The following is a 43,931-nucleotide window of genomic DNA, read 5'->3' as shown; positions in this document are numbered from 1 at the left end:
TGGGCACGACCACCCAGCCCTGCGGGCTGTTCGGCCCGGTGTCGCCCAGGATGTCCGCCCGAGCCGCCATGCCTTCCCGAAACTCCTCAGGGAAAGTGGCCAGCGATTCTTCGTCGACGCCCAGGGCGCGTAGCCCATTCCAGGTGAACGCCAGGCTGATCCAGCGTCGGGTGGCCTCCATCGAATCACGCGCTTCGGCCACTGAAGCCACCCGGTCGAGCAGGCCACGCAACCAGCCGCGTCCGTCGGCGGCGTCATCGAACGACAGGAATTCGTAACGGCCCGTCAAGGCCGGTGTACGGGTCAGCACGATGTGCTGAATGTCGTCGAGCTCCAGGACGGATGACATCCGATGCCCTATTGCATCTGATCGAGCGCGGTCGAGAAGGCCGCCTTCAACCGCAACGCCTTTTTGATCTCGTCGGCGGTGACGTACGGGTATTCGCCATATTCCAGGAAACTGGGGCACTGATGGGCTCGGACGAACTCGACGAAGGCCTGCGGGTTCTCCTTCCAATCCTCGGGGAAGCCCTCCAGGTTGGTGAACACCGTGGTGATTCCGGTCTGGCTGAACAGCGCCACCGCATCCTCGGTGTACTTGTCGAAGTCGGTGTCGAAGATGCCCTGGTACTGAAAATGCAGCCCGGACCCCACATCGAAAAGCAGCCAACGCAGATAGTGGAGCCGGAGCGGGGCAAGAACGTCGGGGCTGGCCTCGATCGCCTCTTCGATCTGCTTGCCGTAGGCGCGGATCGCCTCCTCCCGCCCCTCTTTCACCTTGGCGATGATGGAGAACCCGTAGCAGGCCGGGGTTCTCGGGTAGATCGGGCCGTATCGACCACGCTCGAACTCGAAATAGCCTTCTTTCGGAATGGCCTTGGCTGCCGGTGTGGTCCAGGCGTTCTCACTCGTCGACATCGGGCCTCCCGTGGCGCGACCGGACTCCAGATGGTGGTGGCTTCATCCAAGCACAAACGGCTTCGGTTCGGCGACCGGTCACTTATTTGCGAAGCCAAATACATTGGGGCTCTGCTGTTTAGATTTGCCGCAAGAAACTGTGAATTTTCTGTTCACGTCGCTTACGCTCACAGAGGTCAAGGCGTTCCGGCGGAAAGGCGGGCCATGTCAGTCCTGCACCGTTTCTTGATCGCAGCCCTGGGCACCACTGCCGTGCCGATCGCCATCGCCGGCGCCCCACCCGTCGCCGCCGAATGCACCAATGCCAACGGCGTCACCGTGTGCGCGCAAGGGGAAGTACGTGGCGCCAACGGCGGAAGCGGGCCCGGACTGTCCGGTCCTGTCGTGCCCTACCCCTGCGAATACGACTGGTATTGCGACTCCGACTGGGATCTCGACATCGGAATCGACCCAGGGCCACCGCCTGGCGGTGGTATCGACATCGGACGTCCGGGCCGGCCCGGGATCGGCCCGCGTTGAGTAACCCGCTGTCCCCGAAAGGTATTCGTTCAATGCCGTTCAGGTCGCACACGTATCGGTGAGGAGCCGAACATGACAACACCGTTTTCCCTGCACCTCCCCCTGCACCGGCTGATGGTCGGAATTGCCGGTGCGGCGATCGCCGGCGCCGCACTGGTGGGCACCGCCGCGGGCGCAGCCGCCGACCCGCCACCGGACTGCACGTCCGCCGACCTCGCCAGGGTCATGTCGGGCGTCTCGGCGGCCACGTCGGACTATTTGTTCGCCCACCCCGAGGTGAACACCTTCATGACCGGGCTCAAGGGCCTGCCCAAAGACCAGATCCGGGAGAAGATCCGAGCCTACGGCGACGAGAACCCCCAGGTCCGTGCCGATCTGCAGGGGATCCGCCAACCCGCCGTCGAGTTCCGCGACCGCTGCGGCTGATCAGGCCGACGGGGCCGGGCCGATCTCGTCGACCAGCCCCCACGCCAGGGCGGTGGCCGCGTCGATGGTGCGCCCGGACAACACCAGGTACGCGGTGCGCCACCGGCCGATGCGTCGGGTGATGCTCACCGTGCCGCCTGCGCCCGGGATCAGACCGAGCGCAAGTTCCGGCAGGCCGATGACGGCGTCCGGGTGGCAGCTGACCCACCCGCAATAGCAGGCCATTTCCAGTCCGCTGCCGAGAACTTGCCCGTGCACTTCGGCGCGGCAGCGCCGCCCGAGCCTGGCGGTGAGTTCGTCGAGGACGAGAGCGGGGCTGTACCGGGTGCGGGCCAGATGAGCGCTGGCCGGGTCGTCGAACGAACCGAACTCGGCCAGATCACCACCGCTGCAGAAGGATCGGCCGGTGCCGCCGAGCACCACCTCGTCGACCGAATCGTCCAGCCGGGCCACCTCGAGCGCCTCCAGCAGGGCGGCCCGGGCGTCGGTGGAGAACGCGTTGTGCCGCTGGGGCCGGTTGAACCGGACGTACAACGTATTGCCGTCGCGGTGGGCCAGCACCGGATCGGGCAGCTGCGGCGCGCTGGCCGGGCCGCGCTCGGCCAGCCACCGGGCGAACTCCGGCCCCGATTGCAGGGTCGAGTAGGCCAAGGATTCGGTGATGAGTCCGGACCGGGTGGGGCCGGCCGGATCGAACGAGCGCAGCACGTCGTCACACACCGCGGCGGCCTGGGGCCACCGGTCGCACCGCTGCGTGAGCTCGTCCAAGGTCTGCTCGACCGATCCGACGGTGACCACCCGGCGGTCGGTACTCGGATGTTCGGTCACCGTGAACGTCGCCGCGTCCGTCGGGGTGTCGACCCCGACGACGATCCCGCCGGGCAGCTCGTGGCTCACGAGTACTTGTTTATCAGCCCCTGCTTGAACAGCTTGCCGGTGTCGGTGCGCGGCAACTCGGCCTCGAAGGAGATCGAGCGCGGGCACTTGTAATGGGTCAGCTTGTCCCGCAACCAGGCCAGCAGTTCCTCGGCGAATTCGGGGGTGGCATCTGCCGGATCGACGGTCTGCACCACGCCCTTGACGCTCTGCCCCATCTCGTCGTCCGGGATACCGAACACCGCCGCGTCCATCACCTTCGGGTGGACGACGAGCATGTTCTCGGCTTCCTGGGGGTAGATGTTCACTCCGCCCGAGATGATCATGTGGTGGCGACGATCGGTGAGGTAGAGGTAACCGTCCTCATCGAGATAACCGATGTCGCCCACCGTCTTCCAGCCGTGCGAATCCCGGGACGAGGCGGTCTTTTCCGCGTCGTTGAGGTACTCGAAGTCCTGGCCGCCCTCGAAGAAGATCTCCCCGGCCTGACCGGGCGGCAGCTCGTTGCCGTCCTCATCGAGGATGTGCACGATGCCCGTCATCGCCCGGCCGACCGAACCCGGGTGGGCCAGCCACTCGTCGGCGGTGATCAGCGTGGCGCCGATGGCTTCGGAGGAGGCGTAGTACTCGTCGACGATCGGGCCCCACCAGTCGATCATCTGCTTCTTGATCTCCACCGGGCACGGCGCGGCGGCGTGCATGATCCGCTGCAGGCTCGACACGTCATACGAATCTCGTACGCTCTCAGGCAGTTTCAACAACCGAGTGAACATCACCGGGACGAACTGGCCGTGGGTCACCTTGTGTTTCTGGATAGCCTCCAGGCAGCCTTCGGCGTCGAAGCGCTCCAGCACCACGGTGGTGATACCGGCGGCCTGGGTCTGCATCGACCACACCGACGGTGCGGTGTGGTACAGCGGTGCGGGGCTCAGGTATACCGAATCCGGCTGCATCCAGAAGCCGACCAGGGCGGCCATCATGCCGGGGGTCTGCGAGGGCGGCAGATGCGGGAGCTCGCGTTTGATGCCTTTGGGGCGGCCCGTGGTGCCCGACGAGTACTGCAGCAGGTCGCCGTCCATCTCGTCGTCGACCGGGGTGCTGGGCAGGTCGGCGACCGCCTCGGGGTAGCGCTGCCAGCCCTCCAACTCTCCGTCGGCAATCAGCAGGGTGCCCGGTAACCCGTTGGGCAGTTCCTTGTCGAGGCCGGCCAGCACATCTTTGAGAGCGGCCGAGCCGACGATGGCCTTGGCCCCGCTGTTGTCGATGATGTACGCCGCCTCGGCCGGGGTGAGGTGGGTGTTGATCGGCACGTAGTACAGACCGATGCGTCGGGCCGCCCACATCACCGCGTGGATGTGCTCGTTGTTCTCCATGAGGATCGCGACCACGTCGCCCTCCTGCAGACCCTGTTGACGGAAGTGATGAGCCAACCGATTCGCCCGGGCCTCGAGGTCGCCGAAGGTGACGACGGTGCCCGACGGGTGGAGGATGATGGCCGGCTTCTCGGGGTTGGCCTCGGCATGCTCACGGATCTGCATGAAGGCACTGTAACGGGCGCCACTTGACAGGTGTCAAGTGGCGCCCGTTCGGCTCGCCTCAGGCACAGGACGTCGGCAGAGTGTTTACCCGAAACCGCACCGGGTATGCCGCGACCGATCGGTGATTCTCCATTCGGCGAGAGGTCGGGGTATGTCCAATACACGGTGGGTTTCGACGCTCTTTGCCGCGGGGCTGAGTGCCGCGTGGCTGTCGACAGGTATCGCATGGGCGGGCGGGCCCGATGGCACCGTCGAGAACTCGGACGAACACAGCTTTGTGGCAGTCGGCACCGGCGCCTTCCGCGATTCCCTCGTCGGCTTCCGGGGTACCGGCAACACCCGGGAGGAAGCCGCCGCGGCGGTGATCGCAGCCTGCCAGGACGCCGGCGGCAACGATTGCACCAGCGATGAGGAGACCAACGACCATCTGTGCATCGTGTCTGTCGCCGATGACGCCGGAGATGTCGTGGCCGGCGGCGCCGGTATCACCGTCGAGGCTGCTCGCCAGGATGCACTCCAGCGCGCTGCTGCCCACAACAACCCGATGAGTCCCACCTCCCCCGTGGTGATCTCGGATTGCCCATGACCCGGTGTTCAGGGTTACACCTCACCGCGATTCGCGGTTTCGGATTGTGCTTGAAAGGCGGAACGATGGACCGAGGTAAGTCACTACTGGTGGCGGCGGGTTTCGTTGTGGCGGCAGCGGTTTCAGCCCCGGTCGCGCACGCTCGACCGACCTGCCAGAGCACCGGCGCGGCGACGACTGTCTGCTCGACGAACGGCAGCGTGGCGGTCAAGTCACGTCCGGTGACGACGGCTCCGCCGGCAAACCGGCCCGCGATCCCGTGGATCGGCCTTCCCGGCGTCTGATGAGAGCGCCGTAGCCGGTCTGGTCTACCCGCGTCAGATGTTCGAGGCGTCGGCCGGGAAATCCGGCGGCGGCGGCGCTCCTCCGTGGTGACTCGTGCTGCTCGCGCCGTTCAGTCCCAACGTGTAGGCCGTCATCGACATGGATCCGTAGGTGTAGCCGTCCACGAGTACGTCGAGAGTGTCCCCTTCGGCCGCGGTGACGCCGGCCAGGTACAGCAGCGGGATGAAATGGTCCGGCGTCGGCACCGCGCGCCGGAAATCGGAGTGCTCTTGCAGCCGCCCAGCGTCGGCGGGCTCCGAAAGCATCAGCGCCGTCGCATCGGTGTTGAACCGCTGGGCCCAGTCATAGCCGGTGTCCGGGCGGCCCCAGTCCATTCCGCGCAGATTGTGGACCACATTGCCGCTGGCCATGATGAGCACACCACGCTCTCGTAGGGCAGCCAGCCTGGCACCGAGTTCGAGGTGGTATTCGAGTGGCTTGTCGGCGTTGATCGACAGCTGGACCACCGGGATCGACGCCTCCGGGAAAGCGTGTACCAGTACCGACCAGGTGCCGTGATCGATTCCCCAGCTGTCCACGTCTGCGCCCACCCACGTCGGATGCACCACGTCGGCCACTTCCTCGGCCAAGTCCGGCAGACCCGGGGCCGGGTACTGCACATCGAACAGCTCTTGCGGGAAGCCGTAGAAATCGTGGATCGTTCGCGGCCGCGGCATCGCGGTGACAGCCGTGGCGTTGATGTACCAGTGCGCGCTGATCACCAGGATCGCCCTGGGCTTGGGGACCGCCTGCCCGAAAGCCTTCCACGCCGACGTGTACCGGTTGACCTCCAGGGCGTTCATCGGGCTGCCGTGCCCGATGAACGCGGCGGGCAGTAACTCGACCCGCTCGTCGACTCGCGGCGTCTCCTGCATACCTCCTTCCTACCCCGGATGCGAGCTGCGGTCCTACGATGTCAAGACACCCAGCGGAGCAAGCGTGGGAGTGCCGGTGCGATCGACCGAAGCGCTTTGAGGACGGCGTCCACATGCCGTCGGGGGTCGTCACGTTCCTGTTCACCGACATCGAAGGATCGACACGGCGGTGGGAAACCGAACCGGACGTGATGCGGGCCGCGCTGGCCGTACACGACGACGTGTTGCGCGCGGCCATCGGATCCCACGCCGGACACACGTTCAAACACACCGGCGACGGCGTCTGCGCTGCATTCTCGTCACCCGCAGCCGCGATAGACGCTGCAGTCACCGCGCAGCGCGAATTGGGTCTGCCGGTGCGGATGGGCATCGCCACCGGCGAAGCTGAATCGCGCGACGGCGATTACTTCGGAGCGGTACTCAACCGAGCCGCCCGCATCATGGCCGCCGGGCACGGCGGTCAGATCCTGCTCGACGGAGTCACAGCCGGCCTGATCACCGACATCGATCTGATCTCGTTGGGACCGAGACGACTACGTGACATCACCAAACCGGTTGAGATACACCAGGTTCAAGCCGCAGGGCTGCCCTCCGAGTTTCCGCCGCTGAAGACTGTCACCACCGGACCGGGAAATCTGCGGGCTGCGACCACCAGCCTCATCGGCCGTGAGGCGGATCTGGCGGAATTGAGCACCGCGCTGAAATCGCATCGCCTGGTGACACTGACCGGTGTCGGCGGCGTCGGCAAGACCCGGCTGGCATTGGAGCTGGCCGCACGCTCCGCCGACGCATATCCGGACGGAGTGTTCGTCGTCGAACTCGCCGCGGTCGGTGATCCGGCGGCGGTGCCGGACTCCGTCGCGGACGTTCTCGGGGTCACCCAGCAGGCCGGTCTGACCGTCACCCAGAGCATTGCCGCCGCGCTGCAAGGCCGATCACGCCTGTTGATGTTCGACAACTGCGAGCACGTCCTGAACGCGGCCGCCGACCTGATCGAGGCGATCCTCACCCACTCGTCGACGGTCACCATCCTGGCGACCAGCCGCGAGGGACTACGACTCAAAGACGAGCAACGCTGGCCGGTACCGTCACTGGACATCCGCGACGGGCCAGGATCCGCGGCCGCGGAGTTGTTCGTCGACCGAGCTCAGGCGGTATCGCCGCACGCCTCCTTCACCTCGCCGGTCGAATCCGCGGCGGTAGTCGAGATCTGCCGTCGCTTGGACGGAATTCCGCTGGCGATCGAGCTCGCGGCGTCGCGCATCGTTTCAATGACGGCGTCGGAGATCCGCGACCGGCTCGACGACCGTTTCCGGTTGCTCGTGGGCTCGCGGCGGGGGTTGGAACGCCACCAGACGCTCAGCCACGCCGTGCAATGGTCCTACGACCTGCTCGACGGCGACGAAAAGTACTTGCTGACAAGGCTTTCCGTGTTCAGTGGCGGGTTCGATCTGGCGGCCGCGTGCGCGGTGGCGGGCTCACACGACGATCTGGGCACACTCGATCTGCTCGACGCCCTTGTGCGCAAGTCGCTGTTGGCGGCGGACCGGACAGCATCGCGCACTCGCTTCTCGATGCTGGAGACCATCCGTCAGTTCGCCGAGGAACAACTTGTTCGCTCCGGCGGCGCACGGGAAGCGCGCACCTCACATGCGCGCTACTTCGCGAGCTTGGAGGCTGAACTTCTCGCGTTGTGGGACAGTCCGCGTCAGCGGGAGGCGTACGACTGGTTCAACATCGAGTTGCCGAACCTACGTACGGCCTTTCGATGGGCGACCGACAACGGCGATCTCGACACCGCAGCCGCAGTCGCGGTGAATGCGATCTACTTCGGGTACTTCCTCGAACAGTGGGAGCCCCTGGGCTGGGTGGAGGAAATCCTGCCGGCCGCCCGGACCGCACGCCATCGGCGGCTGGCTCAACTCTTGGTCGGCGCCACCAACTGCGCTGCGCTGGGACGCGTCGACGACTTCAACGAATACGCCGAAGCCAGCAGGTCGGCAATCGAGGACGGAGACTTCGACGATGTCGGCGACGAGTTCTCCTGCGTGGTGGCCGCCGGGTACAACACAACGGGGCGCCCCGACCGGGCAATCGAGTGGTGCCGGGCAACGATCGCTCGCCTCCCTCAGCGCCACACCGCCAGCCAGGCCGTGTTGTCGGTGACGCTGGCAGTCTGCGGTGCCGCCCAGGAGGCGATCAACGAATCGGCGCGCCTGCCCACCGACGCCGAAAGCACTGCCAACCCCGCCCTGGCCGGTGCCGCACTGCTCGGATATGGCTGGGCCCGCCGCGAGACCGACCCGGTATCTGCGAACCAGGCCCTCTGCCGAGGGTGGGCGCTCGCCGAGGAAAGCGGAGATCGACAGCAGGCGTCGATCTTCGCCTGCCTACTGGCCGGGCTTGCCGCCGACCGCGGCGAGACCGCCGGCGCCCTCGACTACATCACCCAAGCCGTCCGGCACTACTACGATTCCGGCACCGTCGAGCTCATGCGTAACTCGCTGGGGCTGCTCACCGCACTGCTCGTCCGGCTCGGCGAACAGCAACCCGCAGCCATCATCAGCGGGTTCGCCTCGACCGCGATGGCCCGCGCGAGCTTTCCCGAAATCGATGCCGCGATCACTGATTTGAGACGAACTTTTGGAGACGACGGCTACGGGTCACTCGCGTCTGCCGGGGCAAGCATGACCGCCAGCGAGGTGGCCAACTACGCATTCGAACAGATCGGCCGGCTGCGGTCCGAACTTGCTCCTGAAACGGAACGCCATGGCTAGCAAGCGGATCAGGGCCACTGGGCCACTCGCCGAACAGACGCAAACCCGTACCAAATCAACGGATTTGGTACGGGTTTGCGTCTGTTCGCGGGATTAGGCCTCTTCGGCCAAACGGTGCTTGAGAGCGTCGAACTCGTCCTTGATGCCGGTGGGCAGCTTCTCGCCGACGAACTCGAACCACTCCTCGATGAGCGGCAGCTCGGCCTGCCACTCCGCGACGTTGACGGCCAAAGCCTCGTCGACGTCGGCAGGATCCACGTCGAGCCCGGACAGGTCGAGGTCGGCCGCGGTGGGCACGATGCCGATCGGGGTGCTCTTGCCGTCGGCCTTGTGCTCGATGCGCTCGATGGCCCACTTCAGCACGCGGCTGTTCTCACCGAAGCCCGGCCACAGGAAGCGGCCGTCCTCACCACGGCGGAACCAGTTGACGAAGAACACCGCGGGCATCTTGGACTCGTCGGCGTTCTTGCCGATGTTGATCCAGTGCTGGAAGTAATCACCGACGTTGTAACCCAGGAACGGCAGCATGGCCATCGGGTCGCGACGCACGGTGCCGACCTTGCCCTCGGCCGCGGCGGTCTGCTCGGAGCCCAAGGTGGCGCCGATGAACACGCCGTGCTGCCAGTCGCGGGCCTGGGTCACCAGCGGGACCGTGGTCTTGCGGCGGCCGCCGAACAGGATCGCCGAGATCGGCACACCCTGCGGGTCATCCCACTCCGGCGCGAGCGTCGGGCACTGGGAGATCGGGGTGCAGTAGCGCGAGTTCGGGTGTGCCGCTTTATCTTCCGACTCGCGGTACCAATCCTGACCCTTCCAGTCGATCAGGTGGTCGGGGTCGCCCTCCAGGCCTTCCCACCACACGTCGCCGTCGTCGGTGAGGGCCACGTTGGTGAACACGGTGTTGCCGGCCTCGATGGTCTTCATCGCGTTCGGGTTGGAATCCCAGTTGGTGCCGGGCGCGACACCGAAGAAACCGAACTCGGGGTTGACGGCGTAGAGACGACCGTCCTTGCCGAACCGCATCCAGGCGATGTCGTCGCCGACGGTCTCGGCGCGCCAGCCCGGGATCGTGGGCTGCAGCATCGCGAGGTTGGTCTTGCCGCAGGCCGAGGGGAACGCCGCGGCGATGAAGTACGCCTTGTTCTCCGGGGAGATCAGCTTGACGATCAGCATGTGCTCAGCGAGCCAGCCCTCGTCGTGAGCCATCGCCGAGGCGATCCGCAGCGAGTAGCACTTCTTGCCCAGCAGCGCGTTGCCGCCGTAACCCGAGCCGAAGCTCCAGATCTCACGGGTCTCCGGGAAGTGGGTGATGTACTTGGTCTCGTTGCACGGCCAGGGCACGTCCTTCTGGCCCGGCTCCAGCGGCGCACCGATCGAGTGCAGCGCCTTGACGAAGAAACCGTCGTCGCCGATCTTCTCCAGCGCGGCCTTGCCCATCCGGGTCATGGTGCGCATGGACACCACGACGTACTCGGAGTCGGTGATCTCCACACCCAGCTTGGGATCCTCGGCGCCCAGCGGCCCCATGCAGAACGGGACGACGTACATGGTGCGGCCACGCATGCAGCCCCGGTACAGGTCGGTCATGATGCCGCGCATCTCGGCCGGGTCCATCCAGTTGTTGGTGGGGCCGGCGTCCAGTTCCCGCTCGGTGCAGATGAAGGTGCGGGACTCGACCCTCGCGACGTCGGCGGGGTCGGACTGGGCGAGGTAGGAGTTGGGCTTCTTCTCGTCGTTGAGCTTGGTGAAGGTTCCGGCCTCGACGAGGTGGGCGGCCAACCGGTCGAATTCTTCCTCGGAGCCGTCGGCGAATACCACCCGGTCCGGCTGAGTGAGCTCGGCGACCTCCTGGACCCAGGCCAGCAGTCCCTCATGTTTCGTCGGTGCGGTGTCCAGACCCGGAATGGTCGCTGAGGTCATCAAATTCTCCTGCGTAGGTTTGTGTAACCCAAGCCACGTTGCATCGCGGTCACGGCTACCCCTTGGGTAGAGGTTAACGCGGGTGACATACCCAAGGTGAACCAGTGGTATGTCCGATCACTCACAGGAACGATTCAGATCGGCGTTATCGGCCGGTTACTCACCGGTAGCGTCGTTGTAGCCGTACCGGGCCGCCCGGACAGCGTCAAGGGCGCGGCGTAACGGCGGGATACGCCGGTCGCGCTGCGCGGCCGCCCGAGCTGTGGCGATGGCGTGCTCGCGCAGTTCGGCGTCGATGGTGGCGGTCTTCTCGGCCGCTTGGGCGCTCTCGACTTCTTCCCGGCCGGCCAGCTCGGTGGTGAGCGCGGTTTCGGCGGCCAGCACGCGCGTCGCCACGAGCTCCTCGACCGTCGACCGCAGCGTGGTGGTGATCTCGGTGACCCAACGGTCCAGCACCGCCCGGTCGTGCAACAGCCCGCGGGTGGCCACGACCCAGATCGCCAGCAGCAGGCCGACGACGGCGCCGACCACGAGCCCGGCGACAGCCAACCGCGGCGCAGCACCGGCCAACAACCTGCTGACCGCGACCGCCACCCCCAGCCCGAAGCCGGCGCCGAGAACCAGCATCAACCTGGTCTCGGCGGTGCGGGACTTCAGCGGCGGCGCCGGCAGGGCGGGGGCCGACGCGGCAGCAGCCCTCGGCGGGGTGGGCAGATCGAGTTCGCCGGCCAGCGCGTGCAGGTGCGTGGTGACGCCCTCGTCGACCTCTCCGACGACCTCCTCGGCGCGGCGGCGGGCATATTCGTCGAACGTCGCGATGCGGCGACGGCCGATGCCGGCCACATCCTCCTGTAGTTCGGTGCGCACCGAATTGCACCGGTTGCGGGCGAAATAGCCCAGCTGCACCCGGGCCTGCTGCAACTGGCTGCGCAATGCGATGCTGCGCTCGGTGCGGGTCAGCCGCCGCATCCTGGTCAGTTCGGCACGACGTTCCCGCAACACGTCAACGCGCGCCTGACGGTCAGCCCCCGAAGCGTCGGCCTCATACCGGCCGATCACCGCCTCCAGACGAGTTTCCCAGGCCCGCAACCTGTTTCGTCGGGTGACGTCGGGATCGGCCAGCTGCTCGGTGAGCAGGTCGACCAGGTCGTCGAGCTGCGGCTCACCGAGGTCGGGTGCGGCCGCCACCCCGACCCAGGGCATGTTCCGGTAGTGCGCGTCACGCTCGGCGAGAATCGCGGCGTCGGCATCGCGCACGTCACGCCAATCCCGGTGAGCATCGATCTTGGACACCACACCGATCACCAGATCGGTGTACCGGGTCGCCAAATCGACCAGCGCACAGTCCGATTCGGTGAGCGGCGCGGAGGCCGAAACCACGAACACCACCGCCGCGGGCGCCTCCCCGGCCACCAACTCGGTGGATTCGACGAACTCGGTCTGTGGCATCCGGTCCCGCAGCGCCGCCAGCACGCTGGTCGATCCGGCCAGCCACGGGCCGGAAACGAGCACCACGTCCCGGGTTTGCACCCCCGGGGAGTTCAGTCCGGGATCGATCGCCGCGACCACGGCATCGGCTTCGGCCTCAGCGGCGGCTTTGGCCGCTCGCGCCGCCTCCGGATCCCGCTCGGTGTCCACGTCGGTCATCGCCTGTCGGCCGCCGTCGCGTCCAGCAGTCTCAGCGACCCACGCACGATGTCGTCGGCGCACCGGCGGTGCAGGGCGTTCACCGGCCCGTCGCGGTAGTGCCGCCAGCGCCGGGCCCGGCACAGGTGGTCGACGTGACCATCACCCGTTTCCACCGTGAGGCCCTCGGCCTGCACCACGTCGACGGCCGCCCCCATCATCGCGAGGACTGTGTCGTCGGCCGCCAGGAAGCGGCCCACCGCTTCGCCCCCGATCGCACGCAGCTCCGTCAGCGCCCACCGCGCCCGGCGATACCGCACCGGGGCGGCCGCGGCGTCGATGGCCGTCAGCACCCGGTCGACCTGGCTGAGCCCGCGCAGCACACCGGGCAGGGATGCGGCATCCGCGCCGCGGCTCAACGCCAGCGTGGCATGGGCGATCCCGAACCGGTCCAGCCGCCGCAGCAGCCCGGCGCGCACCTCGACCGGAAGCCGATGCGGCGCGTCGACGAAGGCGTCCGCCGACGTCAGGTCACCAGGCTCGCGCGTCAGCACGCCCAACGCGGCCACCTCGTGCGCCGCCAAGGCCACCGAAGCCAGCAGCGCGACCATCGGCACCACCGGCACCCCAGCCATGTCCTGCAGGCGGCGGGCCCGGCGATGAGCCGTCGCCATCGGTCCGCCCGGGGAGGATCCGGCCAGGTCGGCCTTGTTGAACACCACCACGGCCGGCCGCCCGGCCCGGCTCAATTCGGTCAGCAGCGCGCGGTCCTCGGGTTTGAGCACCTCGGCGATCACCACCACCGCGACCTCACCGGTTGCGGCGATCTGCAGGCCCGCGTCGCCCAGGGCCTCGGTCACGGTGCTGGTACCGACCCCCCGGCGCCCCTGCACCTCGACGGCCACCGGAGCCGTCACTCGCGCACAGATCTCGGCCAACCGCGCATCGCCGGCGCGGTCGGCAAAGCGTGTGAGCTCGTCGGCGAAAATCTGGCAGCCTTCCTGGTGACGGGCGCAATCCGGGGCGTCAGGAAAAATCGTGACACGGCCGCGGCGGACCCGCGAACGGATGTTTGCCTCCTGCCGGCCGGAGGCAACTGTTGGGTATCAATCTCTACCACGATGCGGGCGCGCCGCCCCCGATAAGAGACCATGGACTGATGCACCCGTCCAGGTCCGACGTCGGCGGACCGGCCTCGGCAGATGAAGTAGCCGACGGGCCGGCTGCCCAGCCACACCGTTTCCCCCGGGTGACCAGCTTCCGGACCCGCCGCTCGACGCTGTCGCCGGCGCAACAGGAAACCTGGGACCGGCTGTGGCCTGAACTGGGCCTTCAGGCCCGCGACGACAATTCGCAACCGATCGTCAACCTCGATACCGCGGCCTGGTTCGGCCGCTCGGCACCGGTGATCCTCGAGATCGGTTCGGGTACCGGCACATCCACCCTGGCGATGGCCCAGGCCGAGCCGGATCTCGATGTGATCGCCGTAGAGGTCTACCGCAAGGGCCTGGCCCAACTGCTCAGCGCGATCGACCGCACCGCACAGACCCCCGCCCCGGTCACCAACATCCGCATGGTCCGCGGTGACGGCGTCGACGTGCTGGAGCACATGTTCGGTCCCGAGACGCTGACCGGCGTGCGGGTGTTCTTCCCGGACCCCTGGCCCAAGGCCCGTCACCACAAGCGCCGGTTGCTGCAACCGGCGACCGTCGCGCTGATCGCCGACCGGCTGCGCCCGGGCGGAATCCTGCATGCGGCCACCGACCACGCCGGATACGCCGAACACATCGCCGAGGTCGGTGACGCCGAACCGCGGCTGCGCCGGGTCGCCCCAGGTGCGGATCTGCCGATCTCGACCGAGCGCCCGGTCACCAAGTACGAGCGCAAAGCCCTGGCCGGCCCCGACGTCACCGAGCTGGTGTGGGAGAAACGGCCATGAGTGTGACCGAAGACATGCACGACGCGTCCGCGCAGGTCGAGGAATCCGATTCCGCCACACCGGCCACCCCGCCACGCCGGGTGCTGCTGGTGTGGGACGCCCCCAATCTGGACATGGGGCTGGGTGCGATCCTGGGCGGTCGACCAACCGCCGCACATCGCCCCCGCTTCGATGCGCTGGGCCGCTGGCTGCTCGGCTACACCGCGGATCTGTCGGCCGCAAAGGGCGACGACGCGGCCGTCTCCCTGGAGCCCGAGGCCACCGTCTTCACCAACATCGCCCCAGGTAGCGCCGATGTTGTGCGGCCCTGGGTGGAAGCGCTGCGTAACGTGGGGTTCGCCGTCTTCGCCAAGCCGAAGATCGACGACGACAGCGATGTCGACAGCGACATGCTCGACCACATCGCCCTACGTCGCAGTGAAGGGCTCGCGGCGGTCCTGGTGGCGTCGGCCGACGGGCAGGCGTTCCGGCAACCGCTGGAAGAGATCGCCCGGGAGGGCACTCCGGTGCAGGTGCTCGGATTTCGCGAACATGCGAGCTGGGCGCTAGCGTCGGATACCTTGGAGTTTGTCGATCTGGAGGATATTCCCGGTGTGTTCCGGGAACCGGTGCCACGGATCGGCCTGGACTCGCTACCCGAGCAGGGAGCATGGCTGCAACCGTTCCGGCCGCTGTCATCGCTACTGACCGCGCGTGTGTGACAACTGAAGACCCTCGTCCAGTCGAAGCGCGGGTCACCAAAAGTTTTAGAGCGAAGTATCAAAGCGTTAGGAGCCTAAGTGTTCGCCTGGTGGGGTCGAACGGTGTACCAGTTCCGGTACATCGTCATCGGTGTCATGGTGGCGCTATGCCTCGGTGGCGGCATCTACGGCGCCGACCTTGGAAAGCGCGTCACCCAGAGCGGTTTCTACGACGAGGGCAGCCAATCGGTCCGGGCCTCGCTGCTGGCCGACGAAGTGTATGGCCGTGACCGGACCAGCCACATCGTGGCGATCCTGACGCCTCCGGACGACAAGCTGGTCACCGACAAGGCATGGCAGAAGAAGGTCACCGGCGAGCTCGACAAGGTCGTCGAGGACAACCCGGATCAGATCGTCAGCTGGGTCGGCTGGCTCAAGGCGCCCGATGTGGCGGGCCTGGCCGCGATGAAGACCGAAGATCAGCGGCACACCTTCGTCAGTATTCCGCTGCAGGGCGACAACGACGACGACATCCTCAAGAACTACCAGGCCGTCGAGCCCGAACTTCGGGCGATCAACGACGGCAACATCCAGCTGGCCGGGCTCAACCCACTGGCCAGCGAGCTCACCGGCACCATCGGTACCGATCAGAAACGCGCCGAACTGGCCATCGTCCCGCTGGTGGCCGTGGTGCTGTTCTTCGTGTTCGGCGGCGCGGTGGCCGCGGCTCTGCCCGCCATCATCGGTGGTCTGACCATCGCCGGCGCGCTCGGCATCCTGCGGTTCACCGCGGAGTTCGGCCCCGTCCACTTCTTCGCCCAACCCGTGGTGACGATGATGGGCTTCGGTATCGCCATCGACTACGGCCTGTTCATCGTTAGCCGGTTCCGAGAAGAACTCGCCGAAGGTTATGACACCGCGGCCGCAGTCCGAAGATCGGTGATGACCTCGGGCCGCACCGTGGCCTTCTCCGCGGTGATCATCGTGGCCTCCTCGCTGCCGCTGTTGCTGATCCCGCTGGGCTTCCTCAAATCGATCACCTACGCGATCATCGCCTCGGTGCTGCTGGCGGCGTTCCTGTCGATCACGGTGTTGCCCGCGACGCTGGGCATCCTGGGCGCCAACGTCGACGCGCTCGGGGTACGCACGCTGCTGAAGGTGCCGTTCCTGGCCAACTGGCCCTTCTCCCGCCGGATCATCGACTGGTTCATCGAAAAGACCCAGAAGACCATGACCCGCGAAGAAGTCGAGAGGGGCTTCTGGGGCCGGCTGGTCAACGTGGTGATGAAGCGTCCGATCGCCTTCGCCACGCCGATCCTGATCGTGATGACCCTGCTGGTGTTGCCGATCGGCTCGCTGACCCTCGCCGGCATCAGTGAGAAGTATCTGCCCCCGGACAACTCGGTGCGCCAGTCGCAGGAGGAGTTCGACAAACTGTTCCCCGGGTTCCGCACCGAGCAGATCACGTTGGTGATGCAGCGGGAAGACGGCGAGCCGATCACCGACGCGCAGATCGCCGACATGCGGGCCAAGGCGCTGACCGTTTCCGGTTTCACCGATCCGGACAACAACCCGGATTCCATGTGGAAGGAGCGTCCGGCCACCGACAGCGGCTCCAAGGACCCGTCGGTCCGGGTGATCCAGAACGGTCTGGTCAACCGCGGCGACGCGGCCACCAACATCTCGGATCTTCGTGCGCTGCAACCACCGCACGGCATCGACGTGTTCGTCGGCGGCACACCGGCCCTGGAACAGGATTCGATCCACAGCCTGTTCGACAGATTGCCACTGATGGTGACCATCCTGGTGATCACCACCACGATCCTGATGTTCCTGGCCTTCGGATCGATCGTGCTGCCGATCAAGGCCGCCTTGATGAGCGCGCTCACCCTCGGTTCCACCATGGGCATCCTGACCTGGATGTTCGTCGACGGCCACGGCTCGGGCATATTGAACTACACCCCGCAGCCGCTGATGGCACCGATGATCGGTCTGATCATCGCGGTGATCTGGGGTCTGTCCACCGACTACGAGGTGTTCCTGGTCTCCCGCATGGTGGAGGCCCGTGAACGCGGTATGTCCACCGCCGAGGCCATCCGGATCGGTACCGCGACCACCGGTCGCCTGATCACCGGCGCCGCCCTGGTGCTGGCCGTGGTCGCCGGCGCGTTCGCGTTCTCCGACCTGGTGATGATGAAGTACCTGGCCTTCGGTCTGCTGATCGCACTTCTGTTGGACGCCACCGTGATTCGTATGTTCCTGGTGCCGGCCATCATGAAACTGCTCGGCGACGATTGCTGGTGGGCGCCGCGCTGGATGAAGCGGATCCAGGAGGCGATCGGCCTCGGCGAGACCGAGCTGCCCGACGAGCGCAAGCGTCCCGTCATGCAGGATTCCGGGGAAGACCCGCGCGCCCTGGCCGGCGGCGGCGCCGTGGCGCCGCCACCGCCGCGGCCGCACGATCCGACCCATCCGGCGATCGAGCCCATGCGTCCTCCCATGCCGCGTACCAATGCGCCCTCGGCAGCGGGCACGGCGCGGATCACGCCTCCGCAGAATGTCCCTCAGCGGCGGCCCGATCCGGAACCGGAACCGGCCACCACGCGGTTCGCCATGGCCCGCAACGCCGTACGCAACGCAGTGAACAGCGCGGTCAACACCGTCAACACCGCCACCGGCAACAGCAATGCCAACGCGAACACCCGCACCGAACGCACCGCAGCCCCGACGGCACGGCCGAGCAGCGGTCCGGCGGCCGGGCCGCAGCGGGAAGATCGGGAGATCGAATCATGGCTGGGTGCGCTGCGCGGTGGACCCACGACCGGTGGGCCGGCCAACGGCACCCCGCCCGGGCCTCCTCCGCCGCCGGCACCGCGGCCGTCGACCGACGCGACGCGTGCCATGCCGCAGCCGCAGCAGCGACCGCCCGCCGGTGGGGAGAACGCCCCGACGACGGCATTCAACGCGCAGCGTCCGGGTCCGACCCCGCCGCCGGGCCCACGCGAGCAGGATCCGTCGACGCAGAAGTTCACTGCCCATGACGACGACGAGCCGCCACGGCGTGGCGGTGGGATGAGCGCCCAGGATCTCCTGCGCCGCGAAGGCCGGCTCTAGGGCCTTCTCGGTCGACCGCTACTCCTCGATAACGACGCCCTCGGATTCCTCCAATTGGGCCTCCACGTCTTCGGGGTTCTCCGCCAGCAGGATGCGCGTGGCGCTGTTGATGAAGGCCACGGTGGGCACCGCGAGCAGCGCGCCCACGATGCCGGCGAGCACACCGCCGGCGGCGATGGCGAGCACGACCGCCAGCGGATGGATCGACACCGCGCGGCCCATCACCAGCGGTTGCAGCACGTGCCCTTCCAGCTGCTGCACGGCGATGATCAGACCGAGGGTGATCAGGGCGTAGATGAAGCCCTTGGCCAGCAGTGCCACCACCACCGCGAGGAATCCGGCGACCACCGCACCGACCAGCGGGATGAACGCACCCAGGAACACCAAGGAGGCCAGCGGCAACGCCAGCGGGATGCCCATGATGGCCAGGCCGGTGCCGATACCGACCGCATCGACGAGGGCCACCAGGAATGTGGCCCGCATGTAACCACCCAGCGAATGGAAACCGGCCCTGCCGGCGTCGCGGACCCGCTCCCGCACATGGCTCGGGAACACCTTGGTGACGAACGCGAAGATGTTGCGGCCGCCCTGCAGCAGGAAGATCAAGGTGAACAGCACCAGCAGGGCACCGGTGAGCAGTTCGGTGAGGGTGCCCGCGGTGGACAGCGCTCCAGTGGTGAGCTTCTCCTGGTTGCGCTGCAACGCCTCGATGGCGGTGTTGCCGGCCTGGTCGATCTGCTCCTTGCTCAACTGCAGCGGACCGTTGATCAGCCAGTTACGCACCCCGTCGATGCTTCGGGTCACCTGCTCGACGAGTTGCGGTGCGCCCTCGATGAATTGGGAGATGACGAAGCTCAGGATGCCGCCCACCACCGCGAAACTGGCCAGCAACACCAGGGCCACCGCGGCGCCGCGCGGCGCCCCGCGACGGTCCATGAAATCCACCGCGGGTAGCAGCAACGCCGCCACCATGGTCGCCAGCGCGACCGGCACGACGATCACTTCGAGGTGCTTGACCAGCCATAGCAACGCCACAATCGCGGCCAGAATGACCAACAGGCGCCATGACCAAGCGGCAACCTTGCGGACGAACGGCGTGACGGCCTCATCAGCAACGGGATCCGGTGACATGTCGGTAGCGTAATGCGGCGCGCCGTCAGAACCGGCGATGTCGTGATTACCTGCACGGTTACCCTGTAGAGCGTGTCACAGGACGCGCCGGCCGATACTGCCCGGGCCCGGGCCGGCTCTACGCGCGGCAGGTACTGGTGGGTGCGATGGGTGGTCATCGCCCTCGCCGTCACGGTGCTCGCCGTCGAGGTGACGTTGGTCTGGGACCAGCTGGCGAAGGCGTGGCGCAGCCTGTTGACGGCCAACGGCTGGTGGGTGCTGGCGGCGGTGGGCGCAGCGATGGCCTCGATGCACAGCTTCGCCCAGATCCAGCGGACCCTGCTGCGCTCTGCGGGCGTGCCCGTCAGACAGTGGCGTTCGGAGGCGGCGTTCTACGCGGGCAACGCACTGTCGACCACGATGCCCGGTGGGCCGGTGCTCTCGGCCACGTTCGTCTACCGCCAGCAACGTATCTGGGGCGCCTCGCCATTGGTGGCCTCCTGGCAGCTGGTGATGTCGGGCGTGCTGCAGGTCGTCGGCCTGGCGCTGCTGGGCCTGGGCGGCGCACTGATGCTCGGTGCCTCCAAAAACCCGCTGTCACTGATCTTTTCGCTCGGCGCCTTCCTGGCGATCATCCTGCTGGCCCAGGCGGTGGCCACGAGACCGGAACTGATCGACGGCATCGGGGCCAAGGTGTTGTCGTGGGCGAACTCGTTGCGCGGCAAGCCCGCTGACACCGGACTGGAGAAGTGGCGGGAGATCCTGCGCCAGCTCGAGTCGGTCAGCCTGGGCCGACGTGACCTCACGGTGGCGTTCAGCTGGTCGATGTTCAACTGGGTCGCCGACGTGGCCTGCCTGGCGTTCGCCTGCTACGCCGCCGGCGGCCATCCGTCATTGGCCGGCGTCACCGTCGCCTATGCCGCCGCCCGCGCGGTGGGGTCGATCCCGTTGATGCCCGGCGGCCTGCTGGTGGTGGAAGCCGTGCTGGTGCCGGGGTTGGTGTCCTCCGGAATGACTCTGGCCGCGGCCATCTCGGCCATGCTCATCTACCGGCTGGTCAGCTGGATCTTCATCTCCGCGATCGGCTGGGTGGTGTTCTTCTTCATGTTCCGCACCGAGAAGGACATCGATCCCGACACCGAGACCGACACCGAGACCGACCCGACGAGCTCCCCGAACCCCCACCCCGAGCCCTAGGAGATTCCATGCGGATCCGGTACCCGTTGGCAGTGCTGGCTCTGACCCTGGCCGGGTGTTCATCGGCAGAGGCTCCGCCGCCGGAGTCCACCACGACCAGTACTCCGCCGCCGATGGTCACCCCGGTGGTGGGACAGGTTCTGGCCGAACCGGTTCCGGTAGCCGCCACCGATGGCCGCACTCATCTGGCGTACGAGTTGATGTTGACCAACACCTCACCGAGCAACGTCACGTTGAACTCGCTGAGCGCGGTGACGGGCGATCGCAGATTGCTCACCCTGCCCGGTGACAGCCTCAAGTACTGGACCAGGGCGGTGGGCAACTCCGCGGTCGGCACCAACGTGCTCAGCCCCGGCCAGAGCGCCTACGTGTGGCTCGACGTGGTCGCCGACAACCCGTCGGAGGTGCCCACCGAGCTCAGCCACGAGATCGAGATCGCCGTGGCCCGGCCGATGCCCCCGCTCGTCGGGCCGACCTTGACCCAGCCGGTGGCGCCGGTGGCGGTGCAGACCCGCAAGCCGGTGTCGATCTCCCCGCCGCTGAGCGGGGACAACTGGGTGAACGCCAACGGGTGCTGTGATATGACGCCACATCGGATGGCCCTCAACCCGATCAACGGAAAAGTTTGGGCCGCAGAACGTTTCGCGATCGATTATGTGCAGCTCGGCGCCGACGGACGACTGTCCACCGGCGACCGGGCCAAGGTGGACAGCTACCCCTACTTCGGCGCCGAGATCCACGCGGTGGCCGACGGCCCGGTGGTGGCGGTGCTCGACGGTTTACCCGAGCAGGTGCCCGGGGTCACGCCGAAAGGGCTCACCTTGGCGCAGTACGGCGGAAACCACATCGTGCAGGACATCGGTGACGGCAACTACGCCTTCTACGCACACCTGCAGCCGAACAGCCTCAAGGTCAAGCCCGGCGACACCCTCAGCAGCGGTCAGGTGATCGGCGCCCTGGGCAATTCCGGCAACTCGGACGCGCCGCACCTGCACTTCCATGTGATGGACGGTCCGGATCCGTTGGCGTCCAATGGCTTACCATTTACCTTCACATCGTTCCGGCTGGATTCCCGGCTGACGTCGCTGAGCGCGGCCGACGCGCTTTTCGACGGCAAACCGGCCGCACGGCAACCGGGCTTCGCCGTGCGCGACCAGTCGGATGTCAGCCCACTGGTAGGAGACGTGATGACCTATGCGACGGGCTAGCCTGCCGGCGCTGCTGACCGACCTGATCTGCGTGGTGGTGTTCTGCACCATCGGACGACGCAGCCATGCCGAGGGCCTGACCGTGGCCGGGATCGCCGAGACCGCCTGGCCGTTTCTGACCGGAACCGTGGTGGGCTGGTTGCTCTCCCGCGGTTGGCAAAAGCCGACGTCGCTGGCGCCCACCGGGCTCATCGTGTGGATCAGCACGGTGGTGGTCGGGATGGTGTTGCGCAAACTGACCTCGGCCGGGGTGGCCGTCAGCTTCATCGTGGTCGCCTCCCTGACCACGGCGGTGCTGTTGCTCGGTTGGCGCGCAGTGGTGAGTGGGTTGCGGCGTCGTCAATCGGCCTGAGCCGGACCATCGGGCGGGGACGTCGACAGGGTCAGCGTCGCGCGTAACCCACCGAGCGGCCCGTCCGACAACCTGATCTCGCCGCCGTGCAGCTGGGCCTGCTGTGCGACCAGGGCCAGTCCGAGCCCGGAGCCACCCGCCATCGCGGTGCTGCCCCGACGGAATCGGCCCAGTACGGTCTGATGTTCCTCGGCCGGCAGGCCGCGGCCGTCGTCGTCCACGATGATGACGAGCATGCCGTCGCTGCGGTGCGCGGTCAGCACCACCCGGGTGGCCTCGCCGTGGACGATCGCGTTGCGCACCAGGTTGTCCACCGCGATACGCAGGCCACCGGGCCAGCCCAGCACCAGGCCCACGTCGTCCTCGACGTGCACGTCGAACCGCACCGTCCCGCCCACCCGGGTGTTCTCCCGGACCACCCGGTCGAGCAGATCGGTGATGTCGATCAGTTCGCGGTCCTCGGCCTGGGCCAATTGTCCGGATGCGAGTTGGCCCAGTGCGGTGATGATGGCCTCCACCCGGCGCTGCGCTCGGGACAGGTCGGCGACCACCTCGTCGCGCTCGGATTCGGGCAGGTTGTGGATTCGCAGGGTGTCCAGGTCGGCACGCATCGCGGTGAGCGGCGTACGTAGTTCATGTGCGGCATTGGCGGCGAAATCCTGGGCCGCCTGAAGGGAATTGGTGGTGGCGCGCTGCGCGGCGGCCAGCCGGGTGAGCATGCCCGCCATCGCCTCGGACAGATCCTCGGCCTCGCGCACGCCGCGGACCCGCGGCATCGTCTCGGTGCCGCTGTCCAGTTTGGAGGTGTGCTCGGTGAGTTTGCGCAGCGGCCGGATGGCCGGTCCGGCCAGCAGCCAACCCAGCATGCCCGCCACCAGCACGGTGACCACCCCGATGCCGGTGTACAGCGGAATTCGGTTGGGGCTCAACAAGATACTGTCGGCGCGGATACCGATGGACATCAACACCCCGCCCTGCTGCTCCAGCGGCACGGTGCGTACCCGGTAGTCGACCCCGTTGACCTCGACGGTCTCGGTACCCGGCGGCAGCGACGGAAGTTGGAAGCCCCGCTGGAACACCACCTGCCCGGTGGAACGCGAACGCCCCGTCGTCAACACTCCGCGCCGCGGATCGGCCAGGTTCTGCGGGCTGATGCTGGCGTCGACGATCGAGTCGAGCCGACGGTCGAGTTGCGCGGAGTCGTTGTTCGCCAGCACCACCGAGGTCAGCATGGTGAACACCGCCACCACCGCCGCGGCCGCCAGCGCCGAGGCCACCGCGACTCTGGTGCGCAACGATGCCGACCGGATCAAGCTGAAAAGCCGCACCTGACCCCGGTTCTCACGGATTCGATCACGCGGCCCTCACGCATCTTCCCGCAACACGTACCCGATCCCGCGGACGGTGTGGATCACCCGGGGCACGTCGGGACGCTCGAGCTTGCGCCGCAGATATGAGATGAACACGTCGGCCACGTTGGTGTCGACGTCAAAGTCGTAACCCCACACCAGTTCCAGCAGCCGCTGCCGGGACAGCACCACCCCGGCGTTCTCGGCCAGCACGGCCAGCAGATCGAATTCGCGCTTGGTCAGATCCACCCGATCGCCGTTGACGAACACCAACCGGCGGGCGGTATCGATCGTCAGTGCACCCACGGTCATGGTGTCCGACGGACGTTCGCCCAGACTGGCCCGGCGCAGCAGGGCATTGAGCCGGGCCACCAGCTCGCCCAGATCGAACGGTTTCGTCAGGTAATCGTCGGCGCCGGCTTCCAAACCCGCGATGCGGTCGTTGACGGTGTCGCGCGCCGACAGCACACAGATCGGGATCTCGTTGCCCAGGGCGCGGAGCGCCGTGACCACGGCCACGCCGTCGAGCTCGGGCATCTGCACGTCGAGCACGAGCGCGTCGTGCGACTCGTTCGACAGCAGACGCAGTGCCTCCTTGCCCGACGCCGCGACCCGGACGTCGAACCCCGAATGCCGCAAACCGCGGGCAACCGAAGTACGTACATCCGGGTCGTCGTCGACCATCAACACCGTGCGGTTGACGCTCTCGCTCACCGCTTCTTCGCCGCCGGCGGGGGTTGTCTCCACCCGCACGCGGTTACGGGATCGACGGAGCCGGAGCTGCGCCGCAGCGATTCTTGAGATCCACCAGCGGCTGGCGGATACCGGTCAGCTCGGCCTTGGTCTGAGGGTTGGCCTCCAGGTAGTCGTGCACCTTGGTCTTGACCTCCTCGCGCGGGAGACCTTCCAGGCTGGTGAAGAAGTAGTTCACATCGGGATGGGTGAACAGGTAGGCCGAAGTGGATGCGGACACCCCGGCAGCCACGCCGGCCAGATCGGCAGCGCTGCAGTTGGGAGGGTTGTTCGCCGGGTCGTCGGCCAGGGCCGACGGAATCGCGCCGAACAGCATCGCACCGGCTACCGCGCCGGCACCGGCCACGCCAGCTACCACACGCCGCGCATTACGGGCCGAGAGCAACATGGTCAAGCTCCTTCATCGGATGGGAAGGCCGTAACCCCAAACGGTTAACGGCTGGGGAAAAGCTAATCAGAATCCGTCACCAGTTTCCTGCCTTGCGCCCATCCTGTCGCGTCACACCGCGAAACTGCAGTTCAGCGAGTGGCCGCGGCGGCGGGGCCGGGAAGCGGCCCCGAGCCCGACGTGACCGCCGATGCCGGCGAAGACTGCACCGGCACCGCCGCGGCCGGCACCCCGACGTTCTGCGCCGAGGGCACCCCGGCGGGCAAACCGGTGGCCGCGCCGCCCTGCTGGGTGGCCTGCACCAAACCCATCAGTTGCGGCAGGCTGATCGGCAGTTTGCACCGGCTCCCGAGGTTGGCCAGCGGTTGCTGTAGCTGCTGCATGTCCTTGGCGGCCTGGGGGTTGGCGTCGAAGTAGGTCTTCAGAGCTGCCAGCGACTGGGCACCGCCCTGCTGTTGGCTGATGGTGGTCAACGCCTGGTTCGTCTGCGGATGCTTGTCCAGATAGTTGCCGATGTTGGTGGCCACGCTGCCCGCGGTGCGGGCGACCTCACTGGCCGCACAGGGATCGGTGGCCGCAGTGGCGGACGGCACCAGCAGCGCGGCCACCATGGCACCGCCTCCTCCGGTCACCGCGAGGGCGACGGCCAGACTGCGGCGCAAGCCACCGTTGGTCGGTTTCATGGAGACTCCTTAAGCGTTGGCCCCGGCGCACACGTCAGCCAGGGTCGTCCTCAGCTATGTCGCCGGACGGCGCGCGTACGTTAGCCGCGCACAGGTAACGCTACGGATATCTCAGTGCGATTTCAGAACGCGAAGAGGGCGGGCCACATTACCCCGGTGGGGGTACGCTCACGCTGACGCTGGCCAGGACACGCCCGACCAGGCCTAACCGAGAAAGCGGGGACCTCGAATCCAGCAGTTCATGATGCGCTTGAGCAGCAGTCTGCGCAGATTCCGCTGGGCGGTTTTCGCGACGTGGTTGCTGCTCCTGGTGCCCTCGATCTACCTCGCGATCAACCAGTCGTCGAACCTCACCGGCGGCGGTTTCGACGTCGAGGGTTCGCAGTCGCTCCACGTCCAGCGGCAACTCGAGGAACATTTCCCCGACCAGGGCGCCTCGCCGCTTGCCCTGATCGCCTCCCCCCGGGCCGACGCCTCGTTCGAGGACATGAACGCCGCAGTGAAGTGGCTGGAGAAGGTCGCCGGCGAGGTACCCAGCGTCAAGATCGTGCCGAACCCGCAGCAGCCCGCGCCGCAGCCGGACCGGCCCTACGTCGTCACGCTGCAGTTGGACTTCAACAACACCGGCGCGGTGGATGTCGCCAAGCAACTGCGCCAGAAGGTCGGGATCCACGGCGAGGAGCCGGGCGAGAGCGAGGACGGCAAGGTCAAGTTCTACGTCATCGGGCAGGGCGCGCTCGGTGCGGCGGCCACCCAGGCCACCAAACACGACATCGCCGCGGCCGAGAAGTGGAACCTGCCGATCGTGCTGATCGTGCTGCTGGCGGTGTTCGGCTCGCTGGCCGCCGCGGCGCTGCCGCTGGTGCTCGGCGTCTGCACGGTCGTGGTGACCATGGGGCTGGTCTATCTGTTGTCGATGTACACGCAGATGAGCGTGTTCGTCACCTCGACGGTGTCGATGTTCGGCATCGCCCTGGCCATCGACTACTCGCTGTTCATCCTGATGCGGTACCGCGAGGAGCTGCGCGCCGGCCGTGACCCGGCCGATGCCGTCGACGCGGCGATGGCCACGTCCGGTCTGGCGGTGGCCCTGTCGGGGCTCACCGTGATCGCCTCGGTCACCGGCATCTACCTCATCAACACCCCGGTGCTGGTGTCGATGGCCACCGGCGCGATCCTGGCCGTCGCGGTCGCAGTGTTGACGTCGACCACGCTGACCCCGGCGGTGCTGGCCACCTTCGGCAAGGCCGCGGCGAAACGCTCGTCGTACCTGCACTGGTCGCGGCGCGCCGAGGCCAGCCAGTCACGGTTCTGGACCAGGTGGACGGGCGCGGTGATGCGTCGCCCGTGGGCCTCGGCCCTCGGCGCGACGACGCTGCTGCTGATCCTGGCCGCGCCGGCGTTCGGCATGGTGCTGGGTAACAGCATGCAGCGCCAGTTCGAGCCCACCCACGAGATCCGCGGCGGCGTGAATGCCGCCGCCGAGGCCCTGGGGCCGGGCGCGCTGGGCCCGGTGCGAGTGCTCGTGACGTTCCCGGAGGGGACCGCTTCGGATGCTGCAGGCAGCGCCACGCTCGACGCGGTACGCCAGGAGATGACGAAGGCGCCGCATGTGGTGTCGGTGCAGCCGCCGTCGTTCTCCGACAACAACACCGCCGCGCTGTTGTCGGCGGTGTTGTCGGTGGACCCGGAGGATCTGGCGGCCCGCGACGCCATCGACTGGATGCGCGAGAAGCTGCCCGCGGCTGCCGGGCCCGACGCGCGGATCGACGTGGGCGGTCCGACCGCGCTGATCAAGGACTTCGACGACCGGGTCTCGGCGACCCAGCCGCTGGTGTTCGTGTTCGTGGCGTTGATCGCGTTCGTCATGCTGCTGGTGTCGATCCGCTCGGTGGTGCTGGCCCTCAAGGGTGTGCTGATGACCGTGCTGTCGGTGGCCGCGGCCTACGGCAGCCTGGTGGTGGTCTTCCAGTGGGGTTGGTTCGAGGGGCTCGGATTCCAGAAGCTCAGCTCACTCGACAGCACGATCCCGCCGTTGGTCCTGGCGATGACCTTCGGTCTGTCGATGGACTACGAGATCTTTCTGCTCACCCGGATTCGGGAGCGGTTCCTGCAGACCAACAACACCCGCGATGCGGTTGCCTACGGGGTCAGCACCAGCGCGCGGACCATCACTAGCGCCGCGCTGATCATGATCGCGGTGTTCATCGGCTTCGCATTTGCCGGCATGCCGTTGGTGGCGCAACTCGGGGTGGCCTGCGCGGTGGCGATCGCCGTCGACGCGACCGTGGTGCGACTGGTCCTGGTGCCCGCCCTGATGGCGATGTTCGACGAGTGGAACTGGTGGCTGCCGCACTGGCTGGACCGGTTGTTGCCCGAGGTGGATTTCGAGAAGCCGTTGCCCAAGGTCGAGGTCACCGATCTGGTGATCATCCCCGACGACATCTCGGCGCTGGGACCGAGCGGAGCCGATCTGCGCATGATGGTGCGGACTGCCGCGAAGATGAAACACCTTGCGCCACAGACCATCACCGTCACCGACCCGCTGGCGTTCAGTGGGTGCAGCAAACCCTCCTCCCGGTTGGCAGCCCGCCGCCCCGGCGGCCCGAAGCGGTGCCCCGGGGTGCATCCGGTGACCATGTGGCGGGGCCGGCTTTCGGTAGCCGTGGATGCTCTGCAGACCGAGGCCGACGCCGACCGCGCACCCGTGGAACGGCTCAGCCCGGTGGAGACCACCAACGTCCAGCTGCCGACCGGTGACCGGCTGCAGATCCCGACCGGCGCCGAAACCCTGCGGCTGAAGAGCTATCTCATCATGTGCCGCAACAGCACCAAAGACTTCGAAGAGTTTGCTGATCTTGTCGAGTCGGTAGAAACCGAGACCGCAGCTCTGGTGTTGTCGGGCATGGACCGGTATTACTGTGGGCAGAACCCGAAGAGCAGATGGGTGGCCACCCAGCTGGTGCGCCGGCTGGCCGACCCCCAACCATCGGACGAACACGACTTCGTGCTGTCGGATCCGGATGCGGCTGCCGAGTGGGAGAAAGTCAGGCAGCGCTGCCTGTCGGTTGCGGTAGCGATGTTGGAGGAGGCGAAGTGACGTTGGCCCCCGATGTCCGGGAACAGCGGGATGCGCGGATCAACCGTCGCGACGAGGTTCAGCCGGGTCAGTCATCCGTGCGGCGTCCTGCGGGTCAGCGCGGTCAGGGGCCTCAAGCCCAACGCACGTCCACCCCGCGCACGTCCACCCCTCGCACGTCCACGCCGCGCCCGTCGGCGCAGCGAAACTCCGCACCACGTACTTCGGCACAACGCCCCCAGAATCAGCCCGCCCAGGTACAACGGAGTCAGGAGCAACGCACGCCGGGTCAGAGCACTCCGGCGTCGAGCGCTCCCGCACAGAGCACGAACAGACAACGCACACAGGGGCAGGGAACGCAGACGCCACGCACACAGGTACAGCGCTCGCAGCAGCAGCCGTCCCCGTCGCGACAGCCGCGGCAGGGCCAGGCCACGCCGCCGCAGCGTCAACCCGCATTCGACGACCGGCCGGTCGAGTACTGGCCGACCGCGGCGATCCGCGCCGCGCTGGAGACCGACGACATGGCGGTCTGGCAGCGCATCGTCGCCGCGATCAAGCGGGATCCGTACGGCCGGACGGCACGTCAGGTTGAAGAGGTGCTCCAGACCGCCCGCCCGTACGGGGTGTCCAAGGCGCTGTCGGAGGTGCTGGTGCGCACCCGTGAGCACCTCGAGGCGACCGAACGGGCCGAGGTGGCGCGTCAGATCCAGGCCATGCTGCGTCGCTCCGAACTGCAGGCACCCGAATTCGCCTCGCGCGCCGGGTTGTCCAACGAGTCCTTCGCCGACTATCTGGAGGGCACCGTCAGCCCACCGGCGTCGCTGCTGTTGCGCATGCAGCGGCTCTCCGACCGGTTCGCCAAGCTGGCCGCCCAGCGTTCCGCGAAGTAGCTTTCCGGCGCACTCAGCGGGAGTGCAGCGGGGTCACGTTGTCGACGAGCCAACGGCCGTCGACCTTGCTCAAGGCGACCCGCAACGCCAGTACCGCGTTGTCGGTGGGTTTGCCCGGCGCGCTCTGAGTGCCACGCATGACCACGGCCACGCTGGCCACCTGTGGGCCAAGCGCCTCCACCCCGGCCGAGATGGTGGCGGCCGTGGCCGACACGTTCTTGCTGGTCAATTCCTTTGCCACCGTGGAGAATTCGTTCTTGAACTGCCCGGCCCGGTCCGGTGACATCATGGCGGTGGCCCGGTCGATCGACGCCGTCGGGCTCTGCGGGCTGAAGGTGGCGGTGGCCTCCGAGACACTGCTGGCGATGCGCACCACCTCGTCCCGGTCGTTGTTGAAGGTGCGGTCGGGCACGGTCCAGCGCAGGTAACCGACCGTCACCGCGGCCACCAGCGCGGCGGCGGCCACTCCGGCCACCGCGAACCGCAGGCCCGGGGCGTCGTCGTCGGTGCCGAGCGTCACCCCGTCGCGACGCGCCAGCACGATGTTGACGATGACGCCCTGCACGATCAGCAGGCACAGCACCGAGCACAACGACACCCACCACAGCGGCCAGCCCAGCGCCACACCGAGATACACCAGGGCCACGATGGCGGCCACCGGGGCGGCGACGTCGAAGGCCAGCACCCGCAACCGGTTCCTCATCGGATCGGCTCCAGCCGGGAGACCATCAGGGTGCCGTCGACGTCGGAGATGTCGAGTCGCAGGTTCCAGCGCACCGTCTGAGGTTTGTCGGTGCCGGCGTTCTCGCTCACCGACGTGGCCACCACCAGGACGGTGTCGGTGCGCGACACCATGCCGGCCAATCCGGTTTCGGGTGGCGCAGCCGGACGGCCGTCGGGTCCCGGCGGTGCGTGGTACAGCGATTCGATGGCCACGGAGTCGATCTGGCCGGTGGTGCGGGCCTGCAGACGCTGAACCAGGTCACGGTAGGGCTGCACGGCGGCGTCGAAGTCGGCGTTGAGCTGGCCGACGGTGCCCTCCCGCAGCTTCTGCATACCGGCCTCGACCGTGTCTTTGTTGATGTTGATCAAGACGTTCGTCCAGTCGACGGCGGTGCGCAGCACCCTGGTCTGGTACGCGCGTTCGCCGGTCTCGCTGCGATGCCCGGACCACACCATCACGCCGAGGACCACCGCGACGACGGCAATCAGACCGGCGACCGCCGAGGCGAAGCCGAAACCGGTGATGACACCGCCGGAGTCAGGCCGGTCCTTGCTGTCCTTGCTGTCCTTGCTGTCCGCCTCGGGCATGGCCGTGAGGGTACCGGCCGCAAAACCGGCCCAGCGCACCCGCGGCCTTCTGGAAGAATGTCGGGGTGACGGTAGAAGCCATCAAGTCGGGTATCGACCTGAGCCATGTCGACCCGCAAGCCCGCCCGCAAGACGATCTGTTCGGCCACGTCAACGGCCGCTGGTTGACCGACTACGACATTCCCGCCGACCGCGCCACCGACGGCGCGTTCCGGCTGCTGCACGACCGTGCCGAGGAGCAGATCCGCGACATCATCACCGAGGCCGCCGCCTCGGGTGCCGAGCCGGGCACCGACGAGCAGCGCATCGGTGATCTGTACGCCAGCTTCATGGACGAGCAGACCATCGCCACGCGCGGCCTGGCCCCGCTGCTCGAGGAGCTGGCCCAGATCGACGCCGCGACCGACAGCGATGCGCTGGCCGCGGTGCTGGGCGGTCTGGAGCGCACCGGAGTGTCGGGAGGGGCCGGGGTCTACGTCGACACCGATTCCAAGGACTCGACCCGCTACCTGCTGCACATGAGCCAGGGCGGTCTCGGGCTGCCCGACGAGTCCTACTACCGCGACGAGCAGCACGCCGAGATCCTGGCCGCCTATCCGGGACACATCGCCAGGATGTTCTCACTTGTCTACGGCGACACAGCCGACCAGAACGAGGTCGCGGCGCGCATCGTCGCACTGGAGTCCAAGCTCGCCGCCGCGCACTGGGACGTGGTCAAGCGCCGCGACGCGGACCTGACCTACAACCTGCGCCGGTTCGCCGACCTGGCCGCCGACGCCCCCGGATTCGACTGGACCGGCTGGGTGAACGCCCTGGGCACCAGCCCGGAGAAGGTCGCCGAGCTGGTGCTGCGCCAGCCCGATTGCGTGACGGCGTTCGCCGCGCTGTGGTCGAGCGAGGATCTGCAGGATTGGAAGGCCTGGGCCCGCTGGCGTGTCATCCACTCGCGGGCCGGGCTGTTGACCGACGATCTGGTGGCCGAGAACTTCGACTTCTACGGCCGCACCCTGAGCGGCACCGAGCAGAACCGTGACCGGTGGAAGCGCGGGGTGTCGCTGGTCGAGGGCCTGATGGGCGATTCCCTGGGCAAGCTGTACGTGCAGCGGCATTTCCCGCCGGAGGCCAAGGCCCGGATGGACGAACTGGTGGCCAACCTGCGCGAGGCCTACCGCGTCAGCATCAACGAGCTGGACTGGATGACGCCGGAGACCCGGGCCAAGGCCCTCGTGAAGCTGGACAAGTTCACCCCCAAGATCGGTTACCCGGCCCGCTGGAAGGACTATTCGGCGCTCGAGGTTGCCCGCGACGACCTGTACGGCAACTACCGCCGCGGTCACGTGGTGAACTCCGATCGGGAACTGGCCAAGCTGGGCGGCCCGGTGGACCGCGACGAATGGTTCATGACGCCGCAGACGGTCAACGCCTACTACAACCCCGGGATGAACGAAATCGTCTTCCCGGCAGCCATTTTGCAGCCGCCGTTCTTCGACGCCCAGGCCGACGACGCGGCCAACTACGGCGGGATCGGCGCGGTGATCGGCCACGAGATCGGCCACGGCTTCGACGACCAGGGCGCCAAGTACGACGGTGACGGCAACCTGGTGGACTGGTGGACCGATGCCGATCGTGCTGAATTCGGCGTTCGCACAAAGGCTTTGATCGACCAGTACGAGACCTTCACCCCGCGCGGGCTGGACGCCTCCCATCACGTGAACGGCGCGTTCACGGTCGGTGAGAACATCGGCGATCTGGGTGGGCTGTCCATCGCCCTGCTGGCCTATCAGCTGTCGCTGAAGGGCCAGGAAGCCCCGGTGATCGACGGGCTCACCGGAGTGCAGCGCGTCTATTTCGGCTGGGCGCAGGTGTGGCGCACCAAATCCCGTGACGCCGAGGCGATCCGGCGGCTGGCGGTCGATCCGCACTCCCCGCCGGAGTTCCGCTGCAACGGCGTCATCCGCAATATCGACTCGTTCTACGAGGCGTTCGACGTGACCGACTCCGACGAGCTGTATCTGGAACCGGCCGAGCGCGTGCGCATCTGGAACTGACCGCACATACGACAAAACCCCTGCCCATTGGCAGGGGTTTTGTCTATCGGCGTTCTGCTAGAACATCTGCCAGTCAGAGGCGCCATCTGGCGTGTTGTACCAACCGCCACCGGTGTTCTTGATCACCACCGGGTCGCCGCTGCCGAAGTTGTCGTAGAACCACTGGGCGTTGGCCGGGCTGAGGTTGATGCAGCCATGGCTGACGTTGCGGCGGCCCTGGTCACCGGTGGACCACGGCGCACTGTGGACGAACACACCGCTGTTGTCGATGCGGACGGCATCCTGCACCTTGAGCTTGTAGCCCTCGGCGGAATCGACCGGCACGCCGTAGGTGGACGAGTCCATGATGATGTCCGGGAACTTCTCCAGCACGTAGTACGTGCCGTTCTTGGTCTCGTGCTTGCCGTCGGGCTTGCCCATCGACACCGGGAACGTCTTCTCCAGCTTCCCGTTGCGCATGACTTCCATCTGCTTGGACTTGTCGTCGATCGTGGCCACCAGGTAGTCGCCCACCCGGAAGCTCGACTTGGTGCCGGCCGCGTCGATGTTCACCACGGTGTTGGCCGGCCAGAAGTCCTGCGGACGCCACCGCAGCTGGGTGTCGGTGACCCAGTAGAAGCGACCCGGCACGGGCGGGTTCGAGCTGATCCGGATGGCGTCCTGGGCCATCTGCCGGTCGGCGATCGGCCGCTGGAAGTTGATGTAGATGGGCTTGGCCACGCCGACCATCGACCCGTTGACCGGGTTGAACGACGGCGGCAGGAACGGCGGCTCACCCTCGAAGGGGACGGTGCTCTGGCCGGCCGGGGTGCCTTCGATCGGGACCGCCGGGGCGCCGTAGTTGTTGATCACCGACGGGCCGGTGGACGTGCTCGACGGGGCCATCGGGTCGGCCGGCAGCGGGGGGATGTACGCGCCCGGCGGGGGACCCGGAACAGCGGGGTCGACGGGTGCCGGCGGCACCTCAGGGTCCGCGTAGGCGGATGGGCTGAGCACCAACCCGCCGACCAGCCCAGCGGCCAGGAAAGCGGTGATCAGTCGACGTTTTGCCGGTTTCGGCATGAGTAACCTCCAGACAGCACAACTCGTCCCAGTGTCTCACAGCGCAATGACCAGCTACTGCCGCGAGAAGGCGTCGTTCTCCGGCAGCTACCGAGCCCACGGCGCTGAACTGCGAGTTTCATCGCTCCCGGATGATCTTGTGTTACTTCTCGCTGGTGGCGTAGGAAACCACGAACACGCCCCGAGACAACGCGACACCGCACATCGCGACGAGGATCAGCACCGCGGCGGCCCCGACGGTCGCGGTAGCACCGCCGTGGTCGTAGATACCGCCGCCGATCAGCGCACCGCCCATGATGCCCACCTGGAAGGCCGCGACGTACCGGCCGGAGGCGCCGTCGGGATCGCGCGGCGACGTGCGCATCGCCGAGGCCTGCAGCATCGGTGGCAACGCGGTGGATGCGGCGCCCCAGACGATCATCGCGACCGCGCCCAGGCTCGCCGCGGCGGCCCCGTACACATGGCCCATCCCCAACGCCGACAGCGTCACGAGCGCGGCGGCCAATGCGGCCAGGCAGCCGAGTACCGACGCCTTGGGCCACAGGTCCAGAGGGCGCGCCATGGCCGCCATGGCGACCAGACCGGCAATGCCGAAACCGGCCAGCAGCCAGGCCAGATGCGGGCCGTGGATGCCGACCACGTCGCGGATGATCACCACGATGAAGGTGTAGGCGATGAAGTGTCCGGTGACGCCGATCAGGGTCAATGCCGACAGGAGGAGCAGACGGCGATTGCGCACGTGGCGGTGCGGGCTGCCGGGCGTTGCGGCGGCGGTCAGCGGAGGCAACGGCGGCAACAGTGCCCAGGCGGCCAGGGCCACCGCAGCGGCGGCGACGGCGATCACCGTGACCCCCGGCCGCCAACCCCACATCTCGCTGAGCGCCGCGCTGAGCGGGGTGCCCACCACCAGCGCCAGGCCGGTGCCGACATACACGGCCGCGGTGGCCCGGCCGGCGTGGCTGGCCGGAACCAATCGGGCGCCGATCGGCGCGATCACCGACCACATCAAACCGTGGGCCAGGGCGCACAGCACGCGGCCACCGGCCAGCACCGCGAAATTCGGCGCGAGCGCCGAGATCACCTGCGACAGCGTCAAGCACACCAGGGTTGCCACCAGCGTCCGGCGCCGCGGCCACCGCGCGGTCAGCCGGACCAGACCCACCGTCGTGAGCGCGGCAACCAGCGCATAGCCGGCCATCAGGGTGGCCACCAGACCCTCGCTGACGTCCAGGTCGCCGGCGATCGCCGGCAACGCACCGACGGGGAAGATCTCGGCGGTGACATAGACGAACGCCGCGGCCGCCAGCGCCCCGAGTTGCAGGGCAACGCGCGGTGTCCACGGACTGGTGTGGGCGGCGAGCGATTCGCCGGTGACGCTGGAGGTCATGCTGGAATCCCACGGTAACGCCAAGCGAGGCCCAGTCGGTCCGTCGGCGCGCCTTCCGTGGCCGCGTTCGTAACCTGAGGCCGGGATTTCCGCCCCGGCGACCGCCACCACGTTACGAACGCGGGCGCACAATCGATGTCGTGATCGTCGCCTTCAGCATCAGCCCGTCCGGTGGGGATGAGTCCGGGAGTGTCAGCGCCGCGGTGGCCGAAGCCGTGCGGGTGGTGCGCGCTTCCGGGCTGCCCAATGAGACCAATGCCATGTTCACCAACATCGAAGGTGACTGGGACGAGGTGATGGCCGTGGTGAAACAGGCCGTCGACGTCGTAGCCGCGGTATCGCCGCGCGTCAGCCTGGTGCTCAAGGCCGACATCCGCCCCGGCTATACCGGGCAGCTCACCGCCAAGGTCGAGCGGATCGAGCAGGCGCTGGGCGACTAGGAGCGAACCAGGCGGGCGATGGCGGCCGAGGCCTCGGCCAGCTTGGCCTCGGCCTGATCGCCGCCTTCGGAGACGGCCTGCGTCACGCAATGGCCCAGGTGCTCGTCGAGCAGGCCGAGCGCGACGGACTGCAGCGCACTGTTGACGGCGCTGATCTGGGTGAGGACGTCGATGCAGTACTTGTCCTCGTCGATCATCTTGGCGATCCCCCGGACCTGGCCCTCGATCCGGCGCAGCCGTTTGGCGTAGTTCTCCTTCTGCGCCGAGTAGCCGTGTGCACCCGAGTTGTCAGCCGCGTCCATGGCTCAAAGTATACGGGTACCCCACCGGGGTATGTAAGATCGACGCGATGTCGCAGCCTCCCTGGCCCGCTGGTTGTGGGTCTGGCTCGCGGTGTCGATCGTGTGCACGGTGACCGGGTTCTTCCTGGGCCTCGACCTCACCACCAAGTCCACGGAATGGACCGGCTGACCTGCGTCGTAGGGCTCTGGAAAGAATTTGGGCGGCTAACTAACCGAGGGGCATAATCACCAGCATGTCTCCTGCCGACCAGCCCGATATCAAGCCCCGCAGCCGCGACGTCACCGACGGCCTGGAGAAGGCCGCAGCCCGCGGGATGCTCCGCGCGGTAGGTATGGGCGACGACGACTGGGTCAAGCCGCAGATCGGCGTCGGGTCGTCATGGAACGAGATCACGCCCTGCAACATGTCGCTGCAGCGCCTGGCCCAGGACGTCAAGGCCGGGGTCCACGAGGCCGGCGGCTACCCACTGGAGTTCGGCACCATCTCGGTGTCCGACGGCATCTCGATGGGCCACGAGGGCATGCACTTCTCCCTGGTCTCGCGTGAGGTGATCGCCGACAGCGTCGAGACCGTGGTGCAGGCCGAGCGCCTCGACGGCACCGTGCTGCTGGCCGGTTGCGACAAGTCGATCCCCGGCATGCTGATGGCCGCGGCCCGCCTCGATCTGGCCAGCGTCTTCTTCTACAACGGCTCGATCATGCCGGGCATCGCCAAGCTGACCGACGGCACCGAGAAGGAAGTCACGATCATCGACGCCTTCGAGGCGGTCGGCGCGTGCGTGCGTGGCCTGATGTCGCGCGAGGACGTGGACATCATCGAGCGGGCCATCTGCCCCGGTGAAGGGGCCTGCGGTGGCATGTACACCGCCAACACCATGGCCAGCGCGGCCGAGGCCCTGGGCCTGTCCCTGCCGGGCAGCGCCTCGCCGGTGGCGATCGACAAGCGCCGCGGCGAGTACGCCCGCAAGTCGGGTGAAGCGGTGGTCGAGTTGCTGCGCCGCGGCATCACCGCCCGCGACATCCTCACCAAGGAAGCCTTCGAGAACGCCATCGCGGTGGTGATGGCGTTCGGCGGGTCCACCAACGCGGTGCTGCACCTGCTGGCGATTGCCCGCGAAGCCGAGGTCGAGCTCACCCTGGCCGATTTCACCCGGGTCGGCAACAAGGTGCCGCACCTGGCCGACGTGAAGCCGTTCGGCCGGCACGTCATGAAGGACGTCGACGAGATCGGCGGTGTGCCCGTGGTGATGCGTGCGCTGCTGGATGCCGGTCTGCTGCACGGGGATTGCCTGACGGTCACCGGCAAGACCATGGCCGAGAACCTCGCCCACATCGCCCCGCCGGACCCGGACGGCAAGGTGCTGCGCGCGATGAACAACCCGATCCACCCGACCGGCGGCATCACGATCCTGCACGGTTCACTGGCCCCCGAGGGTGCCGTGGTGAAGTCCGCTGGTTTCGATTCCGACGTGTTCGAAGGCACCGCAAGGGTTTTCGAGCGGGAGCGGGCCGCGCTGGACGCGTTGGAGGACGGCACCATCACGCACGGCGACGTCGTGGTGATCCGCTACGAGGGCCCCAAGGGCGGTCCGGGCATGCGCGAGATGCTGGCCATCACCGGCGCCATCAAGGGCGCCGGGCTGGGCAAGGACGTGCTGCTGATGACCGACGGCCGGTTCTCCGGCGGGACGACGGGCCTGTGCGTGGGGCACATCGCCCCCGAGGCCGTCGACGGCGGGCCCATCGCGTTCGTCAAGGACGGTGACCGGATCCGGCTCGACGTGGCCAACGGCACGCTGGACGTGTTGGTGGACGAGGCCGAGTTCGAGGCCCGCAAGGCCGGTTTCGAGCCGCTGCCGCCGCGCTACAAGACCGGCGTGCTGGCCAAGTACACCAAGCTGGTGCAGTCGGCCGCGGTCGGCGCCGTCTGCAACTAGCGCCTTCGGCGCCGCGGTCACTCCCGAATCGGGCCACGCCGGATGATGGCGGCCAGCTCCTCACGTGAGCTGGCGCCCACCCGCTGACAGGCCCGGTACAGGTGTCCCTCGACGCTGCGTACCGACATCACCAGCCGTTCGGCGATCTGTTTGTTGCTCAACCCGGCGACCACGAGTTCGACGATCTCGCGCTGGCGCCCCGTCAGCGGTTGGCCCGCAGGGTTGCGCAACGCCGGGGTGCACAGTCCGCCGCATTCGTCGGCGCTCTCCTTGGCGACCGCGGCCGCATAGGCGCTGCGCTTGGCCTGGCCGTGCCGGCCGAAGGCGACGGCGGCCTGTGCGGTGGCATCGGCGGCCGTCGCGCGGTCACCGAGCGCCCGGTAACCCTCTGCGGCAGCCAATAATCCGGCCCCGTCATCGGCAGCTAACGCCTCGATATGCCGGGCCACCGTCTCGGCCAGGGGCAACTTCAGCGTCTCGGCGAGCTCGCGCGCCCGCGCTGCCCCGGAGCTGTCCCCCCACTGGGCGGCGGCCTGCAGGCACGCCAGTTCATGTGTCGGCTGAGCACACCGTGCGGCATTGTCGCCTGCATCGCGCACGACGGCGATCGCCTCGGTGAGCGCCCCACCGGCGGCCAAGGTCCAGCCGGTGGCCACCGACATCGCGGTGTGCATGAACACGTAGTCGTCGGGCACCCGCCGACCGGCCCGGGCCAACGCCTCCTTCGCCTCGGTGGCCTGACCGAGTTTGGCATGCGCCTCGGCCAGCGAGAAGCAGCTGGCCACCCGTAAACCCGTTGTCACGTCATGTGTTTCGGCACCGGCGTAGGCCTCGTGCAGGTGCTTGACGGCGGTACCCAGATCGGCGCGGACCAGTTCGGCATGACCGAGCAGGTAGGCAAGGTTGGCATACACCAGGCCCGGGACCTCACGTGCCGACTCGTCCAACCGGGCCGCCATCGCCACGCATTCGTCGATCCGGCCTGTCAGCCGGCAGGCGCGGCCGTGGACCGCGCCGAACCAGAACCGCATCGGGGAGGATTCAGACGAGGTGAGGGCCCGGTCGATCGCCTGCTGCGCGACATCGTCGATCTCGTCGACGTGTCCCAGCGCACCGAGTGCCATCGTCAGAGCGATCGAGGCCATCATGGCGTGCAGGTCCGGTAGCCCATCGTATTCCAGTGCGGCCCTGGCCTTTTCCTCGGCGCTGACGCAGTGGCCCAGCACGGCATCGACGCAGGCCTGCATGGCCCGGCGTTCCATCTGCTGTTGATCGGTTTCGGTTGGGCCGGCGATCTTTTCCAGAATGGCGGCGGCGTCGCGTGGACGGCCGAGCATCCAGGCCAGGTTGGCCGCCCGCACCGTGGCCCAGTGATGGCTATCGGGCTTGCCGTCGGCGGAGATGTCACGCAGGACCGTCTCGGCCTCCTCACCGCGGCTCAGCAGGATCAGCGTCATGGCGCGCATCGGCGCGGCCGCGGGCGCGCCGCATTCGGCTGCGGCAGCGGCGAATCGGTCTGCGGCATCGGGATCGAGCAGCACCGCGGCGCACCGCGCCGCCGTCAGGTACAGATCCGGATCCGGCGGGAGGTCGGAGTGCAGCGCCAGCAGCGCGCGTCGCACGGTCTCGCGCATGTCCCCGTCGGGCGTGCGAGCCAGCCGTTGCGCGAGTCTGCCGCGGATGCGCGACAAGTGCATCTCACCGGCGGTGGCCCGGCGCAGTTCGCCGTAGAGCGGATGGGCCAGCGTGGCCATCAGCTCGCGCCCGGCCCGCTCGACGGTGACCAGATGCATCTGCTCGGCGGCCTCCAGGTCCGCGTGCTCGACGAGATCGTCGAGAACCTCGACGCTCAGCGGCTCGCACTGTGAGAGCGTGTCGAGCACGAGCGCCATACCAGGGTTCAGTTCGCCGAGCCGCCGGCCGACCATGTCGGTGATGCTCTGGGAGACAGCCACATCGCCGTTCCACATCCACACCCCCGCGGATGGGTGCATCTGCCCGGCCGCAACCTGATCTTTGACCAGTTGCAGCAGATAGAGCGCATTGCCACCGGTGAGCTTCCAGAACCGTCGGGCACTTCGGCTGTCCACCGGGCCACCGACCGCCGATTCGATCAACGTGGTGGCCGCGGTGATCGACAGCGGTTCTAGGTCGATCCGATCGAGCAGGCTGTCCTTCCACAACGCGGTCACCGCGTCGGGTTCCGGGCCGCCGGATCGTGCGGTGACGACCAGACGTACGCCCCGAGTCTGGGCGAGTTGGTGGACGACGTGCGCGGACAGCGGGTCGAGCAGGTGTGCGTCGTCGATACCGATGACGACCTTCCCGGTGCGTTGTTGCGTGACGAAGGAATCGATCACCCGGCGCACGTCGGGCAGCGGATCGCACATGCTCTGGCTGATGGACCCGGTGAACGCCCCGAGCGGGATGGCCCGCGCGGATTCGGTGGCGACGAACCAGTTGGTGCGCAGCCCCGACGCCGCGGCATGGCTGAGGGCTTCGCGGGCCAGCCGGGTCTTGCCGACACCGGCACTGCCGACGATCAGCACACCGTGATGGGTGCCCGGCCCACCAAGGGAACGACGGATCGCCGCCAGTTCTTCTTCCCGCCCCGCCAGCTTCATCTCAGCAGTTCGTTACCCGCCATCGCCGTCCTGGAAGTCGTTTGCCCAGGATATGGTGCAGAACCCGGCACCGGACGCAAATCGGGGCAATGTCGGGCGAGCAGAACCCCGGGCACACCGAATCTCGGGCCGGCCGGGCACCGGTCGGCTCGGTCTTTATCGGATCTGTCTACCGGGTAGCGTGGCGGACTTCGGTATTGCGCACCCGCATCCCGAGGTACATCGCGTTGAAGCCCAGCAGCATCACCAGTACACCGCTGATCACATGCGACCAGATCATTCCGGCCGTCGGCCCGCTGACGAACACCCACGGCGAAATGATCAGCCACACACCGAAAATGGGCAGCGTCCACGTCATGCCGTGCGCGCGGTCCAGCGCGAAGCTGAAACTCATCGACAGCAGCGCGATCGCCCCGCCCACGATCAGATCGTTCACGGTCAGCCTGCCGAAGGCGTCATAGCCGACGATCCACGGCGACAACGCGACGTACATCGCCGTCAGCAACGTCAGGCCGAAGGTGATCTGGGCGGCCATCGACTCGGCCACCCGGTCGTACCCGGCCCGCAGGGCCAGGATGTCGGGGTGCTGGTCGATCGATGAATGGACCGTACTCATCTCTTGTCCTTTCCGTTACACGGCAAGGCGTTTGGGCCTTACCGCAGCCATCCATCACCTCCCAGATTACGCCGACGCCGGCGCTGTGGCGGCCGGGTTGGGCGGCCAAGGGATCCGCCCCGGTACAGTGTCTTCAATGCGCGGGCGCAGCAACGCCGGGACGGCCGAATATGCCGGTGCCCGTGAGCAACTCGGCTGGTTCGGGATGCTCTTCGCGATGGGCCTGGTGTTCCATTTCTCCGACAGCCAGCCCCAAGCGGTGTTGCCGGTCCTGCTGGCCGCCCTGCCGGCGCTGATCTTTTTCGGATCCGTCGCCGCCACCGGGCTGGCACTGGTCGCCGGGGCGGTTGTGGCCGTGCTGAACCTGCCGGCCGCATCGAACCATCTGGTGATGAGCCTGCTGGTGGCCCTGGCCCTGGGCGGCGCCGCGGTGTGGGCCCTGGCGGACCGCAGCAGCCCGGACCGGCCCGGAAGCTTTGTCACCCGCTGGCTCCAGAGCGCGCGCAGCCCCGTCGGCCTGGTGTTGCTGGTGGTCTATCTGTTCACGGTCTTCGACAAGTTGAACACCGCCTATTTCACGCCGGCGACCTCGTGCGGAGGTGAGCTGTTCGGTCAGCTCTTCTGGCTCAACGGGGCAGACGGTGTGGTGCCCGGGCCGGTGGTGGGACAGTTCGTCGCGGTCACGACGGTGGTGATCGAGGCGGCCCTTCTGGTGTTGCTGGCGGTACCACGGTGGCGTTACCGGGGCATGCTGCTCGGGGTCGGATTCCACTCGGTACTGGCGCTGGCCTCCTTCTACGACTTCGCCACGGTGGTCTTCGCGGTGTATGTGCTGCTGGTCCCGGCGGAGGCGTTCGCCACAGAGCGGCCGGAGAAGCCACGGCGCGCGCTGCGAGTCGTCGCGCTCACCGGCTTTGCGGCGCACGTGCTGCTGAGCATGGTGTCGAGTTCGGCCGAGTCACCGGACAGCCCGCTGGGCCTGCCCTGGCACAGCCTGCTGGTGCTCACCTGGGCGGTCGCCGTCTTCCCCGTCATGTATGCGGTGTTGCAGAAGTACCGCGCCGCGCCGGCGGCCGCGGCGCGCTCCGTGGGCCGGCGCCTGCAGCCCGCCGTGCTGCTGTTGGTGCCCGTACTGGCGTTCGTCAACGGGTTGACACCGTATCTGGGGCTCAAGACCGTCGCGAACTATTCGATGTTCTCCAACCTGCGCACCGAGGACGGCGCCACCAACCACCTTCTTTCCGGGGTGAGCGCCCTCGAACTCGTCGGCTACCAACGCGACACGGTGACCGTGGTCGGACTGGAAACGCCCGATCGTCCCGGGGATCTGACGTACCTGCGACGCCAGGCCCGCTGGGTGTCGGAGGACCCGCCGGTCCGGATTCCGTGGCTGGAGTTACGCCGCAGTGTGCTGCTCTGGCGGGATGCGGGCCTCGACGGCATCGGTATCGCCTATGTGCACGACGGGGTGTCGCACGTGGTGGACGATGCGATGGCCGATCCCGTGCTCACCGCACCTCTGCCGTGGTGGCAGCGGCATCTGCTCGCCTTCCGCGCGGTGGACTCGGGGTGGGGCGCCGACGCCTGCCGTTGGTAGTCGTCAGGCCCGCAACGTGGAGGCGGCCGGCAGCAGTCGTTGCGCGCAGTCCAGCAGCACCCGGTGCAGTTCCTCGTCCGAGATGTCGTTGAGCTCGGGGTCGGTGGCACTGCCGTAGATACCCGAGGCGAGCACCGACATGCAGATCCGGCCGGTGGCGTCGGGATGGGGCCCGAGCAGGATCCCGGTGAGCCGTTCGATGGTGTCCTGGAGTTCGGCGCGACTCTGCACCAGACCGTCGATGACCGGGTCCCCGTGGAAGACGGCCGTCACCCGGCGGTGCCGCACGGCGAGATCGACCATGCCGCTGACCGCGGCTTCGCGCCGCGCATCCGGCGACGACATCGACTCGGCGATCCGGACCAACCGCATCATGTCGTCGAAGACCGGCTGGATGACCGCCAGCGCGATCTCGTCTTTCGAGTGGAACTGGTAGTAGACGGCCGCCTTGCTGACGCCGAGACGATCGGCGATCATCTGCAGCGACGTGCCGTTCACCCCGTGCTCGGCGAACAAACTGAGGGCGGCCTCGAGCACTCGTTCGCGCGCAAAGCCACGCGGCGCAACAGCCTTCGCCACAGCCGTCCCTCCGTCGCGCCGAGCGTACCCAGACGCGGGCTAAATCACAGTGTCAATAGCCGAACTAACTTGATCGCAGTTAGCCGACTGTATAAGTTTCACTTTACATCCGGCAAGGAACCTTCGGGGAGGAGTGCTGATGCCGAGCGCATGCATGGCAGATGCCGCAGATCTCCTCGACTCCTACCTTCTGGCCGCCGTCGACACGGGCATCGACCAGGTGGTGTTTCTCGCCTCCGACCTGGATCCGCGCCCTTACCAACTGCCCTGGCCGGATGGGGTCACCGTCTACGTCGTCGACGATCCGGCGATCATCGACGTCAAGACCCATGCGGTGACGGGTATCACCCCGACGGCTCCGGTGCGTAACGTGCCCGCCGCCATCAGCGGTGATTGGCCCGTCACACTGATCAGGGCCGGATTCGACGCCGAGCGGCCCACCCTCTGGAGCACCGAAGGCGTACTACCCTTCATCCCATTGCACGAGCAGTGTCGGCTCGTCGCCGACATCACCTCGCTCAGCACGCCGGGCAGCAGGCTGATCTCGGAGAGGTCGGCCAGTCCCTTCCGGGACGATTCCGGCGGGGACGCCGACGCGGAGGACCCTTGTTGGGAATCCGCCGACGCCGACATGACCACGAAGTGGCGATGGAGCTTCGCAGCCAGCCGGTACGTCACCGCGTACCTGACCTCCGAAAGGCCGACCAGGGAACATGAAGCTGCTGAAACGGTTCTGGATCCCTTTGATCATCACCGCGGTGGTCGTGGTGGGCGGCTTCACGGTGATGCGGGTGCGCACGTTCTTCGGCGCCGGCGACGGCTCGGGCATCTCCAGCGCCAAGGTCGATGACACCAAGCCGTTCGACCCCAAGGTCGTGGTCTATGAGATCTACGGCGA

General features: G+C 67.5%; 36 protein-coding genes and 3 pseudogenes. 18 read left to right on the top strand and 21 right to left on the bottom strand.

The window, feature by feature from the left end; genetic code table 11:
* Together A5733_RS13335 and A5733_RS13330 are read right to left on the bottom strand one after the other, a co-directional pair.
* Positions 1–349 (bottom strand): annotated as a pseudogene (locus A5733_RS13335) (peroxidase); the annotation flags it as partial.
* A gap of 8 nt (positions 350–357) precedes the next feature.
* Complete coding sequence (locus tag A5733_RS13330) at positions 358–918, bottom strand: hypothetical protein (RefSeq protein ID WP_076240449.1); 561 nt, start codon at positions 916–918, stop codon at positions 358–360.
* Positions 919–1,122: 204 nt separating this feature from the next.
* Here A5733_RS13330 and A5733_RS13325 point away from each other — a divergent pair, with 204 nt between their 5' ends.
* Positions 1,123–1,437 carry a hypothetical protein gene (locus A5733_RS13325; protein WP_067767996.1) on the top strand — a complete coding sequence of 105 codons (315 nt, stop codon included), beginning with the start codon at positions 1,123–1,125 and terminating at the stop codon, positions 1,435–1,437.
* Positions 1,438–1,509: 72 nt separating this feature from the next.
* Positions 1,510–1,863: a heme-binding protein gene (locus A5733_RS13320; protein WP_067767994.1), complete on the top strand. Its 354-nt coding sequence runs from the start codon at positions 1,510–1,512 to the stop codon at positions 1,861–1,863.
* On the opposite strand, the gene A5733_RS13315 is transcribed toward A5733_RS13320, so the two are convergent.
* Complete coding sequence (locus A5733_RS13315; RefSeq protein WP_067767992.1) at positions 1,864–2,760, bottom strand: enoyl-CoA hydratase/isomerase family protein; 897 nt, start codon at positions 2,758–2,760, stop codon at positions 1,864–1,866. It abuts the gene before it with no gap.
* The gene (fadD4, locus tag A5733_RS13310; protein WP_067767989.1) at positions 2,757–4,277 is read right to left on the bottom strand and encodes a fatty-acid--CoA ligase FadD4; all 1,521 of its coding nucleotides are present in this window, start codon (positions 4,275–4,277) and stop codon (positions 2,757–2,759) included. Before fadD4 ends, A5733_RS13315 begins: the two co-directional genes overlap by 4 nt.
* Before the next feature lie 151 nt (positions 4,278–4,428).
* On the opposite strand from fadD4, the gene A5733_RS13305 reads away from it, so the two are divergent.
* Positions 4,429–4,863, top strand: coding sequence for a DUF4189 domain-containing protein (locus A5733_RS13305; protein WP_067767986.1), 435 nt, complete (start codon positions 4,429–4,431; stop codon positions 4,861–4,863).
* A gap of 317 nt (positions 4,864–5,180) precedes the next feature.
* On the opposite strand, the gene ygiD is transcribed toward A5733_RS13305, so the two are convergent.
* On the bottom strand, positions 5,181–6,062 hold the full coding sequence (ygiD, locus tag A5733_RS13295) for a 4,5-DOPA dioxygenase extradiol (RefSeq protein WP_067767982.1): 882 nt from the start codon (positions 6,060–6,062) through the stop codon (positions 5,181–5,183).
* Positions 6,063–6,175: 113 nt separating this feature from the next.
* On the opposite strand from ygiD, the gene A5733_RS13290 reads away from it, so the two are divergent.
* Complete coding sequence (locus A5733_RS13290) at positions 6,176–8,839, top strand: adenylate/guanylate cyclase domain-containing protein (RefSeq protein WP_076240447.1); 2,664 nt, start codon at positions 6,176–6,178, stop codon at positions 8,837–8,839.
* 93 nt (positions 8,840–8,932) lie between these two features.
* On the opposite strand, the gene A5733_RS13285 is transcribed toward A5733_RS13290, so the two are convergent.
* The 3 genes from A5733_RS13285 to A5733_RS13275 form a co-directional block, all read right to left on the bottom strand.
* Positions 8,933–10,759 (bottom strand): phosphoenolpyruvate carboxykinase (GTP), encoded by a 1,827-nt coding sequence (locus A5733_RS13285; RefSeq protein WP_076240446.1) that lies wholly within the window; start codon positions 10,757–10,759, stop codon positions 8,933–8,935.
* A 156-nt stretch (positions 10,760–10,915) separates the two neighbouring features.
* Positions 10,916–12,406 (bottom strand): hypothetical protein, encoded by a 1,491-nt coding sequence (locus A5733_RS13280; RefSeq protein WP_198938810.1) that lies wholly within the window; start codon positions 12,404–12,406, stop codon positions 10,916–10,918.
* Positions 12,403–13,302: a hypothetical protein gene (locus A5733_RS13275; protein ID WP_233152681.1), complete on the bottom strand. Its 900-nt coding sequence runs from the start codon at positions 13,300–13,302 to the stop codon at positions 12,403–12,405. The genes A5733_RS13280 and A5733_RS13275 overlap by 4 nt, the downstream gene beginning before the upstream one ends.
* A 224-nt stretch (positions 13,303–13,526) precedes the next feature.
* On the opposite strand from A5733_RS13275, the gene trmB reads away from it, so the two are divergent.
* From trmB to A5733_RS13260, 3 genes are all read left to right on the top strand, one after another.
* Entirely contained in the window at positions 13,527–14,324 is a 798-nt protein-coding gene (gene trmB / locus A5733_RS13270; protein ID WP_076240451.1) for a tRNA (guanosine(46)-N7)-methyltransferase TrmB, read from the top strand.
* A 14-nt stretch (positions 14,325–14,338) separates the two neighbouring features.
* Complete coding sequence (locus tag A5733_RS13265; RefSeq protein WP_369830935.1) at positions 14,339–15,025, top strand: NYN domain-containing protein; 687 nt, start codon at positions 14,339–14,341, stop codon at positions 15,023–15,025.
* A gap of 78 nt (positions 15,026–15,103) precedes the next feature.
* Complete coding sequence (locus A5733_RS13260; protein ID WP_076240443.1) at positions 15,104–18,118, top strand: MMPL family transporter; 3,015 nt, start codon at positions 15,104–15,106, stop codon at positions 18,116–18,118.
* Between the two features lie 18 nt (positions 18,119–18,136).
* On the opposite strand, the gene A5733_RS13255 is transcribed toward A5733_RS13260, so the two are convergent.
* On the bottom strand, positions 18,137–19,249 hold the full coding sequence (locus A5733_RS13255) for an AI-2E family transporter (RefSeq protein WP_067767962.1): 1,113 nt from the start codon (positions 19,247–19,249) through the stop codon (positions 18,137–18,139).
* Positions 19,250–19,321: 72 nt separating this feature from the next.
* On the opposite strand from A5733_RS13255, the gene A5733_RS13250 reads away from it, so the two are divergent.
* Genes A5733_RS13250 through A5733_RS13240 form a run of 3 tightly spaced genes read left to right on the top strand, consistent with a single transcriptional unit; the run spans position 19,322 to position 21,985 of the window.
* Positions 19,322–20,425, top strand: a complete 1,104-nt coding sequence (locus A5733_RS13250; protein ID WP_076240442.1) for a YbhN family protein — start codon at positions 19,322–19,324, stop codon at positions 20,423–20,425.
* Positions 20,426–20,433: 8 nt separating this feature from the next.
* Positions 20,434–21,633: a M23 family metallopeptidase gene (locus A5733_RS13245; protein ID WP_076240441.1), complete on the top strand. Its 1,200-nt coding sequence runs from the start codon at positions 20,434–20,436 to the stop codon at positions 21,631–21,633.
* On the top strand, positions 21,620–21,985 hold the full coding sequence (locus A5733_RS13240) for a DUF3054 domain-containing protein (RefSeq protein ID WP_067767953.1): 366 nt from the start codon (positions 21,620–21,622) through the stop codon (positions 21,983–21,985). Before A5733_RS13245 ends, A5733_RS13240 begins: the two co-directional genes overlap by 14 nt.
* Here the strand turns inward: A5733_RS13240 and A5733_RS13235 are convergent.
* The 4 genes from A5733_RS13235 to A5733_RS13220 form a co-directional block, all read right to left on the bottom strand.
* The gene (locus A5733_RS13235) at positions 21,973–23,217 is read right to left on the bottom strand and encodes a sensor histidine kinase (RefSeq protein WP_369806674.1); all 1,245 of its coding nucleotides are present in this window, start codon (positions 23,215–23,217) and stop codon (positions 21,973–21,975) included. The genes A5733_RS13240 and A5733_RS13235 overlap by 13 nt on opposite strands.
* A 132-nt stretch (positions 23,218–23,349) precedes the next feature.
* On the bottom strand, positions 23,350–24,018 hold the full coding sequence (locus A5733_RS13230; RefSeq protein WP_197508229.1) for a response regulator transcription factor: 669 nt from the start codon (positions 24,016–24,018) through the stop codon (positions 23,350–23,352).
* Positions 24,019–24,091: 73 nt separating this feature from the next.
* Positions 24,092–24,475 carry a heme-binding protein gene (locus A5733_RS13225; RefSeq protein ID WP_067767943.1) on the bottom strand — a complete coding sequence of 128 codons (384 nt, stop codon included), beginning with the start codon at positions 24,473–24,475 and terminating at the stop codon, positions 24,092–24,094.
* A gap of 131 nt (positions 24,476–24,606) precedes the next feature.
* Positions 24,607–25,158 carry a hemophore gene (locus tag A5733_RS13220; protein WP_067767941.1) on the bottom strand — a complete coding sequence of 184 codons (552 nt, stop codon included), beginning with the start codon at positions 25,156–25,158 and terminating at the stop codon, positions 24,607–24,609.
* A 241-nt stretch (positions 25,159–25,399) separates the two neighbouring features.
* Between A5733_RS13220 and A5733_RS13215 the strand changes: the two genes are divergently transcribed.
* Positions 25,400–28,258, top strand: a complete 2,859-nt coding sequence (locus A5733_RS13215) for an MMPL family transporter (RefSeq protein WP_067767938.1) — start codon at positions 25,400–25,402, stop codon at positions 28,256–28,258.
* Positions 28,259–28,674: 416 nt separating this feature from the next.
* Positions 28,675–29,130, top strand: a pseudogene (locus A5733_RS13210) (XRE family transcriptional regulator); the annotation flags it as partial.
* Positions 29,131–29,143: 13 nt separating this feature from the next.
* On the opposite strand, the gene A5733_RS13205 reads toward A5733_RS13210, so the two are convergent.
* The gene (locus A5733_RS13205) at positions 29,144–29,833 is read right to left on the bottom strand and encodes a hypothetical protein (protein WP_076240438.1); all 690 of its coding nucleotides are present in this window, start codon (positions 29,831–29,833) and stop codon (positions 29,144–29,146) included.
* On the bottom strand, positions 29,830–30,441 hold the full coding sequence (locus A5733_RS13200; protein ID WP_076240450.1) for a hypothetical protein: 612 nt from the start codon (positions 30,439–30,441) through the stop codon (positions 29,830–29,832). Before A5733_RS13200 ends, A5733_RS13205 begins: the two co-directional genes overlap by 4 nt.
* A 65-nt stretch (positions 30,442–30,506) precedes the next feature.
* Between A5733_RS13200 and A5733_RS13195 the strand changes: the two genes are divergently transcribed.
* Positions 30,507–32,489, top strand: a complete 1,983-nt coding sequence (locus tag A5733_RS13195; RefSeq protein ID WP_076240437.1) for a M13 family metallopeptidase — start codon at positions 30,507–30,509, stop codon at positions 32,487–32,489.
* Between the two features lie 57 nt (positions 32,490–32,546).
* Here the strand turns inward: A5733_RS13195 and A5733_RS13190 are convergent, their stop codons facing one another.
* On the bottom strand, positions 32,547–33,551 hold the full coding sequence (locus tag A5733_RS13190; RefSeq protein ID WP_076240436.1) for a L,D-transpeptidase family protein: 1,005 nt from the start codon (positions 33,549–33,551) through the stop codon (positions 32,547–32,549).
* 142 nt (positions 33,552–33,693) lie between these two features.
* On the bottom strand, positions 33,694–34,938 hold the full coding sequence (locus A5733_RS13185; protein WP_076240435.1) for an MFS transporter: 1,245 nt from the start codon (positions 34,936–34,938) through the stop codon (positions 33,694–33,696).
* 140 nt (positions 34,939–35,078) lie between these two features.
* On the opposite strand from A5733_RS13185, the gene A5733_RS13180 reads away from it, so the two are divergent.
* Positions 35,079–35,378 carry an MTH1187 family thiamine-binding protein gene (locus tag A5733_RS13180; protein ID WP_076240434.1) on the top strand — a complete coding sequence of 100 codons (300 nt, stop codon included), beginning with the start codon at positions 35,079–35,081 and terminating at the stop codon, positions 35,376–35,378.
* Here the strand turns inward: A5733_RS13180 and A5733_RS13175 are convergent.
* A complete protein-coding gene (locus A5733_RS13175) occupies positions 35,375–35,680 on the bottom strand; it encodes a metal-sensitive transcriptional regulator (protein ID WP_044514570.1) in 306 nt (101 codons plus the stop codon). The genes A5733_RS13180 and A5733_RS13175 overlap by 4 nt on opposite strands.
* A gap of 233 nt (positions 35,681–35,913) precedes the next feature.
* Here A5733_RS13175 and ilvD point away from each other — a divergent pair, with 233 nt between their 5' ends.
* Complete coding sequence (ilvD, locus tag A5733_RS13170; protein WP_067770836.1) at positions 35,914–37,617, top strand: dihydroxy-acid dehydratase; 1,704 nt, start codon at positions 35,914–35,916, stop codon at positions 37,615–37,617.
* Between the two features lie 17 nt (positions 37,618–37,634).
* On the opposite strand, the gene A5733_RS13165 is transcribed toward ilvD, so the two are convergent.
* Together A5733_RS13165 and A5733_RS13160 are read right to left on the bottom strand one after the other, a co-directional pair.
* The gene (locus A5733_RS13165; RefSeq protein ID WP_076240433.1) at positions 37,635–40,241 is read right to left on the bottom strand and encodes a LuxR C-terminal-related transcriptional regulator; all 2,607 of its coding nucleotides are present in this window, start codon (positions 40,239–40,241) and stop codon (positions 37,635–37,637) included.
* Positions 40,242–40,410: 169 nt separating this feature from the next.
* Complete coding sequence (locus A5733_RS13160) at positions 40,411–40,857, bottom strand: SPW repeat protein (RefSeq protein ID WP_067770840.1); 447 nt, start codon at positions 40,855–40,857, stop codon at positions 40,411–40,413.
* A 136-nt stretch (positions 40,858–40,993) separates the two neighbouring features.
* Between A5733_RS13160 and A5733_RS13155 the strand changes: the two genes are divergently transcribed.
* A complete protein-coding gene (locus tag A5733_RS13155) occupies positions 40,994–42,454 on the top strand; it encodes a hypothetical protein (protein ID WP_076240432.1) in 1,461 nt (486 codons plus the stop codon).
* A gap of 3 nt (positions 42,455–42,457) precedes the next feature.
* Here the strand turns inward: A5733_RS13155 and A5733_RS13150 are convergent, their stop codons facing one another.
* Entirely contained in the window at positions 42,458–43,033 is a 576-nt protein-coding gene (locus A5733_RS13150) for a TetR/AcrR family transcriptional regulator (RefSeq protein ID WP_076240431.1), read from the bottom strand.
* A gap of 139 nt (positions 43,034–43,172) precedes the next feature.
* On the opposite strand from A5733_RS13150, the pseudogene A5733_RS28230 reads away from it, so the two are divergent.
* A pseudogene (locus A5733_RS28230) lies at positions 43,173–43,631 on the top strand (SAM-dependent methyltransferase); the annotation flags it as partial.
* Positions 43,632–43,746: 115 nt separating this feature from the next.
* Positions 43,747–43,931, top strand: a 185-nt coding sequence (locus A5733_RS13140) for an MmpS family transport accessory protein (RefSeq protein WP_233152679.1), incomplete at its 3' end; no start/stop codon positions are given.

The organism is Mycobacterium sp. NS-7484 (assembly GCF_001953975.1).
Lineage (GTDB): Bacteria > Actinomycetota > Actinomycetes > Mycobacteriales > Mycobacteriaceae > Mycobacterium.
This window is presented reverse-complemented; position numbering and strand designations above follow the sequence as displayed.

Bases quoted from the DNA above. Each gene is read 5' to 3' on its own strand.
- A5733_RS13330 (WP_076240449.1), bottom strand. From the start codon at position 918: ATGTCGACGAGTGAGAACGCCTGGACCACACCGGCAGCCAAGGCCATT.
- A5733_RS13325 (WP_067767996.1), top strand. From the start codon at position 1,123: ATGTCAGTCCTGCACCGTTTCTTGATCGCAGCCCTGGGCACCACTGCC.
- A5733_RS13320 (WP_067767994.1), top strand. From the start codon at position 1,510: ATGACAACACCGTTTTCCCTGCACCTCCCCCTGCACCGGCTGATGGTC.
- fadD4 (WP_067767989.1), bottom strand. From the start codon at position 4,277: ATGCAGATCCGTGAGCATGCCGAGGCCAACCCCGAGAAGCCGGCCATC.
- A5733_RS13305 (WP_067767986.1), top strand. From the start codon at position 4,429: ATGTCCAATACACGGTGGGTTTCGACGCTCTTTGCCGCGGGGCTGAGT.
- ygiD (WP_067767982.1), bottom strand. From the start codon at position 6,062: ATGCAGGAGACGCCGCGAGTCGACGAGCGGGTCGAGTTACTGCCCGCC.
- A5733_RS13290 (WP_076240447.1), top strand. From the start codon at position 6,176: ATGCCGTCGGGGGTCGTCACGTTCCTGTTCACCGACATCGAAGGATCG.
- A5733_RS13285 (WP_076240446.1), bottom strand. From the start codon at position 10,759: ATGACCTCAGCGACCATTCCGGGTCTGGACACCGCACCGACGAAACAT.
- A5733_RS13280 (WP_198938810.1), bottom strand. From the start codon at position 12,406: ATGACCGACGTGGACACCGAGCGGGATCCGGAGGCGGCGCGAGCGGCC.
- A5733_RS13265 (WP_369830935.1), top strand. From the start codon at position 14,339: ATGCACGACGCGTCCGCGCAGGTCGAGGAATCCGATTCCGCCACACCG.
- A5733_RS13255 (WP_067767962.1), bottom strand. From the start codon at position 19,249: ATGTCACCGGATCCCGTTGCTGATGAGGCCGTCACGCCGTTCGTCCGC.
- A5733_RS13245 (WP_076240441.1), top strand. From the start codon at position 20,434: ATGCGGATCCGGTACCCGTTGGCAGTGCTGGCTCTGACCCTGGCCGGG.
- A5733_RS13240 (WP_067767953.1), top strand. From the start codon at position 21,620: ATGCGACGGGCTAGCCTGCCGGCGCTGCTGACCGACCTGATCTGCGTG.
- A5733_RS13235 (WP_369806674.1), bottom strand. From the start codon at position 23,217: ATGCTGACCTCGGTGGTGCTGGCGAACAACGACTCCGCGCAACTCGAC.
- A5733_RS13230 (WP_197508229.1), bottom strand. From the start codon at position 24,018: ATGGTCGACGACGACCCGGATGTACGTACTTCGGTTGCCCGCGGTTTG.
- A5733_RS13225 (WP_067767943.1), bottom strand. From the start codon at position 24,475: ATGTTGCTCTCGGCCCGTAATGCGCGGCGTGTGGTAGCTGGCGTGGCC.
- A5733_RS13220 (WP_067767941.1), bottom strand. From the start codon at position 25,158: ATGAAACCGACCAACGGTGGCTTGCGCCGCAGTCTGGCCGTCGCCCTC.
- A5733_RS13215 (WP_067767938.1), top strand. From the start codon at position 25,400: ATGATGCGCTTGAGCAGCAGTCTGCGCAGATTCCGCTGGGCGGTTTTC.
- A5733_RS13205 (WP_076240438.1), bottom strand. From the start codon at position 29,833: ATGAGGAACCGGTTGCGGGTGCTGGCCTTCGACGTCGCCGCCCCGGTG.
- A5733_RS13200 (WP_076240450.1), bottom strand. From the start codon at position 30,441: ATGCCCGAGGCGGACAGCAAGGACAGCAAGGACAGCAAGGACCGGCCT.
- A5733_RS13190 (WP_076240436.1), bottom strand. From the start codon at position 33,551: ATGCCGAAACCGGCAAAACGTCGACTGATCACCGCTTTCCTGGCCGCT.
- A5733_RS13185 (WP_076240435.1), bottom strand. From the start codon at position 34,938: ATGACCTCCAGCGTCACCGGCGAATCGCTCGCCGCCCACACCAGTCCG.
- A5733_RS13175 (WP_044514570.1), bottom strand. From the start codon at position 35,680: ATGGACGCGGCTGACAACTCGGGTGCACACGGCTACTCGGCGCAGAAG.
- ilvD (WP_067770836.1), top strand. From the start codon at position 35,914: ATGTCTCCTGCCGACCAGCCCGATATCAAGCCCCGCAGCCGCGACGTC.
- A5733_RS13165 (WP_076240433.1), bottom strand. From the start codon at position 40,241: ATGAAGCTGGCGGGGCGGGAAGAAGAACTGGCGGCGATCCGTCGTTCC.
- A5733_RS13160 (WP_067770840.1), bottom strand. From the start codon at position 40,857: ATGAGTACGGTCCATTCATCGATCGACCAGCACCCCGACATCCTGGCC.
- A5733_RS13155 (WP_076240432.1), top strand. From the start codon at position 40,994: ATGCGCGGGCGCAGCAACGCCGGGACGGCCGAATATGCCGGTGCCCGT.